The organism is Rhizobium sp. IY2 (assembly GCF_047532935.1).
Classification (GTDB): Bacteria; Pseudomonadota; Alphaproteobacteria; order Rhizobiales; family Rhizobiaceae; genus Rhizobium; species Rhizobium anhuiense.
The window spans coordinates 1462289-1515889 of sequence record NZ_JBLKNU010000001.1; the positions used below are offsets into that span (position 1 = coordinate 1462289).

General features: G+C 61.4%; 60 protein-coding genes and 1 tRNA gene (2 of these 61 only partly in view). 24 read left to right on the forward strand and 37 right to left on the reverse strand.

Annotated elements, in window-relative coordinates:
* A protein-coding gene (locus ACMUVN_RS07130) for a DUF2938 domain-containing protein (RefSeq protein ID WP_414814953.1) crosses the window boundary here: on the reverse strand, positions 1 to 311 show its 5' portion. 166 nt of this gene lie to the left of the window's left edge; the window shows 311 of its 477 coding nt (coding positions 1-311); the start codon lies at positions 309 to 311; its stop codon lies off the left edge, out of view.
* A 111-nt stretch (positions 312 to 422) separates the two neighbouring features.
* Positions 423 to 947, reverse strand: a complete 525-nt coding sequence (locus ACMUVN_RS07135; RefSeq protein ID WP_414814954.1) for a MarR family winged helix-turn-helix transcriptional regulator — start codon at positions 945 to 947, stop codon at positions 423 to 425.
* Positions 948 to 991: 44 nt separating this feature from the next.
* On the opposite strand from ACMUVN_RS07135, the gene ACMUVN_RS07140 reads away from it, so the two are divergent.
* Together ACMUVN_RS07140 and ACMUVN_RS07145 are read left to right on the forward strand one after the other, a co-directional pair.
* On the forward strand, positions 992 to 2488 hold the full coding sequence (locus ACMUVN_RS07140; RefSeq protein WP_414814955.1) for an FAD-dependent oxidoreductase: 1497 nt from the start codon (positions 992 to 994) through the stop codon (positions 2486 to 2488).
* A gap of 173 nt (positions 2489 to 2661) precedes the next feature.
* On the forward strand, positions 2662 to 3927 hold the full coding sequence (locus tag ACMUVN_RS07145) for an MFS transporter (RefSeq protein ID WP_414814956.1): 1266 nt from the start codon (positions 2662 to 2664) through the stop codon (positions 3925 to 3927).
* Positions 3928 to 3957: 30 nt separating this feature from the next.
* Here ACMUVN_RS07145 and ACMUVN_RS07150 read toward each other — a convergent pair whose 3' ends face one another.
* From ACMUVN_RS07150 to ACMUVN_RS07160, 3 genes are all read right to left on the reverse strand, one after another.
* Positions 3958 to 4239: a hypothetical protein gene (locus tag ACMUVN_RS07150; RefSeq protein ID WP_414814957.1), complete on the reverse strand. Its 282-nt coding sequence runs from the start codon at positions 4237 to 4239 to the stop codon at positions 3958 to 3960.
* Positions 4239 to 4409 carry a hypothetical protein gene (locus ACMUVN_RS07155; protein ID WP_164735986.1) on the reverse strand — a complete coding sequence of 57 codons (171 nt, stop codon included), beginning with the start codon at positions 4407 to 4409 and terminating at the stop codon, positions 4239 to 4241. Before ACMUVN_RS07155 ends, ACMUVN_RS07150 begins: the two co-directional genes overlap by 1 nt.
* A gap of 121 nt (positions 4410 to 4530) precedes the next feature.
* The gene (locus tag ACMUVN_RS07160; RefSeq protein ID WP_028758098.1) at positions 4531 to 4788 is read right to left on the reverse strand and encodes a DUF982 domain-containing protein; all 258 of its coding nucleotides are present in this window, start codon (positions 4786 to 4788) and stop codon (positions 4531 to 4533) included.
* 462 nt (positions 4789 to 5250) lie between these two features.
* Here ACMUVN_RS07160 and ACMUVN_RS07165 point away from each other — a divergent pair, with 462 nt between their 5' ends.
* Positions 5251 to 6078, forward strand: a complete 828-nt coding sequence (locus tag ACMUVN_RS07165; protein WP_028758097.1) for a nickel-binding protein — start codon at positions 5251 to 5253, stop codon at positions 6076 to 6078.
* Positions 6079 to 6250: 172 nt separating this feature from the next.
* Here the strand turns inward: ACMUVN_RS07165 and ACMUVN_RS07170 are convergent, their stop codons facing one another.
* Positions 6251 to 6544, reverse strand: coding sequence for a DUF982 domain-containing protein (locus ACMUVN_RS07170; RefSeq protein WP_047615776.1), 294 nt, complete (start codon positions 6542 to 6544; stop codon positions 6251 to 6253).
* A gap of 317 nt (positions 6545 to 6861) precedes the next feature.
* On the opposite strand from ACMUVN_RS07170, the gene ACMUVN_RS07175 reads away from it, so the two are divergent.
* Complete coding sequence (locus ACMUVN_RS07175; RefSeq protein WP_080759892.1) at positions 6862 to 7044, forward strand: hypothetical protein; 183 nt, start codon at positions 6862 to 6864, stop codon at positions 7042 to 7044.
* A 529-nt stretch (positions 7045 to 7573) separates the two neighbouring features.
* Positions 7574 to 8311: a hypothetical protein gene (locus ACMUVN_RS07180; RefSeq protein ID WP_414814958.1), complete on the forward strand. Its 738-nt coding sequence runs from the start codon at positions 7574 to 7576 to the stop codon at positions 8309 to 8311.
* Positions 8312 to 8337: 26 nt separating this feature from the next.
* Here the strand turns inward: ACMUVN_RS07180 and ACMUVN_RS07185 are convergent, their stop codons facing one another.
* Positions 8338 to 9831 carry an FAD-dependent monooxygenase gene (locus ACMUVN_RS07185; protein WP_414814959.1) on the reverse strand — a complete coding sequence of 498 codons (1494 nt, stop codon included), beginning with the start codon at positions 9829 to 9831 and terminating at the stop codon, positions 8338 to 8340.
* Between the two features lie 329 nt (positions 9832 to 10160).
* A complete protein-coding gene (locus tag ACMUVN_RS07190) occupies positions 10161 to 10331 on the reverse strand; it encodes a hypothetical protein (RefSeq protein ID WP_414814960.1) in 171 nt (56 codons plus the stop codon).
* A 166-nt stretch (positions 10332 to 10497) separates the two neighbouring features.
* Between ACMUVN_RS07190 and ACMUVN_RS07195 the strand changes: the two genes are divergently transcribed.
* Positions 10498 to 10728, forward strand: a complete 231-nt coding sequence (locus ACMUVN_RS07195; RefSeq protein WP_414814961.1) for a hypothetical protein — start codon at positions 10498 to 10500, stop codon at positions 10726 to 10728.
* A gap of 72 nt (positions 10729 to 10800) precedes the next feature.
* Here ACMUVN_RS07195 and ACMUVN_RS07200 read toward each other — a convergent pair whose 3' ends face one another.
* The 5 genes from ACMUVN_RS07200 to ACMUVN_RS07220 form a co-directional block, all read right to left on the reverse strand.
* The gene (locus ACMUVN_RS07200; protein ID WP_028758090.1) at positions 10801 to 11004 is read right to left on the reverse strand and encodes a CsbD family protein; all 204 of its coding nucleotides are present in this window, start codon (positions 11002 to 11004) and stop codon (positions 10801 to 10803) included.
* A 525-nt stretch (positions 11005 to 11529) separates the two neighbouring features.
* Positions 11530 to 12141 (reverse strand): hypothetical protein, encoded by a 612-nt coding sequence (locus tag ACMUVN_RS07205; RefSeq protein WP_414814962.1) that lies wholly within the window; start codon positions 12139 to 12141, stop codon positions 11530 to 11532.
* Positions 12142 to 12535: 394 nt separating this feature from the next.
* Entirely contained in the window at positions 12536 to 12748 is a 213-nt protein-coding gene (locus tag ACMUVN_RS07210; RefSeq protein WP_414814963.1) for a hypothetical protein, read from the reverse strand.
* A gap of 42 nt (positions 12749 to 12790) precedes the next feature.
* Positions 12791 to 13033 (reverse strand): hypothetical protein, encoded by a 243-nt coding sequence (locus ACMUVN_RS07215; protein ID WP_414814964.1) that lies wholly within the window; start codon positions 13031 to 13033, stop codon positions 12791 to 12793.
* Between the two features lie 258 nt (positions 13034 to 13291).
* Positions 13292 to 13367, reverse strand: a tRNA-Lys gene (locus ACMUVN_RS07220).
* A gap of 230 nt (positions 13368 to 13597) precedes the next feature.
* Between ACMUVN_RS07220 and ACMUVN_RS07225 the strand changes: the two genes are divergently transcribed.
* The 5 genes from ACMUVN_RS07225 (at position 13598) to ACMUVN_RS07245 (ending at position 18563) form a co-directional block, all read left to right on the forward strand.
* The gene (locus ACMUVN_RS07225; RefSeq protein ID WP_097623134.1) at positions 13598 to 14347 is read left to right on the forward strand and encodes a cytochrome c biogenesis CcdA family protein; all 750 of its coding nucleotides are present in this window, start codon (positions 13598 to 13600) and stop codon (positions 14345 to 14347) included.
* Between the two features lie 166 nt (positions 14348 to 14513).
* Positions 14514 to 15284 carry an SDR family NAD(P)-dependent oxidoreductase gene (locus tag ACMUVN_RS07230; protein WP_414815012.1) on the forward strand — a complete coding sequence of 257 codons (771 nt, stop codon included), beginning with the start codon at positions 14514 to 14516 and terminating at the stop codon, positions 15282 to 15284.
* Between the two features lie 110 nt (positions 15285 to 15394).
* Complete coding sequence (locus ACMUVN_RS07235; RefSeq protein ID WP_414814965.1) at positions 15395 to 16189, forward strand: potassium channel family protein; 795 nt, start codon at positions 15395 to 15397, stop codon at positions 16187 to 16189.
* Positions 16190 to 16452: 263 nt separating this feature from the next.
* Entirely contained in the window at positions 16453 to 17388 is a 936-nt protein-coding gene (locus ACMUVN_RS07240; RefSeq protein WP_414814966.1) for an MBL fold metallo-hydrolase, read from the forward strand.
* A 212-nt stretch (positions 17389 to 17600) separates the two neighbouring features.
* Complete coding sequence (locus ACMUVN_RS07245) at positions 17601 to 18563, forward strand: AEC family transporter (RefSeq protein ID WP_097623131.1); 963 nt, start codon at positions 17601 to 17603, stop codon at positions 18561 to 18563.
* On the opposite strand, the gene ACMUVN_RS07250 is transcribed toward ACMUVN_RS07245, so the two are convergent.
* From ACMUVN_RS07250 to cysG, 5 genes are read right to left on the reverse strand one after another with little or no spacing between them, the layout of a single operon-like run.
* Positions 18531 to 19742, reverse strand: a complete 1212-nt coding sequence (locus tag ACMUVN_RS07250) for a UbiH/UbiF family hydroxylase (RefSeq protein WP_414814967.1) — start codon at positions 19740 to 19742, stop codon at positions 18531 to 18533. The genes ACMUVN_RS07245 and ACMUVN_RS07250 overlap by 33 nt on opposite strands.
* 38 nt (positions 19743 to 19780) lie before the next feature.
* Complete coding sequence (locus tag ACMUVN_RS07255) at positions 19781 to 20293, reverse strand: DUF934 domain-containing protein (protein WP_047615398.1); 513 nt, start codon at positions 20291 to 20293, stop codon at positions 19781 to 19783.
* Positions 20294 to 20303: 10 nt separating this feature from the next.
* Positions 20304 to 21974, reverse strand: a complete 1671-nt coding sequence (locus ACMUVN_RS07260; protein WP_097594547.1) for a nitrite/sulfite reductase — start codon at positions 21972 to 21974, stop codon at positions 20304 to 20306.
* A gap of 8 nt (positions 21975 to 21982) precedes the next feature.
* Entirely contained in the window at positions 21983 to 22297 is a 315-nt protein-coding gene (locus tag ACMUVN_RS07265) for a DUF2849 domain-containing protein (protein WP_011651871.1), read from the reverse strand.
* A gap of 2 nt (positions 22298 to 22299) precedes the next feature.
* Entirely contained in the window at positions 22300 to 23736 is a 1437-nt protein-coding gene (cysG, locus tag ACMUVN_RS07270; protein ID WP_414814968.1) for a siroheme synthase CysG, read from the reverse strand.
* Positions 23737 to 24004: 268 nt separating this feature from the next.
* Here cysG and ACMUVN_RS07275 point away from each other — a divergent pair, with 268 nt between their 5' ends.
* Both ACMUVN_RS07275 and mazG read left to right on the forward strand, forming a co-directional pair.
* On the forward strand, positions 24005 to 24592 hold the full coding sequence (locus tag ACMUVN_RS07275; protein ID WP_097623130.1) for a deaminase: 588 nt from the start codon (positions 24005 to 24007) through the stop codon (positions 24590 to 24592).
* A gap of 6 nt (positions 24593 to 24598) precedes the next feature.
* The gene (gene mazG / locus ACMUVN_RS07280; RefSeq protein WP_047615033.1) at positions 24599 to 25438 is read left to right on the forward strand and encodes a nucleoside triphosphate pyrophosphohydrolase; all 840 of its coding nucleotides are present in this window, start codon (positions 24599 to 24601) and stop codon (positions 25436 to 25438) included.
* A gap of 120 nt (positions 25439 to 25558) precedes the next feature.
* On the opposite strand, the gene hflX is transcribed toward mazG, so the two are convergent.
* The 5 genes from hflX to ACMUVN_RS07305 form a co-directional block, all read right to left on the reverse strand.
* On the reverse strand, positions 25559 to 26884 hold the full coding sequence (hflX, locus tag ACMUVN_RS07285) for a GTPase HflX (RefSeq protein ID WP_097623129.1): 1326 nt from the start codon (positions 26882 to 26884) through the stop codon (positions 25559 to 25561).
* 77 nt (positions 26885 to 26961) lie between these two features.
* Positions 26962 to 27204, reverse strand: coding sequence for an RNA chaperone Hfq (hfq, locus tag ACMUVN_RS07290; RefSeq protein ID WP_003539403.1), 243 nt, complete (start codon positions 27202 to 27204; stop codon positions 26962 to 26964).
* Between the two features lie 111 nt (positions 27205 to 27315).
* A complete protein-coding gene (locus ACMUVN_RS07295; RefSeq protein ID WP_047615029.1) occupies positions 27316 to 28179 on the reverse strand; it encodes a D-amino-acid transaminase in 864 nt (287 codons plus the stop codon).
* A gap of 69 nt (positions 28180 to 28248) precedes the next feature.
* The gene (locus tag ACMUVN_RS07300; protein WP_047615027.1) at positions 28249 to 29613 is read right to left on the reverse strand and encodes a sigma-54-dependent transcriptional regulator; all 1365 of its coding nucleotides are present in this window, start codon (positions 29611 to 29613) and stop codon (positions 28249 to 28251) included.
* Positions 29603 to 31873, reverse strand: coding sequence for an ATP-binding protein (locus ACMUVN_RS07305; protein WP_414814969.1), 2271 nt, complete (start codon positions 31871 to 31873; stop codon positions 29603 to 29605). Before ACMUVN_RS07305 ends, ACMUVN_RS07300 begins: the two co-directional genes overlap by 11 nt.
* A gap of 349 nt (positions 31874 to 32222) precedes the next feature.
* Here ACMUVN_RS07305 and ACMUVN_RS07310 point away from each other — a divergent pair, with 349 nt between their 5' ends.
* Positions 32223 to 33041: a DUF1206 domain-containing protein gene (locus ACMUVN_RS07310; protein WP_047615025.1), complete on the forward strand. Its 819-nt coding sequence runs from the start codon at positions 32223 to 32225 to the stop codon at positions 33039 to 33041.
* 89 nt (positions 33042 to 33130) lie between these two features.
* Here ACMUVN_RS07310 and ACMUVN_RS07315 read toward each other — a convergent pair whose 3' ends face one another.
* The gene (locus ACMUVN_RS07315) at positions 33131 to 34501 is read right to left on the reverse strand and encodes an ATP-binding protein (RefSeq protein ID WP_047615023.1); all 1371 of its coding nucleotides are present in this window, start codon (positions 34499 to 34501) and stop codon (positions 33131 to 33133) included.
* Positions 34498 to 35157, reverse strand: coding sequence for a response regulator transcription factor (locus ACMUVN_RS07320; RefSeq protein WP_414814970.1), 660 nt, complete (start codon positions 35155 to 35157; stop codon positions 34498 to 34500). Before ACMUVN_RS07320 ends, ACMUVN_RS07315 begins: the two co-directional genes overlap by 4 nt.
* Before the next feature lie 199 nt (positions 35158 to 35356).
* Between ACMUVN_RS07320 and ACMUVN_RS07325 the strand changes: the two genes are divergently transcribed.
* The 6 genes from ACMUVN_RS07325 (at position 35357) to ACMUVN_RS07350 (ending at position 40311) form a co-directional block, all read left to right on the forward strand.
* On the forward strand, positions 35357 to 35677 hold the full coding sequence (locus tag ACMUVN_RS07325) for a hypothetical protein (RefSeq protein ID WP_063475526.1): 321 nt from the start codon (positions 35357 to 35359) through the stop codon (positions 35675 to 35677).
* Positions 35678 to 35711: 34 nt separating this feature from the next.
* Complete coding sequence (locus tag ACMUVN_RS07330; protein ID WP_047615764.1) at positions 35712 to 36182, forward strand: DUF2271 domain-containing protein; 471 nt, start codon at positions 35712 to 35714, stop codon at positions 36180 to 36182.
* 17 nt (positions 36183 to 36199) lie between these two features.
* A complete protein-coding gene (locus tag ACMUVN_RS07335) occupies positions 36200 to 38398 on the forward strand; it encodes a PepSY domain-containing protein (RefSeq protein WP_414814971.1) in 2199 nt (732 codons plus the stop codon).
* A 1-nt stretch (position 38399) separates the two neighbouring features.
* Positions 38400 to 39320 carry an FAD:protein FMN transferase gene (locus ACMUVN_RS07340; RefSeq protein WP_047615759.1) on the forward strand — a complete coding sequence of 307 codons (921 nt, stop codon included), beginning with the start codon at positions 38400 to 38402 and terminating at the stop codon, positions 39318 to 39320.
* 158 nt (positions 39321 to 39478) lie between these two features.
* A complete protein-coding gene (locus ACMUVN_RS07345; RefSeq protein WP_047615757.1) occupies positions 39479 to 39862 on the forward strand; it encodes a membrane protein in 384 nt (127 codons plus the stop codon).
* Positions 39863 to 39921: 59 nt separating this feature from the next.
* Entirely contained in the window at positions 39922 to 40311 is a 390-nt protein-coding gene (locus ACMUVN_RS07350) for a DUF302 domain-containing protein (RefSeq protein ID WP_179869515.1), read from the forward strand.
* Positions 40312 to 40421: 110 nt separating this feature from the next.
* On the opposite strand, the gene ACMUVN_RS07355 is transcribed toward ACMUVN_RS07350, so the two are convergent.
* Positions 40422 to 41117 carry a VIT family protein gene (locus tag ACMUVN_RS07355; protein ID WP_414814972.1) on the reverse strand — a complete coding sequence of 232 codons (696 nt, stop codon included), beginning with the start codon at positions 41115 to 41117 and terminating at the stop codon, positions 40422 to 40424.
* Between the two features lie 167 nt (positions 41118 to 41284).
* On the opposite strand from ACMUVN_RS07355, the gene ACMUVN_RS07360 reads away from it, so the two are divergent.
* Positions 41285 to 42169: a universal stress protein gene (locus tag ACMUVN_RS07360; RefSeq protein WP_097630844.1), complete on the forward strand. Its 885-nt coding sequence runs from the start codon at positions 41285 to 41287 to the stop codon at positions 42167 to 42169.
* A 259-nt stretch (positions 42170 to 42428) separates the two neighbouring features.
* Positions 42429 to 42779: a TraR/DksA family transcriptional regulator gene (locus ACMUVN_RS07365; RefSeq protein WP_097544400.1), complete on the forward strand. Its 351-nt coding sequence runs from the start codon at positions 42429 to 42431 to the stop codon at positions 42777 to 42779.
* A gap of 124 nt (positions 42780 to 42903) precedes the next feature.
* Here ACMUVN_RS07365 and ntrC read toward each other — a convergent pair whose 3' ends face one another.
* Genes ntrC through dusB form a run of 3 tightly spaced genes read right to left on the reverse strand, consistent with a single transcriptional unit; the run spans position 42904 to position 46522 of the window.
* Positions 42904 to 44355, reverse strand: coding sequence for a nitrogen regulation protein NR(I) (gene ntrC, locus ACMUVN_RS07370; protein WP_047615004.1), 1452 nt, complete (start codon positions 44353 to 44355; stop codon positions 42904 to 42906).
* Positions 44352 to 45509 (reverse strand): two-component system sensor histidine kinase NtrB, encoded by a 1158-nt coding sequence (locus ACMUVN_RS07375; RefSeq protein WP_047615748.1) that lies wholly within the window; start codon positions 45507 to 45509, stop codon positions 44352 to 44354. Before ACMUVN_RS07375 ends, ntrC begins: the two co-directional genes overlap by 4 nt.
* Positions 45506 to 46522, reverse strand: a complete 1017-nt coding sequence (dusB, locus tag ACMUVN_RS07380; protein ID WP_179867863.1) for a tRNA dihydrouridine synthase DusB — start codon at positions 46520 to 46522, stop codon at positions 45506 to 45508. Before dusB ends, ACMUVN_RS07375 begins: the two co-directional genes overlap by 4 nt.
* A 144-nt stretch (positions 46523 to 46666) precedes the next feature.
* Between dusB and ACMUVN_RS07385 the strand changes: the two genes are divergently transcribed.
* Positions 46667 to 47884 carry a bifunctional 2-C-methyl-D-erythritol 4-phosphate cytidylyltransferase/2-C-methyl-D-erythritol 2,4-cyclodiphosphate synthase gene (locus ACMUVN_RS07385; RefSeq protein WP_047614998.1) on the forward strand — a complete coding sequence of 406 codons (1218 nt, stop codon included), beginning with the start codon at positions 46667 to 46669 and terminating at the stop codon, positions 47882 to 47884.
* A complete protein-coding gene (locus ACMUVN_RS07390) occupies positions 47884 to 48384 on the forward strand; it encodes a CinA family protein (protein WP_097544398.1) in 501 nt (166 codons plus the stop codon). Before ACMUVN_RS07385 ends, ACMUVN_RS07390 begins: the two co-directional genes overlap by 1 nt.
* A 16-nt stretch (positions 48385 to 48400) precedes the next feature.
* On the opposite strand, the gene ACMUVN_RS07395 is transcribed toward ACMUVN_RS07390, so the two are convergent.
* The 8 genes from ACMUVN_RS07395 to ACMUVN_RS07430 all read right to left on the reverse strand — a co-directional run.
* Positions 48401 to 48853, reverse strand: a complete 453-nt coding sequence (locus ACMUVN_RS07395; RefSeq protein WP_047614994.1) for a type II toxin-antitoxin system RatA family toxin — start codon at positions 48851 to 48853, stop codon at positions 48401 to 48403.
* A gap of 9 nt (positions 48854 to 48862) precedes the next feature.
* Positions 48863 to 49459, reverse strand: coding sequence for an AAA family ATPase (locus ACMUVN_RS07400; protein WP_097544397.1), 597 nt, complete (start codon positions 49457 to 49459; stop codon positions 48863 to 48865).
* Positions 49456 to 50022 carry an AAA family ATPase gene (locus ACMUVN_RS07405; RefSeq protein WP_097623120.1) on the reverse strand — a complete coding sequence of 189 codons (567 nt, stop codon included), beginning with the start codon at positions 50020 to 50022 and terminating at the stop codon, positions 49456 to 49458. Before ACMUVN_RS07405 ends, ACMUVN_RS07400 begins: the two co-directional genes overlap by 4 nt.
* Positions 50023 to 50090: 68 nt before the next feature.
* Positions 50091 to 51062, reverse strand: a complete 972-nt coding sequence (lipA, locus tag ACMUVN_RS07410; protein ID WP_097630849.1) for a lipoyl synthase — start codon at positions 51060 to 51062, stop codon at positions 50091 to 50093.
* Positions 51063 to 51108: 46 nt separating this feature from the next.
* Positions 51109 to 51357 carry a GlsB/YeaQ/YmgE family stress response membrane protein gene (locus tag ACMUVN_RS07415; protein WP_047614990.1) on the reverse strand — a complete coding sequence of 83 codons (249 nt, stop codon included), beginning with the start codon at positions 51355 to 51357 and terminating at the stop codon, positions 51109 to 51111.
* Between the two features lie 19 nt (positions 51358 to 51376).
* Positions 51377 to 51631, reverse strand: a complete 255-nt coding sequence (locus ACMUVN_RS07420) for a GlsB/YeaQ/YmgE family stress response membrane protein (RefSeq protein WP_003539329.1) — start codon at positions 51629 to 51631, stop codon at positions 51377 to 51379.
* 54 nt (positions 51632 to 51685) lie between these two features.
* Positions 51686 to 53131, reverse strand: coding sequence for a dihydrolipoyl dehydrogenase (gene lpdA / locus ACMUVN_RS07425; RefSeq protein ID WP_097544392.1), 1446 nt, complete (start codon positions 53129 to 53131; stop codon positions 51686 to 51688).
* Between the two features lie 16 nt (positions 53132 to 53147).
* A protein-coding gene (locus ACMUVN_RS07430; RefSeq protein WP_063475514.1) for a GNAT family N-acetyltransferase crosses the window boundary here: on the reverse strand, positions 53148 to 53601 show its 3' portion. 128 nt of this gene lie beyond the right edge of the window; 454 of the gene's 582 nt are visible here — the last part of the coding sequence; its start codon lies off the right edge, out of view; it ends in the stop codon at positions 53148 to 53150.

A 53601-nucleotide genomic window follows, 5' to 3' on the forward strand; every position in this document is an offset into this window, starting at 1 on the left:
AAGATCCAGGCGGGAAGGAATGTCGGCGCCGCCAGCCAGGCCGGCCCCATGATGATGGCAAAGATCAGCCCGTAGAGAATGCCGACGGCGTAATGGCTGATCCAGCCGAGCGCCAGTTCATTGATATAGGGCTCGGCGTCGGCGATGCTGTCGTGAAAGACCTTGCCGCGGCGGAGATGCCAGAACCATCGGCCGACCGGCGCCCAGTTGGGGGCCGCCTGGCCGAACTGGGTGAGCAGGATCGCCCAGAGGTCCATGAGGATGGTTGCGCCGGCGCCGATCACCAGGCCGCGCCACAGAATATCGAACATTGGGAATCACCGGAAAGCGTTGCGACTGCAGGAGGCTACAGAACCATTGCAGACGCGCCGGCGCAATGGCACCGGTGAATTCACCCGGCATATCAGGGAGGAATTCCGAGGCTAATCCGCTTGCGGTCCGCCCTCGCCCTCAGTTTCTCCCGTGCCATTGCCGATATCGCCGCTGATATCCGCGGCAAACTTGCGCATGAGCCGCACGAGTTCATTGAAGTCCTGCTCGTCCCAGGTCTCGAAGATGGCGCGGCCGATCCGCTCGCGGGCGACGTCGATGCGATCGGTCATTGCCTTGCCCTTGGGGCTGATGACCGCCTCGCGCACGCGCCGGTCGGCGGAACTGCCGCGGCGCTCCACCAGATCGAGGCTTTCGAGCTTGGCGACCTGACGACTCACGGTGGTGTAGTCGCGCCCGGCGCGGTCGGCGAGCTCGACGACCCCGATTGGACCGAGCCGCTCTATCGTGACCAGCAGCGGAAACAGGGCGCGATCAAGCGAAATGCCCGCCTCGCGGACCATCTGCTCGTCGCGCTGCGGGCGGTTCATGACGCTGACGATCTCGATCAAGGCCCCATGCAGTTCCCGCAGCTTTTCGCTAATATGTGTATTTTGCACATTCTTTATTGACGTCATACCGATTCTCCTATTATGTGCATAATACACATATGGAGAAAACAATGACAGAGAATTTGACAGTCGACGTGCTGATATCGGGCGCCGGTGCGGCCGGCCTGACGCTGGCGATCGAGCTCGCGCGGCGCGGCGTATCCTTCCGCCTGATCGAGAAATTGAACGACCCATTCCGCGGTTCGCGCGGCAAGGGCATCCAGCCACGAACCCAGGAAGTGTTCGAGGATCTCGGCATTCTCGACCGGATCGTCGCGCTCGGCGGCGCCTATCCCCGGCAACGGGAATATCGCGATGACGGCAGCTTCAGCGAATCCGATGCCGTGGTGGGTGAGGAGCCGACGCCGGCCGAGCCCTATCATCTTCCGCTGATGGTGCCGCAATTCCTCACCGAAGGCGTGATGCGCGAACGCCTGCTCGAACTTGGCCACCGGCCCGAATTCGCCCGCGAACTCATCGGCTTCGAACAGGATGAGGCCGGCGTGACTGCGCGGCTCAGGAGCACATCCGGCGAAGAGACCGTCCGCGTGCGCTGGCTGGTTGGCGCCGACGGCGGCCGCAGCTTCGTGCGCCATGCGCTCGATATCGGCTTTCCCGGCAAGACGCTCGGCGTGCGCGCCATCGTCGCCGATGTCCTTCTGACCGGACTGGATCGCGACGCATGGCATCGCTTCGGCGAAGGCGACATGCAGCGGCAAATCGCGCTTTGCCCGCTCGCCGGAACGGATCTGTTCCAGATCCAGGGCCCCATCCCGCTCGAAGGCGAGGTCGATCTTTCCGCGGCAGGCTTGTCCGCCCTGGTCAAGGAGCGCAGCGGCCGCGACGATATCGAGGTCCAGTCGGTCTCCTGGGCCTCGGCCTTCAACATGAATGCAAGGCTTGCCGATCGCTACCGGCTCGGCCGCGTCTTCCTGGTTGGCGATGCCGCCCATACGCATCCGCCGACCGGCGGACAGGGTCTTAATACCAGCGTTCAGGACGCCTATAATCTCGGATGGAAACTGGCGGCGGTCGCAGCTGGCGCGCCCGACGCGCTGCTCGACAGCTATGAGGAAGAGCGCCGCCCCGTCGCAGCGACGATGCTCGGTCTCGCCACCAGTCTTCTCGACGCTCTCAAACGCGGCGAGATGCGGCGCGGCCGCGAGGTCCATCAACTCGACATCGGCTACCCCGAATCCTCCTTCGCGCTGGAAAAGCCGGAGCGACATGGCGGCCTGCTTGCGGGCGACCGTGCGCCGGATGCGCCGATGCGCGCCGCCGCCGGCCAGCTGGTGCGTCTGTTCGAGCTGTTCAAGGGCGCGCACTGGACGCTGCTCGGCTATGAGGTCGAGCAAGCCGTCTTGCCGCTGCGCACAGGCCTGCACATCCACCGGATCGGACGGCGCGGCGATCTCCTGGACGAAGGCGGGCACTTCCGTGACGCCTATGCCCCCGCCGCGGGCGACTGGGTGCTCGTGCGTCCGGACGGCTATGTCGGCGCCATCGTCGCCTCCGCGGATGTGTGGGCGCTGGAGGCCTATCTCGCGAATGTCGGCCTGACGGGATAGGCGCCAATTCAAAGGGTCACGTGGTCATCGGCGGGTCTGATAACAGGCGCGGCGCCGGAGCCCGGCTGCGGGAAAACCGCCGCGATCGCGGATGGACCGGATGCGTGCGCCTATGCGGATTTTTCGGCACGAGCGCATGTCACACGGTCTTAGCGGCAATGAGAGAGAATATGATGAGCGACGAATTGTGTTCGATCAATGCCGCCGCAGGCGCCGCACCGCAGCGACTTGACTGGCGACTGATGCTTCCGGTTTTCATCATCGTCAGCCTCGATGCCGCCAGCAGCGGCGCCATCCTGCCGATCCTACCTTTCTATCTCAGGACTCTCGGGGCCTCGCCGCTCGTGCTGGGGCTTATTCTCGGTGCGGAAGCGCTCGGCCAGTTCGTTGCCGCTCCGTGGCTGGGGCAGCTTTCCGACCGTTTCGGGCGCAAGAGGGTTTTGCTGGCAAGCCAGGCCGGTGCGCTCGTCAGTCTTTTGCTGTTGGCGCTTGCCAATAGCGTCGTCTTCGTGCTGCTGGCGCGGGTCCTGCTCGGCCTGACCGCCGCCAATTTCTCGGCCGCGGCAGCCTATGCCGCCGACAACAGCAGCCCGACCACCCGGCGGCAGGCCATCGGCATTCTGAGTGCAGGCCTCGGTCTTGGCGGAATGATCGGGCCTGGCCTTTCCGGATACCTCGCCGAGATTTCTCTCACGGCGCCGATCTGGGTCGCGCTTGGCCTGTCGGCGACCAGCATGCTGGTGACCGGGCTTTGGCTGAAAGGCGCCCCTGCGCCCAGCCCGTACGGCGACGACAGCAGAGAGGATGAGAGGCCGCTCGAGAAGGTTTCATTTCGAGCCCTCCTCGCCTCGCCGGTCATTCGCGTCCTCATCATCGTTCTGCTCTGCCATTATTTCTCATACGGGATGTTCAGCTCCCAGCTCGCCGTTTTTCTTCAAGACACCTTCACCTGGAATGAACATCCCTTCGGGCCGAAGGAGTTGGGTTACCTGCTCACCGCCGACGGCGCGATCAACATCCTGGTGCAGCTTTTCCTTCTGAGATGGCTCGGCAGCTACTTCTCCGAACGCGGCCTGATCGTCCTGGTCTTCGCCATTCTTTCGACCGGTTACGTCAGCGCGGGCCTGGCGACCGATATCGCCACCCTCGCCTTTGCCGTCCTCTGCATCAGCACCGGCGTGGCATTGGCGCGGCCAACCTTCGTCGCGGCCCTCTCCGTGCACGTGCCGCAGCAACGGCAGGGCATCGTCATGGGCACGACGCAGTCGCTTGTCGCCGTCACCGACATCGTCACACCGATGCTTGCCGGCGTCATTCTCGGGCAGAGCTTGTATGGCGCCTGGATCGGCGCCGTCGTGGCGATCGCGCTCGTCGGGGCCGTCATCGCCCGCAGCCAGCTTCCCCGGATCGATCCGGAGACGAAGGCCGCACACGCCTGATGCCGATTGCCGCTCCGGATTGCCTCCGTTTCAAAGGGCGTCGCGCTCGTATCGCGGCGCCCAACCGCGGGCCATTCCGCGGCTCATCATGCTTTCCGCCAGCGCCAGTTGCTGGCGGAGATGTTTGCAGTCGTCGAGCAGCGAGCGTATCGCCGCCTTGGCATTGTCGTCATGCCAGGCAAGCACGGCTTCGACTTCCCAAGCCTGATCGGGCCAAGCTTGATCCGACGAGGCTTGATCAGGCCCAGCTCGGTCGGACAATGCCTGTTTCGTGCTTGCGCGATTGGGTTCCAAGATCGTTGCCGGCTGCATCAGTTCAGCGCCAGCGGCAATTGAACCGGACGCGGCAAAGGCGGCAGCGGCCGGCTGAGTTCGACCTTCTTCTGCCAGGCGGCACGCCGCAGCTGATCCCGCTCGCGCGCTGCGCGGGACGCTTCGACAAGCGCAAGGGCGTTGGCGATCACCTGTTCCGTATGCGTCATGATCATCTCCAATGTTCCTGTTTTGTTCTAAAATAGAACTTTGGCCGAAGAAGTCAAGCGCTGGGGTGATTTCGGGTTCGGGACGGGCGTATCAAGCTGGCGGCTTGGGCGCGGCAGACATTCAGTCCGCAGCCTCTATAACGGCGATGCCCGCCTCCTGCGCCGCCCGGATGAATGCCGCCCGCACTTCGTCGGGCGGGAGATCGCCGATGATCGCATCCAGGCATGACTTGACGGCCTCGAGATAATCTTCGCCGTCATCGACGGGCCAGTCGTGCAAAAGCGTACGCGCGGCGTCCCACACAGAGTTGATAACGGCATAATGACCGAGCCCCATCGAGGCCAAGCCGACCGGTCGAAAATGTGCCGTCTGTCTCACTTTGCTACAGCTTTTCCCAATTTCGGTGGAGCTTATGAGTGCGATGCAATTTGCGTGCCGTTGCCAGGCTAGGTACAGCCGAAGCGTGTTGCACGGATTTGATGTTGGAACAGACGTGTCTCTCCATCCCTTCAGTCTCCCGGCCCTGCGGTGTCCCGGCCCGCCAGATCTCCCGGCGTCCTTGAAGATGAAACGCCTGAAGCCTGCTGAACGGCCGCCAGAGTCCTGCGATCAGCCACTAATCGATCAATTATGGTAAAAATCGGGTTCACATCCAGGGTTGACTGATTAAAACTCAAACATCTCCTTTCTATACTCCAAATGGTTTACAGCAACGCCATGTTTTTCTGGAAGAAAGAGCATTTATGATCATTCCTTGACTGTGCCATAGATGGACGGAGTTGCCTCGAGGTCGTACAATGCCGTCCATCTCTCACGCGGCGGATCTGGGAGGAGCGCGCGATGCCTATCTTCATGGACCGGCACTATCTCGAGGGAACGTCAGCCGCCGACGTCGCCCGGGCGCATCGCATGGATCTCGACATTCAGGATCGGTACGGCGTCAAGTTCCTCACCTACTGGTTCGATCAGCGGCGCGGAACCGCCTTTTGCCTGGTGGATGCGCCGGACGCGGAAACCGCGCAATGTGTGCATCGCGAGGCGCACGGCTTCGTCGCCAACGAGATCGTCGAGGTCGCCTTGTCAGCCGTCGAGGCTTTCCTCGGCCGCATTCACGATCCTGAGCCGGCGCCCGGCCAATCCTCTGTCGACGTGGATCCCGGCCACCGGGCAATCCTGTTTACCGATATCGTCGGCTCGACCGCGATGACATCACGCCTCGGCGACCGCATGGCGACCGAAATGGTCCGGGCTCATGACGCAATCGTGCGCCGGTGCCTCAGCCAGAATTCAGGCCGGGAAGTGAAGCACACCGGCGACGGCATCATGGCGGCCTTTGCCACGACGGCTGCAGCGGTGGAATGCGCCATGGCGATTCAGCGCGAATTCGATCGTTACAACGGCGGAAACGCCGAGCCGATTCATATCCGCATCGGACTGGATTGCGGCGAACCAGTGGAGGACAGCAATGACCTTTTCGGCTCGACCGTGCAACTTGCCGCGCGTCTCTGCGCAGCAGCCTCCAGCGACCAGATCCTCGTCTCGGAGAATATTTTTCGGGAATATGGCGCCGCCGATCTTTTCGGTCACGCAACGCGCCGACGGCTCAAAGGGTTTTCGAAGCCTGTGCTGGCCTTCCGATGCGACTGGGCCAGTGCGGGCGCGGCCTAAGTCTGCTGAGAACCGACAACCGCCTGCCTCTTACAGGTGCTTGTCGCGGTGCTTTGTGGCCAAGAAATAGGCGATGGTCAGATCCGTAAATACCGAGACCAGAACGCGCCGCAACTGATGTTACGGCGCGCCCTCGCCTGCGGGATAGGCCCGTTGACCAGCCTATATCTTGCTAAGCATTGCCGACAGTTCGCTCGTTCATCAGCCGCTCGAATTTGGGGGCAGCCTCGACGTTTGCCAGCACGCCCGACATTTTCAGAAAACGCCGAAAATTCTCGCGCGTGGCGCTCAGCGGGAAACGGCCGCTGGCCGTATCCCTGCACGCCTTCAACAGCGTGTCATATGCCAAACCTCGTTTGTCCTCCGGCCATTCGTCCAGGAAATCCAGGATTTCATCGAGGCACGTGATTTCATCGATGAAATGCTTGCGATGAAGCAAAACCGGGTCAAACCGAGTTGAAGACATAGTATCCTCCCATTTATAATACTTTTTATGCTATAAATTTACTGAAAAAACGTGTTTAATTCAAGTCAAAATTGGTTACGTCACGCTCAAAACGCCATTGAAACTACTTCCATAATGGCAGAATAGCCCGATTAGATTAAAGAAGAATAGATTTTAACATCAATCGAGCCTCGACGCATCACGAAGTGAGATCGATTGATCAATGTAACGAATGCTTCAGATCAAGTGAGCGTGATCAAGCCGGCCGGAAGTTTTCGTATAGGCTCGTGTTGGCATAATAGGTTGCGACCATGACAATCTCGCAAGGAGAAGTTCAAATGAACCGATTTCTTTCATTTGTAGCCGCCGCAGCGCTGCTCGGTACATCCACGATTACTTCTGCCTGCACGTCGACGGCAAGGCCCGACAACCAGGATTTTCAATATCAACGCGATAGCTCGATAAACCCTGCCTGCGCGGGTGGATTCAGACCCGGCAATGCGCGCTCGTGCAGCTATTGAAGCACAGACGGCCGACATTCGTTCAACGCTTCGCTGCTGAGATTGTCTAACCGCCGAGGCGCAAGCAGCTACTGAACCCCGCTTTGCAAGAAAACAGCCGTTGAACGACTGCGTCGCGAGAGAAGGCGCGCTGCAGCAATCGGAATGGTTAGGGAACCGCAAGCCCCGCCCCGCATTACGTCATCGGGTCACGGTTGGCTCGATTTAACAGGAGAACGGTTCCCCATGAACAATTTGATCTGGCTTGTCGGCGCTGTCGTTATCGTACTCGCGATTTTGAGTTTCTTCGGCTTTCGCTGATCGTCGCTGATGTAAACATGGCGGCTCGACCGCGCTTTCTCCGCCCGGCGATTCCGCCGAGTGCAACTGCAATGTCTTTTGCATTTAATTAGGAAGCGTCGAGGTCATCGAACGGCCGCCGTTTCTTCAACAATCCACAGAATGCCGAGTAAAGAGTGCATATCACCCCCTTCGACTTCCTTTACAATCCGTCGTTTCGGCCTCCGAGGCAGATCGCAAGGGGAACTCGATGGATCGTCTTATTGGCGCAGATGAAGCGGCTCAATCGGAGAAACGGGCTGCAAAGGCGGATCAACGGGATGGCCTTGCTCGGGATGTTACGACCATCAAACTCGGCGATTGCCTGCTGGGATACAAGGTCGTACAGCGACGCATGCGGGTCAGCCGCTGGAACCATTTCCGGGGCCGGGTGCGCGAGATCGAAAAACTGATCAGGCATCGTCACGGCGACATCGTGCCGGAGGCGGATGACGCATTGATCTACGTCGAGGTGATCGCCAGCCTCGCGTTCGTCGAATTCAGGCAAGAGTTCGTCGACGTGGTGCTTGGCTGGTCGGCGCGCTGGCTTCCATGGGCTGGAAAAGCCGATATAGAGGACATCATCTACGAGCGGACAAAGGTGCGTTTTTCCTCGTTGTCCGCCGACGCTCTCGGTCATGCCCTGCATCTGAGTTACTCCGAGCGGAGAGCGCTCGACATTCGCACCATTGGTGCATTCGATGTGCCGAAGCGGAAAAGAACAAAACTTCAAAACGAAAAGCGGCGGCAGCGGGACCGAGCCCGAAAAGAAGAGCGACGGCGTGCGGCAGGCGCGCTGCCCAGAGCTGACTATCTTGCCAACGCGCTTAGCCAAGCGCGCCCCTGGGAAGCTTTCGGCATCAGCCGCCGCACCTGGGAACGCCGCGGCAAACCGATGCCGGAGCCCGAGACGATTTTGGATTGCGGTTCGATTTCGCTCGCCGCATAGGCCAAGAGCTCACGAATTCTCGGTTCTTAGCCACCTGGTCCGAACCAGGTGTGCATCGCCTCTTGCAGACCATACTGCGTCCCTTCGCCCACCCATGCCACGTAGCCATCGGGCCGGATCAACACCGCGGCCGGCGCGGAAACAATGCCAAGCGCAGGCAGTTCCCATGAACCGCCATATCGGGCATCGACCAACGTGACGCGGCCCGACCACGGCGTGATGTCGACGCTGCCGGGTGCGCCGAGATTCAGGAGCACCGGCCGCGCATTAGGGAGGAGCGTAAAGAGACGCACGGCACCATCCGGCGTGGTGAGCTCGAGGTCTGGCATGCGGCGGCCGAGCAGCGGATGGCCTTCGCCGAGATCGTAATGGATCGCCAGTCCGGACATCTCGGCCGCGATCCGTTTGCGAGGCTCCTCCATGCCGAGGAGCTCGGTCATCATCTCACGCAAGGCTTCGGTGCGATCGTCCGTCCGTTGCAATGCGACCTGCGCCATCGTCGCCCGCAACACCCGGGCGGCCACCGGATGCCGTTCGGCGTGGTAAGTATCGAGCAAGGCTTCGGGCGATATTCCTTTCACCACCTGGGCCAGCTTCCAACCGAGATTGACGGCATCCTGCACACCGGTATTGAGGCCTTGTCCGCCCACCGGAGAATGCACATGAGCGGCATCGCCGGCCAGGAACACCCTGCCCTTGCGGTATGCCGCCGCCTGGCGTGACATGTCGGTGAATCTGGAAATCCACTTGAGACTATGGATGCCATAGTCCGTCCCGCATACGGCAATCAGCGCTTCCTTGAGATCGCCGAGTGTCGGCTCGCCCGTGCCGCCGACCGTCTTTTCCGTTACCATGACATTGATCGGGCCTTCACTGGCAAAGACGACCTTACCGTCGCGAATTTCATATTCCTCCCGACCGAAGGCATGCATGCCAAGTGCGGTGCGATGGACACCCAATGGCGGCTCCTCCTCCATCTCGGCCTCGGCGAGAATGTTGCTGGTCGTTGCATCCCATCCAGGAAATTCTATGCCGGCAACCTTGCGGATCAGACTGCGGCCACCATCGCAACCGACGAGATAGGCTGCCCTGAGCAAAGCGCCGTCGGAGACTTCGATGGTGACGCCGATATCGTCCTCAGCGAAACCCGTCACGTCACGGCCGCGATAGATCGGCACCGCCAGTTCGCCGACCCAGCCGGCCAGAATGCGCTCGATATGCTTCTGCCGCAGCGCCAGCCCGTAATTGTGCCGGGTCGGAAAATCGCTGATATCCAGACGCGTGACCGCAAATCCGGTGACCTGGGCGATCTGGCCTTCGGCGAGGAACCGGTCGACGATCCCACGCTGATCGAGAAGCTCGAGCGTGCGCGCACTTAGACCGCCGGCCCGCATACCGGCAAGCTCCTGGTTGGGACGCCGTTCGACGATCGCCACGTCGACGCCTGCCAAGGCCAACTCGCCTGCCAGCATCAGGCCTGTCGGACCTGCTCCCGATATCACGACGACATGTTCTTTCATCCGCAAACTCCCCTTGGCCTGGTGTCCCAATGCAATATCTCAAAGCCTCGGACAGGCGGCTTCTTCGCAATCTGAATGATCCCACCTCGGTGCCGATTTTCTCTGTCGCAGGTTGTTCTCCCTATAATATTATCCTCTGACTGGTTGGAACGACTTGCGACAGGATTTCCGGCTTGCTTTCCAAAGCCATGTTGGTCGCCGCTTGCGGATCTTTTGCCGAGGAGCGGGGGCCTTTCAACACGACCTGACCCGGTGCGCGCCGGATCTGGCAAGCACCTTTCCCGGTCATCATTCCCACGGCGATCATCCATTACCTGGTACGACGCATCTCACTGCGGAGCCGTGGCTTTTTCCGGAATCGTCTCGGCTGCCGGTCGCTCAGACGGATCGGCGGGATGGCCATAGAGCGTGTACGCGGCGCCGGCCAGAATGCCCAAGACGAGAAGAGCGATGACGTACAGCATCATTCCGCGGATGGCCGTCTTCGGTGTCTTGTCCATCAGGATCTCCAAGATTGCTCAGCGGTCAAATTCACCGCGGGCACTTTTGGTTCCGGCGTAGCTTGCTCAATCTTTCCGTGGAGCTTGTTCAAGCGAGCAGCTACTCACGGAACGATCAGGTCCGGATCTGGTTTACCCCAAGACCCTGGTTTCTATGGAGGTCACCATGTGGGCAATCCTGATCGGAGCCGCTCTCATAATCGGCGGACTTCTTTTTCTCTTTACCTCGGCGCTTCGTCGAAAACCGAGTAATCCGCATCAGATGATGCCGCAAGGCGGCACCACGCTGGAACCGCGGCGCCAAGGCCTCAGATTCCTCGGGATATCCCAAAACTGGCCAGCCCTCGCGGTTATCGCGGTCGGCGCACTCCTCCTGGCTTTCGGCGGATATTCCTGACATCGGAGAGCCCCTGGGCGGCTTAGCTTCTTCGACAGAAAAACCCGGCTTTCACCGGGTCTTGTTCAGGCACTACCAAGTCTGGCGACCGGTCCAGTCATCGATGTCGCGTTTGATACGATCCTTTTCGATGCCATACCGCTCCTGGATCTTGCCCTCCAGCTGATCGCGCTTGCCGGCGATCTGGTCGAGATCATCGTCGGTGAGTTTGCCCCACTGCTCCTTGATCTTGCCCTTCGCCTGCTTCCAGTTTCCTTCGATCCGATTCCAATCCATGGTCGATTTCTCCTGTCTGTTGATGAGAAGAAAACGGACCTCAGTGGAAGTTGGTTCCTGAGTTTTAGTGGATTTCCGCGAACCTCTATTCCTGCGGCAAAGACGGGAATGCCTAGAGAAAGCCGGCTTCTGCATATGTGTGGAGCGGGCCGAACGAGAACTAGTTGCCAAATGGGACAAAGACCCTTCACGACAATGGGGGTGAGATCTCACGACCTTGTGTCTCCCTTCACCCGCTTAAAAGGGAGATATTCCGTCCTCCCATCGATCCGAAGGAAGCGAGGGCGATCATAATCCGACCCCAGATAGCCGATGCACAAACCGTGCTGAGCGACGAAGAAGTTGCCCTCTGCCAGAGAGTTTGACCACATCAGCTCGATGCGACAAATCACAACAGGCACTGAGCGCGAAGATCTGGCTCGGCGGGTGAACATGACCGTGGTTTGCGAAGACCGGTGAGGCCTGAAGCCCTCCGGGCCGCCTTCGGCTAGCTCGCTCTTCGTGCTCACGGCAAACAATCCCGCGCTACAGATCGGGAGACCACTGATTTGGAACGCTTTCGAGATAGTTCACTTTCACAAACATGGTTTGATCCTTTGCGAAACGCTTGGCGTACTCTTCTGTTTCTCCGCCAGGAAGCAGTAGTGCCAGCCTTCCTTCAATCATGTCTTTATCAACTAGTGCCGGGCATAGAAGGGTACCTTGCTGACATAGCCAAGCCGATCGGTAGACCGCGATAACTTTGTGACGCGCCTCTTCCCACCAAGGACTTTCCGGCGGTCGATAAACCGCTTGTGCATGGAGCATGTCAGATAGCTTTTCAGTTGCTTTCCGAAACGTTTCCGTGACTGGCACGTGAAATGCCTCAAGGGTCCAGCCATCTGAAAAACTGAAATTCAAATGTTGAATCTTATCACTCTTGGATATTCTCTGGAGAGCCTTCCACTGTTTCGAGGTTTCCCACGCGGCCGGCATTGATTTGGCATAGGTGCGTTGCGCGTCTAAGTATTCATCTTGTCGGGCTTCCAGAAAGCTCCTGAGCTCCAGCGCCGCATAGAAAAGCCCCTCGTCAGTGTTCTCGTTAATGCGGCACTTTGCGCGTTTGAGGTAACTGCGTGAACTGACCCCGTATCCCATCTTCGCCTTTCCTCTGTTGCACTTAGGTTGCACGCTATGAGAGCATATCAGCGCGTCGCGAGGAAGATGGATGCCGATCAACCACATTGGTGCAGCTTTGAGCCCACATTGCAACTCAGGCAGCACCTTGCCGCACTGCGCGCCCTTTCTGCCTCTTGAGCGCCGGTCGACCGCGATGATGTCTTCGTTCGAACGGAGACTGGGCCTGCGTGATTTTGTGCAGCTCTAATCCCACCCTCAGGCGGCGTGCAGAAATCTTGCCGCCAAAGCATTCCATTGAGATCTGCAGATCAAAGACAGACTACCGACGAAATCCGTCGTCACAACCAGCTTAACGAAATTCGTCGCTTTGCCAGCCGCTCCGAAAGGGGCCGCTTTTCGCTGCAAGACCTGATTAATGATCCTTGGCGATCTTGGTTATCATCTTGGTCAATTCAGCGAGATTGTCATAGGCTCGCTGGTGAACGGCGTTAGGACCGCCTTCCACGTTTGCTACAAGCACCGGTATGATAAAAGTGATGCCGTTGTCGCCGGCAACCTCAAAATTGAACAGATGATGCCCGTCGCGCACGAAAAACTCAGCGCTTCTTAGTTCTACTTTGATCATCTAATTTTCCCCAATTGCCCATTCTGAATCAAATCGCATAAATCACCCCTCCGGTTCGTCGAAGGTGTTCAAGCTGATATCGACGAAGTTTTGGCTAGGTTGCACGCCAATCTTGTCGAGAAGCCACAGAGGGCTGTCGTCCTCAAAAACCACGCGAAGGCTGTATGGATGGCCGTCGTCGCTCTCATTCGTTTCGATCTCATAAGTGAGCTCAGCCAGTTCATCTTCGGAGATGCCTAGCGCTTCCGCCAATCTGGCTACTGCAAAAGTATCGCGCATTTCCATTCCCTTTCTTGCTGATGCCGAGTGTTCATAACAGCTGGTTTCGGGGAATGCCTAGAGCGCAACCGCTTGAGCTTAATCTTGTCGAGGAAGTCGCGGCGGCGCTGGTCAAATGCAGGAGAAAGCCAGCCTTCGCTCGGCGCGCGCTGAGATTAGCTTCTCAGTCACCTGATCCGATCGTACCCATGTCGTACCCAAAAGGCATTTGATCGGCTCCGCACTGGGTAAGCCTCACCCTAAGTCATTGATAAAAATGAATTTTGGTGAGAGCGTCGGGGTTCGAACCCGAGACCTACTGATTAAAAGTCAGTTGCTCTACCGGCTGAGCTACGCTCTCCCTCTCCGCGGGTGTGACCACCCCGGCTGGAAGTGGGCGGAACATAGGCAGGTGACCCATTGCGGTCAACCGAAAAATTTGCCTTTTTCCGACGGTCGGCACATTTCTTGCCGGCGCAAGACGGATGTCTCGCGTGCAAAGACAGATTTCTTGCGCGCGCAAAAAGGTGATTGGCAATCCCGGGCCTGCAAAGCTAGGAACATCACGCAGATTGCAGCCGGAGAGAATGCGTGTCGATTGCCGATATTTCCCTGTGGAGCGCGCTGATTGCCGGGGCGCTTTCCTTTCTGTCGCCCTGCGTGCTTCCCCTCGTCCCGCCCTATCTCTGCTATATGGCCGGCATTTCAGTCGAGCAGTTCCGCGGCGGCGGTGCGGTTGTGGTCGCGCCCGGTGTCAGGCGCGGCGTTTTCTTCTCCGCACTCTTCTTCACGCTCGGCTTTGCCACCGTCTTCGTGGCGCTCGGCGCCGGCGCTTCCAGCATCGGCATGGCACTTCGCCAGCATCTCGACCTTCTGTCGAAGATCGGCGGGCTGATCATCATCGTCATGGGGCTGAACTTTCTCGGCCTCTTCCGAATCGGACTGCTGACCCGCGAGGCGCGCTTCCAAGGCGGCGGCAAGCCGGCGACGCTGACGGGCGCCTATATCATGGGCCTTGCCTTCGCCTTCGGCTGGACGCCCTGCATCGGGCCGGTGCTCGGCGCCATCCTCGGCGTTGCCGCCTCGCGCGAGACGGTCGGCTCCGGCGCCGGGCTGCTCGCCATCTATTCGCTCGGCCTTGCCATCCCCTTCTGGATCGCCGCCGGCTTTTCCGGCGCCTTCATGCGCTTCCTGTCGCGCTTCCGCCGCCATCTCGGCACGGTGGAAAAGGTGATGGGTCTCTTCCTGGTGCTTACCGGCCTCGCCTTCCTGTTTGGATGGGTCAGCAATGTGGCGATCTGGTTCCAGCAGACCTTTCCGATCCTGATGCAGATCGGCTAGGCCACCGGATACCGATTTTCCAGGTCGTGTGGGTGGCGGTATCGGAAGCCGCCGCGAGATCGGCCTCGTCGCTTCCTCCCGCGCCGTCGGTCGTCGTGTGCAGGATCCGACTGGCATCCGCACGCCGACGCTGCCATAAATTGATTTCATCGGGGGAGGCATGATGATGCAGAAGAATGCGCCGGACTTCAGCCTTGAGGGCAAGGTGACTTTGGTGACGGGAGCGAGCCGTGGCATCGGTCGAGCTTGCGCACTTGCCTGTGCCGCAGCAGGTTCCGATATTGTTTTGGGGGTCCGCGATGTCGCAGCGTCGGCGGGCCTGGTTGCCGAACTCGAAGGCACGGGACGAAGAGTTCTCGCTGTTGAACTGGACATTCCCAACAAGGCCCATATCGCGCAGGCCGTCGACGCGGCGCTTGCTACGTTCGGTCGGATAGACGTCCTCGTCAACAATGTCGGGGTGGCTCCGGGCAATCTCGCAGAACTCGTCGAGGAGAAGGACCTTGACGAGATACTCGATGTCAACATCAAGGGCACCTTTCTGATGACGCAGGCTGTGGGCCGCCAGATGATCAAGCGCAATGGGGGCCGGATCATCAACATCAGTTCACAGGCCGGTACCGTGGCACTGCGCGGCGAGGCAATCTATTGCATGAGCAAGGCGGCAATCAATCACCTCACCCGCTGCCTTGCCGCCGAATGGGCACGCTATGATGTCACCGTAAACACCGTATCGCCAACGTTCATCCACACGGATGGCACAGAACCTTTTCTGTCCGATGCCGACAATCGCAAGGCGACGCTCGATCACATTCCGCTCGGCCGGATCGGCGAAACCGATGATGTGGTGGGTGCCGTCGTCTTCCTGGCATCGCCGGCTGCGAGCCTGATCACCGGCGCGAACCTGCTGGTGGACGGTGGATGGTCCGTCGCCTGAGGCGAGGCGGAACCTGCAGCGCAAACCTTGTCCAGACGAGAACAACGATTTCCCCGACAAGGATCTCTTCGGCGACTTGCGGACGCCGATGAGGGATCTACATTCCCTGGATGAAAATCTTCGAATCCGGCGACGGCTCTCAGCAGAATTCGCTCCGCCAGGTGCTGCGAAGGCTCGATAGGGCCGACGGCAGACAGGCGGTCGCCTTCCGGCTGGTATTTGCTGCCATTGACGTTGCCATTCTCGCCTTCTTCCTGCTCGGCCCGTACCTGCGATCCGGTCCGTCCTATCTGATTATCGACTATGCGATAGCAGTGTGGATCGCCGCCGAGATGGTCGGCCGGGCGATCGCCGCATCCTCTGTGCGCGAGTGGATTCGGCGGCCGATGACCTGGATCGACTTCGTGGTGCTGGCCACGCTGTTGTTGCCGGACCTGCTCTTCAATTTCGCTTTCCTGCGAATCATGCGGTTCTGGGCGATCGGCACGAGTCCGCTGCTCAAGGATTTGCTGCGCAAGGCCGGCTATTTACACCTTCTCGACGTCGTCCGGGCGGTGATCAATTTCCTTGTGTTCCTCTTCATGGCAACCGGGTTCGTCTATACGTCCTTCTTCTACAACAGGGAGGGAGGCGAAGGATTCGTCGATGCGCTATATTTCACGGTCGCGACGGTGACGACGACGGGATTCGGAGACATCACGCTCCCGGGAACGCTGGGCAAGCTCACTTCCGTGGTGACGATGATCGTCGGCATCTCCCTATTCGTCAGGCTTGCTCAGGCAGTCGTCCGGCCTCACAAAGTGACCTTTGCCTGTCACCGATGCGGCCTCCAGCGCCATGACGCCGACGCCGTTCATTGCAAGGCGTGCGGAGACGTCTTGAACATACCGGACGAGGGATCGTGACCGTCGGCCCTGGCGTGAGGATACGGCTAGACATTTGTGGCGAGCCCATTCACAGGCTTGCCGCGTTCGCAGAACTGATCGACTCCGCGCTCGTCCAGCATGCCGCCAGCAGTAAGAAGCGAGGCCCGCACCTATTCGGTGGTATGGCTTGCCCTGTCCCTCGGCCCCACCCGCCCTTATCCCTCGACCCAATCGATCGCAAACACGCCTCCATGTAGCGTCGTCGATGCCGTGTTTGAGGCGGCGGTCAGAAGGAGACGAACATGAACCTTGAGACAAAGATGAGCCTGGAAAACACCGCACGCACCGGCAGACCTCGGCTCGACGAATTGGTTCCGTCGCGCTACGCGGTGCAGGTCGGCGAGATTGAGGTGCTGGTGATCAGCGATGGCGTGCTACCGCTCCCAACCGCGATGCTGGGACACAACATCGATCCCGCCGTCCGAGCGGCCTGGCTGAAAGACATGTTCCTGCCGCCGGACGCTTTGGATTGGGCACTGAACGTGGTCGTGGTGCGCAGCGGCGACCAGACCATACTCCTCGACGCCGGCCTGGGGCTCGACCCGGACTTGCACCTGCCGCGGGCCGGGCAGCTGATCAAGCGTCTGGAGGCCGCCGGCATCGATCTTGCGTCGGTGACCGACGTGGTCCTGACCCACATGCACATGGACCACATTGGCGGACTGCTCGTGGACGGGGTGAAGGACCAACTGCGTCCGGACCTGCGGATCCACGTGGCGGCGGCCGAGGTCAAGTTCTGGGAGGCGCCCGATTTCTCCCGGGTCTCCATGCCGCCGGGGTTCCCGGACGCGCTTCGGGCGACCGCCAAGCGGTTCGCGAAGGAATATCGCAGCCATCTCAGGCTGTTCGATGATGAGTACGAGGTGGCGCCGGGCGTGGTCGTCCATCGCACCGGCGGCCACACGCCCGGGCACAGCGTGATCCGCCTGGCGTCCGGCGGCGACCGGCTGATGTTTGCCGGCGACGCCGTGTTCGCGGTCGGGTTTGAACATCCGGACTGGTTCAACGGCTTCGAACACGACCCCGAGGAGGCGGCGCGCGTTCGGGTCCGCCTTCTGCGGGAACTGGCGGAGACCGGCGAGCAACTGGTGGCCACTCACCTGCCGTTCCCCTCCGTCGGCCGGGTGGCGGTCGACGGCGACGCCTTTCGCTGGGTAGCGGCCTTCTGGGACTACTGATCGGTTGTTCGGTTGGTCGTAGAGCGTGTACTCAATGAGTACACGCTCTATCGATTTAGTTTACGCAATTCCGGACGCAAAACCGCTACACACTTTTGCTGGAATTGCTCTTGTTTCTGCGCAATTCCGGACGCAAAACCGCTACACACTTTTGCTGGAATTGCTTAAGTCAGAACCTGACCCGCCGATCATCCCCTGCACTGGAAGACCTCTTGGCCGATATCGTCAGCCTGCTATTGCCGTTCTTCGGCCTGATCCTGATCGGCTACATCGCAGCCAAGGCGACCAAACAGCCAGCCGAAACGTTGGGATGGCTGAACACCTTCATCATCTACGCCGCCCTGCCCGCTCTGTTTTTCAAGCTGGTCTCACGCACGCCGATCGAGGAGCTGACGCGCGTCGATTTCATCGTCACCGATATCGCGGCGACCTATGCGGTCTTCATCCTGCTGTTCGCCATCGGCCGCATTCTGCGTGGCAATTCGCTCGCCGATTGCACCATCCAGTCCTTTGCCGGCGCTTACGGTAATATCGGCTATATGGGGCCGGGCCTGGCGCTCCTGGCGCTCGGCGAAGGTGCCGCCGTGCCGGTGGCGCTGATCATCTGCTTCGAGAACGCGCTGCATTTCATCGTGGCGCCGGCGCTGATGGCGGCGGCCGGCGACGACAAGCGTTCAACCAGCCAACTCGCCGCCGATATCCTGCGCAAGGTGGCGCTGCATCCCTTCATCCTGTCGACGGCGGCAGGCTTTGCCGTGGCCGCCCTTGATATCGACCAGCCGCTGGCCTTCCAGCGCCTCGTCGATTACCTCGCCCAGGCGGCCGCGCCCTGCGCGCTCTTTGCCATGGGCGTGACTCTGGCGCTCCGGCCGCTGAAGCGGATCCCGGCGGAGATCTCCTATATCGTGCCGGCGAAGCTGATCCTGCATCCGATCGCGGTTTTCGTCGCGCTGACGGCGGTTGGCGGTTTCGAGCCGGTGTGGATCCAGGCGGCCGTGCTGCTTGCCTGCCTGCCGACGGCGACCAACGTCTTCGTCATCGGCCAGCAGTACGGCGTCTGGCAGGAGCGCGCCTCGGCGACGATCCTGATCACGACAGTGCTATCGGTGGTGACTGTTTCGCTCTGGCTGATCGTGATCCGCTCAGGCCTTCTTCCGCTTCAGCTTTTCCCGTAGAGCATCCGGAATATCCCGGAAGCCGCGGCCGGGCTCGATGCCTTCGCGCATGACGATGTTGCGCAGCGGCGGAATGGCCGAGAGAATATGCAGGCCGGCAGCGCGCAGCATCTGGACGGGCAGGAAATCCGAGAGCAGCGAGCGGTTGAGGAGATCGACGCTGGCCGTGCGCGTCATGATGTCGGCACGGCGCCTGCGGTCGAAGCTGTCGCCGGCATCGGCCGGCACCGGCAGTTCCGCCCTGTCGCAGAGGATATCGGCGAGCGCCATGATATCACGCAGGCTGAGATTCAGCCCCTGCGCCCCGATCGGCGGGAAGACATGGGCGGCCTCGCCGATCAGCGCGATACGTCCCTTGCCGAAACGATGCGCCATCATGCCGGAGAGCGGCCAGACCTGGACGCCCTCCTCGACGTCAACCTTGCCGAGCATGGATTGCATGCGCGCCTCGACAATAGCCCCGAGTTCGGCAAGCGGCAATTCCGCGCGGCTTGCCGCTTCTGCGGGATCCTGCACCCAGACGAGGCTGGAGCGGCCTCCCGGCAGCGGCACCTGGGTGAAGGGGCCGTGCTTGGTGTGGAATTCGGTCGAGATGTTCTGGTGCGGCAGCGAATGGGCGAAATTCAGCACCATGGCCGATTGCGGATAGGACCAGTTGCGCACGCCGATGCCAGCGGTTTCGCGCAGCTTCGAGCCGCGGCCATCGGCGCCGACGGCAAAATCGGCCGAGAAGGTCTCGCCGCCGGCAAGTGTGATCGAGACTGTATCGCTTGATATTTCGATCGATTCGGCCATGTCGGAGAAGCGAGTGATATTGCCCTCGCCTGATATAGCCGCCTCGAGGATGTCGGTCAGGGCCTTGTTGGGGAAATTGTAGCCGAAGGCATTCAGGCCGACGTCGGCGGCGCGGAAGGTGGTCGTCGGCGCGCGCAGCAGCCGGTCGGTGCCGTCGACGATGCGCATGCTGGTGAGAGCAGCGGTTGCCGGCCGAAGCTTTTCCCAGAGCGTCAGCCGGTCGAGGAAGCGGATCGACTGGTCCATCAGCGCCGTGGTGCGCCGGTCTTCCTTCGGAGCGAGAGGAGCGACAAGCGCCACATCGCGACCGCCGCGCGCGAGCGCGATTGCTGCGATCATGCCGGCGAGCCCGCCACCGATCACCGCCACTTCGAATGTCTTCATGCTACTGTTCCGCCATCGTAAAAAGGCGGACCGTCCGCTTATGCGGCCGGCTTCGCCTGACGGCGCCAACTATAGCCCTTGCCGGCGTCGGCGTCACGCACCGCCGGTTGATAATGATGGGGAATGGCGGGAAGACGGTTTTCGGAAAGCCGCTTCAGCGCCGTGGCGTTGGTGACGGCAAAGCTGTCGATGCCGACGCGCAGCATCAGCGGCACCTGATCGATCAGCACGTCGCCGACGGCACGCAGCTCGTTGGTATAACCCAAGCGCTGGCGTAGCAGCGAGGCGTGGCTGAAGGCGCGGCCGTCGTTGAACGCCGGAAAGGCGACGGCGACGATTTCGAGGCGATCGAGATAGGGCTCGAGCCTGCGCACATCGTCGGCCGGCTTGATCAGCACGCCGAGGCCGACATCGTTGCTTTCATCGGCCTTGGCGATCAATTCGTCGAGACCGAGCAGCGGCTTCTGCTCCTCGGTCGCCTTCACCTCGTCGGTTTCGATCACCCAGGGATCGTTTTCGACAAAACCGGTTTCTCTCCAGATCTTCGTCATCATCCCCTCCTTATGCCGCTTCGGCGGCCGAGCCGTAGAGCGCGGTCTTGAAAGGCTGCGGTCCGACGCGGCGATAGGCGGCGAGGAAGTTCTCGGAATGATCGAGTCGCAGGCCGAGATAGGTGTCGACGATCGTCTCGATCGCGTCGGTCACCCGGTCCGGCTCGAAGCCGCGGCCGATGATTTCGCCGATCGAGGTATGTTCGTCACCGGAGCCGCCGAGCGTGATCTGGTAGAGTTCGGCGCCCTTCTTCTCGACACCGAGCAGGCCGATATGGCCGACATGGTGATGGCCGCAGGCATTGATGCAGCCGGAGATCTTGATCTTCAGCTCGCCGATCTCCGCCTGGCGCTCGGCATTGCCGAAGCGGCGGGAGATTTCCTGCGCGAGCGGAATGGAGCGCGCATTGGCGAGCGCGCAGTAGTCGAGCCCGGGACAGGCGATGATGTCGGTGATGAGACCGGCATTGGCTTCCGCCAAGTTGATGGCGACGAGGCCGCGATAGACGGCTTCGAGATCGGCCAGCGCCACATGCGGCAGGATCAGGTTCTGCTCATGGCTGACGCGGATTTCGTCGAAGCCATATTCCTCGGCGAGATCGGCGATCGCATCCATCTGTGCATCCGAGGCGTCGCCCGGAATGCCGCCGATCGGCTTCAGCGAGATCGTCACCATGCCGTAATCGGGGTTCTTGTGCGGCTGCACGTTCTGCTGCACCCAGCGGGCGAAGCCGGCATCGGCCTTCTTCCAGCGAGCAAGGTTTTCCCAGCCTTCGGCGCGTTCGGGCAGAGCCGGCGGCGCGAAATAGGCAGCGATTGCCTGGACATCCTTTTCCGGCAGCTTGAGCTCGCTATCTTTCAGCGCGGCGAATTCGGCTTCTACCTGGCGCGTCAGTTCCTCGGTGCCGGTCTCGTGCACCAGGATCTTGATACGGGCCTTGTACTTGTTGTCGCGGCGGCCGTGCAGATTGTACACGCGCACGATAGCCGTGGTGTAGGAGAGCAGGTCTTCCTCGGGCAGGAAGTCGCGGATCAGCTTGGCGATCATCGGCGTACGGCCCTGGCCGCCGCCGACATAGACGGCAAAGCCGATCTCGCCCTTGTCGTTCTTCTTCACGTGCAGGCCGATATCATGGACCTGGATCGCGGCGCGGTCGCGCTCGGCGCCGGTGACGGCGATCTTGAACTTGCGCGGCAGGAAGGAGAATTCCGGGTGGACAGACGACCACTGGCGCAGGATCTCGGCGTAGGGGCGCGGATCGGCGATCTCATCGGCGGCGGCACCGGCGAAATGATCGGCCGTGACGTTTCTGATGCAATTGCCCGAGGTCTGCAGCGCATGCATCTCGACGCTGGCAAGATCGGCGAGCGCATCGGGGATGTCGGACAGCTTCGGCCAGTTGAACTGCAGGTTCTGGCGCGTGGTGAAGTGGCCATAACCGCGGTCATAGGTGCGGGCGATATGGGCGAGCATGCGCAGCTGGCGCGCGCTCAGCGTGCCATAGGGAATAGCGATGCGCAGCATATAGGCGTGCAGCTGCAGGTAGACGCCGTTCATCAGGCGCAGCGGCTTGAACGCGTCCTCGGCGAGCTCGCCGGACAGGCGGCGCTGAACCTGATCGCGAAACTGCTCGACGCGCTCGCTGACAAAGGCATGGTCAAATTCGTCGTAACGGTACATCGTCTTCCTCAGACTGCAATGAATTCGGGATCGGCCGGAGCGTAGCCCGGGGCATATTCCATGGTCGGCCCTTGAGCACGGATGCGCTCGCGAAGGCGAAGCGGCCATAAAATGCCGTTGGTTTCCTGAACGTCGACGACGGCGACGTCAACGACCTCGTTGTCGGCATAGGATTTCTTGCCGATCGCCTCCAGCGCCGCAACGGCTTCGGCGTGACGGGCAACGAGCGCCTCCTGCAGCGAGGTGGACCACTTCCCGTTCGCATCCAGCCAGACGGCAATGCCGTCCGTCAGCCGGTTGGCGGTCAGAACCTTGTCACCCATATTCAGCTCCTTGCAAGTTCCTCGAGCCGGGCGTTTGCGCGCACCAGGGGCTCGGACAGTTCGAAATTGGCGCCGGCGACCGCATCGCCGATAATGACCATGACAGGTCCTGTCAATTCGTCGCGGTGCTGCAGATCGGGCAGATCAGCGAGCGTGCCATGCAGCAGGCGGCGATCGGCGCGGCTGGCATTTTCGATGACGGCAACGGTGGTCTCAGCGGGAATGCCCGCCTGCATCAACCGCTCAGCAACGGAGGCTGCAACCGTGCGGCCCATATAGACGGCAATCGTCGCGCCCGACACGGCAAGGCTTGCCCAATCGGGCAGCACGTCGCCGGTCAAATCATGGCCGGTCGTGAAGACCAGCGAGGAGGCAACGCCACGCAGCGTCAGCGGCAACTCGAAATCGGCAGCGGCGGCGAAAGCCGAGGTGATGCCGGGCACGACCTCATAGGTGATGCCGGCAGCGCGCAGCGCGGCCATCTCTTCCCCTGCCCGGCCATAGACCAGGGGATCGCCGGATTTCAGGCGGACGACGCGCTTGCCCTGGCTGCCGAGATCGACCAGCAAGTCGTTGATTTCTTCTTGCGATTTCGAGTGGCAGCCCTTGCGTTTTCCGACGGAAAGCCGCTCGGCATCGCGGCGCCCCATATCGACGATCGCCTGCGGCACGAGGGCGTCATAAACGATGACATCGGCTTCCATCATCACGCGCTGGGCACGCAGCGTCAGCAGATCCTCGGCACCCGGACCGGCGCCGACCAGCCAGACGTGGCCTGCGACCTTGTCCACCGCGCCCAACAGCCCATCGGCCGCGTGATGCGCCTGCGGCAGGTTGCCATTGGCGACAGCATCGGCAACGGGGCCGGAAAAGAAGCGGCGCCAGAAGACGCGGCGGGAGACGCCGCGGGGCACCCGCTGTTCAACGGCCTTGCGATAGCTGGTCGCCAGTGCTGCGAGGCGGCCGAGCGAGGGCGACAGAAGCTGATCGATCTGCGCACGGATCATCTGCGCCAGAACCGGCCCTGCCCCTTCGGTGCCGATCGCGACGGCAACGGGGGCGCGATTGACCAGCGCCGGCGTGAAGAAATCGCAGTAATCGGGCTGATCGACGGCATTGGCCGGAATTCTGGCGGCACGCGCAGCATCGACGATATCGCGGTCGTCAGCGTCATTGCCGGTTGCGGCGAAGACGAGTGCCGAACCCTCGACCTGTTCGGCGGAAAAGGCAGCGCGCACGGTTTCGATACGGTTGGCGATCAGGAAGGCGTGGTAATCGGCTTCCGGCCGCTCGGCATAGGCGACAATCCGCGCCCGTGTGTTGAGCAGCAGCCGCACCTTGGCGAAAGCTTCGTCGCCATTGCCGAAGACAGCCGTCTTCTGGCCTTCCACGCGAAAGAAGGCGGGAAATACCGAAAGCTGTTCAGTCTTGGGAGGCATCATCAATCCACTTCGAAGTTGCCGGAATATGCCCTTGATCGACAAGGGATTGAAGGAACAGAAATTCGAAAGCCCAAGCAAGCAGGTATTCTTTTGCTCGTGCCGTCAATGATTTGAGAAAAGTCACCCGTGCTGCCAAAAAGCCGCATATCTCAAGCCCGCTTGCTGCAGTGCAGTATAAAGCCTGTGACAAAAGACGTCCACCGGTGCTTGACGCATTTCACTCGCGCCGCCAAGGCGATAGACTGAGGAAAACTGGAGGGCCCTCATGCCTGATACGACCATTGCCTCCCGCCTGCTTTCGGTCATGGAAGACGATATCCTGCCGCTGACGGAGCGTGGCGTTTCGCTTGGCAATAAGGTGTTCGGTGCGGCGATCTTAAGGAAATCCGATCTTTCGCTTGTCGTCGCCGAGACCAACAACGAGCTGGAGAACCCGCTCTGGCATGGCGAGGTGCACACGCTGAAGCGCTTCTACGAGCTTGGCGACAAGCCACCAACCAAGGATTTGATCTTCCTGTCGACACACGAACCCTGCACCATGTGCATGTCGGCGATCACCTGGGCGGGCTTCGACAATTTCTACTATTTCTTCAGCCATGAGGATTCCCGCGATGCCTTCGCGATTCCGCACGACCTGAAGATCCTGAAGGAGGTCTTCGGGCTTGAACCCGGCGGCTACCGCAGGCAAAACGCCTTCTGGAACAGCTTTGCCATCGCCGATCTCGTCGAAACCGAAGAGGCTCAGCTGAGAAACGCGCTGAAGGCGCAGACCGCCCGCATCAAGGCGCGCTATGACGCGCTGTCCAACTCCTACCAGTCGTCGAAGAGCGCCAACGACATTCCGCTCAACTGAGGCAACATGGAACCTTCCAAAGATATTTCGCGGCTGATCGAGATCATGGCGGCGCTGCGCCATCCCGAAACCGGCTGCCCCTGGGACATCGAGCAGAACTTCGAGACGATCAAGCCCTATACGATCGAGGAGGCCTATGAGGTCTCCGATGCGATCGAGCGCGGCGATATGGACGATCTCTGCGACGAGTTGGGCGACCTGCTGCTTCAGGTGGTCTTCCATGCCCGGATGGCCGAAGAGGCCGGCGAATTTTCCTTCGGCGACGTCGTCAACGCCATCACCGCCAAGATGATCCGCCGCCACCCGCACGTCTTTGCCCGCTCGGCGGCAGATACGCCTGATGCAGTGAAGAAGCAGTGGGACGAGATCAAGCAGGCGGAGAAACGCGAGCGCGCCGAGCGCCGGTCACGGCGCGGTATCACCGAGGACTTCAAGAGCGGCTTCCTCGGTTCGGTGCAGCGCAGCTTCCCGGCTTTGACAGAAGCGCTGAAGCTGCAGGAACGCGCCGCCAAGGTCGGTTTCGACTGGTCGGCGCCCGAACCGATCCTCGACAAGATCGAGGAGGAGATCGGCGAATTGCGGGCGGCACTTCGGGAAGGCGACCAGGCCAAGGTCAGCGACGAACTCGGCGATCTGATCTTCGCCGTCGTCAATATCGGCCGGCACGTGAAGGCGGATCCGGAACAGGCTGTGCGCGGAACCAATACGAAATTCCGTCGTCGCTTCAGTCATATAGAGCATGTTCTTGAAGCAGAAGGCGAAACGTTGGAAGACGCGACGCTGGAGCGGATGGAGGAGATCTGGCAGGCGGCGAAGGCAATCGAACGGGCTGTTTTGATTGGGTAGGTTGGATCGAGCATGACGGAGGGTGCGGCTGGCCTTGTCGCCGACCAGCCGGCCTGCGGAGGCGAAACATTGCCAGATCTTCCTTCTCCGCAGTGGGGCCGAAGGAAGTCTTGATTTCGCTCACCGCTCCCAATCTTCCTTATCAGGCTTCGGTCCGTTGCCGATGCGGCGCTCGAGTTCGGTTGCCTCGGTTTCGGAGAGGCGCAGGTCGAGGGTGATCGAGCCGTCCTCATTGTCCTCACGACCGTCGACGATGGCATGATCGTAAAGCCAGGGCAGCAGCGCCAGCTTGTCGACCGGAAGGCGGATCGTTGCCTCGGTCATCACGCCCGACAGTCTGCGGCTGATTTCTTCCATCAGCGTATCGACGCCCTCGCCGCTGACGGCCGACACCGCGACGACGTTGCTGGCGCCGGCGGCTTTCTGCACCATGGTATCGTGGACCTCGGGCTCCAGCCGGTCGATCTTGTTCCAGACCTCGATCAGCCGCTTGGCCGATTCGGCTTCGTCGATGCCGAGGTCGTTCAGGATGCGCATGACATCGGAGCTCTGCGCCTGGTTGTCGGCATCGGACATGTCGCGAACATGCAGGATGAGATCGGCTTCCAGCACCTCTTCCAAGGTCGCCCGGAAGGCGGCGACGAGATGGGTCGGCAGGTCGGAGATGAAGCCGACGGTGTCGGAGAGGATGACGGTGCGGCCGTGCGGCAGCTTCATGCGGCGCAGCGTCGGGTCGAGCGTGGCAAAGAGCATGTCTTCGGCCAGCACGCCGGCGCCGGTGATGCGGTTGAACAGCGTCGACTTGCCGGCATTGGTATAACCGACGAGCGCTACGATCGGGTGCGGCACCTTGCGGCGCTTGGCGCGATGGAGCTGGCGGGTGCGCACGACCTGCTCCAGCTCGCGTTCGAGCTTGATGATACGGTCCTGCAGCAGTCGCCGGTCGGCTTCGATCTGGGTTTCGCCCGGGCCGCCCATGAAGCCGCCGCCGCCGCGCTGGCGTTCAAGGTGGGTCCAGCTTCGGACCAGACGGCCTTTTTGATAGTTCAGATGGGCGAGGTCGACCTGCAGCGTGCCTTCCTTGGTGGAGGCGCGGCGGCCGAAGATTTCGAGGATGAGGCCCGTCCGGTCGATGACCTTGGCGTTCCATTCCTTCTCGAGATTGCGCTGCTGCACCGGCGTCAGCGGATGATCGACGATGACGAGACCGGAATCGCGCTCGTCGAGCAGCGCCTTGATCTCCTCGATCTTGCCGGTGCCGAGCAATGTGGCCGGTCTCGGGTCGTTGACCGGGACGATCGAGCCGTTGACGACATCGAGGTCGATCGCCTGGGCAAGACCCGTCGCCTCTTCGAGCCGGCTTTCCGGCGTGCGGGTCGAGGCCGATTCGGACTGGCCGCCGCGACTGCGCGATTTCAGAACCGGCACGACGACAGTCGCGCGCATGTCGTCCCTGTGCTTGGCGGCTTCAGGGATGATCGAATCGTTCTTGGTATCGCGTGTCGAAATGACGGCTGATCCTGTTAGGACGCTGCTTCTTCGCTCTCGAACATCTGCATGGGCTGGCCCGGCATGATCGTCGAGATCGCATGTTTATACACGAGCTGCGAATGGCCGTCACGGCGAAGAAGAACACAGAAATTGTCAAAAGACGTAACAACGCCCGTGAGTTTCACGCCGTTGATCAAAAAGATTGTCAGGGAAATCTTTTGCTTGCGAACAGTATTGAGAAATAAGTCCTGCAGATTCTGAGAACGTTCCGCCATCGCGCCGCTTCTTTCTTTATTGCCGACCTGATCTGGTCGGTAGAATATCAATCAACCTCACCATGCAAGACCGGCAGCACCCTCATTCCACCCGTCCAGCAAATCTTGGTATCAAATCGCAATCTTTTCCGCAACGTCGAAAAAGGCTTCGCGGACTTTCTGCGAAACACTGCCCGGATGACCATTGGCGATAGGCTGGCCATCGACGGAAACGACCGGAAAACAAATGCTTGTGGCTGCAGTCAGGAAGACCTCGCGGGCTGCGAGCATCTCGGAAACGGAGAAATTCCGCTCCGTGATTTTCAACCCGAGCTTGGCTGCGACATCCATCAATGTGGTGCGGGTAATGCCGCGCAGAATTCCGTGTTCGGCCGGCCGCGTCACCAGCGTCCCGTCCCGGTCGACGATCCAGACATTGGTCGCCGCCCCTTCCTTCACCATGCCGTCGCCATCGACATAGATCGCCTCCTGGGCCCCTGCCTCCTTGGCTTGCTGACGGGCCATGGCATTCGGCAACAGGCCGACGGATTTGATGTCGACGCGGTCCCAGCGATTGTCGGCAAGAGTGATCGCCTTGATGCCGTTGGCGTTCTTGGCAGCAATGATTTTGGGATCTGTGCTCTTGGCAGTGATGACAAGCGACGGCGGCGTGCCCTCGGCCGGGAAGACATGATCGCGGCGGGCGACACCGCGCGTCACCTGCATGTAGAAAAGCCCGTTGCGGACATGGTTGCGGCGCAGCGTCTGACGAATGACCTGGGTCAGCGCCGCCCGGCCCATCGGCCAGGCGATGCGCAATTCGCCGAGCGACCGGTCGAGACGGTTCAGATGGCGCGTGAGGTCGACGATGTAGCCGTGTCGGACCTCGCAGACCTCGTAGACGCCGTCGGCGAACTGATAACCGCGGTCCTCGATATGGACGCTGGCATCGGAATGCTTGACGTAGCGGCCATTCACATAGGCAATTCTCGGCATGGGAAACCTGGTCTTCTAAGAATCAGGATGGGAAGGATGCGGCGCGGCATCCGCCGCGCCTTCGCATGATCAGACGCCGAGCGACTTCAGCTTGCGATGCAGCGCCGAACGCTCCATGCCGACGAATTCCGCGGTGCGCGAGATATTGCCGCCGAAACGGTTGATCTGGGCGATCAGATAATCCTTCTCGAACATCTCGCGGGCTTCGCGCAACGGCAGCGTCATGATGTGATAGTCGTTCTTGGCGGAAACCTTCGGCAGCATGTCGCCGAGATCGGTCGGCAGCATGTCGGCGGTGATCGGCGCATCCGGCCCGTCGGTGCGGGCAAGGATCATCAGCCGCTCGATATTGTTGCGCAGCTGACGGATGTTGCCCGGCCAATCATGCGCCTGCAGCACCGCCATGGCGTCGTCGCCGATGCGGCGCGGACGAATGCCGGCCTGCTCTGAGATCTGGCGCATCAGCTGGTCGACAAGGAAGGGAATGTCCTCGCGCCGCTCGGCAAGCGCCGGCACCCGCACCGGCACGACGGCGAGGCGATGATAGAGATCCTCGCGGAACCAGCCTTCGGCGATGCGGCTTTCGAGGTTGTAGGCGGTCGAAGAGATGATGCGGACATCGACCTTGACGCGCTTGGAGCCGCCGACGCGCTCGAATTGCTGATCGACCAGCACGCGCAGGATCTTGTTCTGCGTCTCGCGCGGCATTTCGCCGACTTCGTCGAGATAGAGGATGCCGCGATGGGCTTCCTCGAGCGCGCCGATCTTGCGCGCTTGGCCAGGCGTGCCCTCGGTGCCGAACAGCGCCACCTCCATGCGTTCGGGCGTGATGTTGGCGGCGTTCAGCGCAACGAAGGGGCCGTTAGCGCGGGTCGACTTCTTGTGGATCATCCGCGCCACCAACTCCTTGCCGGAGCCAGAGGCGCCGAGGATCATGATGCGGCTGTTGGTCGGCGACACCTTCTCGATCGTCTGGCGAAGCTGCGAAACGGCGACCGAGGTGCCGATCAGCTCCAGCGCATCGCCGGTGCGGCGCTTCAGCTCGGAGACCTCGCGCTTCAGCTTGGAATTCTCCAGCGCGCGTTCGGCGATCAGGATCAGCCGGTCGGCCTTGAAGGGCTTCTCGATGAAATCGAAGGCGCCGCGCTTGATCGCCGAGACGGCGGTCTCGATGTTGCCATGGCCCGAGATCATCACGACCGGCAGTTCCGGATGGCGGGTCTTAATCTCGTCGAGCAGCGACAGGCCGTCGAGCTTGCTGCCCTGCATCCAGATATCAAGGAAGATCAGCCGCGGCACGCGATCTGATATCGCCGCCAGCGCACTGTCGCTGTCGTGGGCGGTGCGCGTCTCGTGCCCCTCGTCCGAGAGAATGCCGGAAACGATCTCGCGAATATCGTGCTCGTCATCGACGACGAGAATATCAGAGGCCATAAACGCTTTCCTTGTCATTGGCTGCGGGAGCAGCAGGCGACGGATCCAGGCGTGGCAGATGCACGCGGATCATGGCCCCTCTTCCCCGGTCAAAATCGGCGGGCGCATCATGCAGCTCGAGCTGCCCGCCATGTTCCTCGATGATCTTCTTGACGATGGCGAGGCCGAGGCCAGTGCCCTTCTCGCGCATCGTCATATAGGGCTCCAGAATGCTGTGACGGTTCTCCACCGGCAGGCCGCGACCATTGTCGATCACGTCGACGGTAAAGCGGTCGCGGCTGGTATCGAGTGCGGCGCGGACGAGAATCTTGCGTTCGTCCCGTTCGTCGCTCGGCACGGCCTCGATTGCTTCGACGGCATTCTTGATGAGATTGCCGAAAGCCTGGCCGAGCATGCGGCTGTCGAACAGGCCCTCCAGCGGCTGGTCGCCGAAATCCTGCGCGAAGGTGACGTGATGATTGCCCATCTCGCGCAGGAAGATCGCGTCGCGCAAGATATCGCGCAGGTCGCCCGGCTCCTTGGTCGGCTTCGGCATGCGGGCGAAGGCGGAGAATTCATCGACCATACGGCCGATATCGCCGACCTGGCGGATGATCGTATCGGTGCACTGGTCGAAGACGGTCCGGTCGCCTTGGTCGATCTGCTTGCCGTAGCGGCGCTGGATGCGCTCGGCGGACAGCTGGATCGGCGTCAGCGGGTTCTTGATCTCATGGGCGATGCGCCTTGCGACGTCGCCCCAGGCAGTCGAGCGCTGGGCGATGACGAGATCGGTGATGTCGTCGAGCGTGATCACGTAGGATTCGCTCATGTCGCGCACTTCTTCGCGGGTGACCTGCACGCTCAGCGTCCGCACGGTGCCGCCGCGCACCAGCGCGATCTGCTTGCGGAAATCGCCGCGATGACGCGCCGCAGCCTCACTCAGCACGTGATCGACCTCGGGCGCGATGTCGGCCAGCTGCTTTCCGAGCATCTCGTCGGCCGACAGCGACATCAGCGTCTCGGCCGAACTGTTGACGATGGCGATGCGGCGGTCCTGCTCGACGCCGATGACGGCGGCGGTGACGCCCGACAGCACCGCTTCGATGAAGCGACGGCGGTCGTCGACCTCGTCCTTGGCTTCGAGGATCTCATCGCGCTGGGTGCGGATTTCCGAGATCATCTTGTTGAAGGTGCGCGAGAGATTGGCGACATCGCCATCGACCGCGTGCACCGGCACGACGATATCCATATTGCCCGATGCAACGCTGTCGGCCGCCGTGATCAAGAGGCGGATCGGCCGGACGATGCGGTCGGCGACGGCAATCGCGGTCCAGATCGCCGCCAGGAGCACGATCAGCGCGAATCCGATATAAAGCACGGCAAAGGCGACCTGCAGCGAGAAGCGGTTGGCCTCCATCGAGCGGTATTCGGTGGCGTTCTCCTCCATCATGCGCATGGCGCCCATGACCTTGGGATCGACGGCGCGCACGGTATAGAGAAAGGTGCCCTGGATGGCATCGAGCTTGATGATGGCGCCGACGAGATTGGTGACGCCGGGCGGAATCAGCGTCGGCTGGCCGGCAGCGGCCTTTTCCAGCGCATCCTGCGGAATGGCCGGCAGCGGCTTTTCGGTGGCGATGTCGGCCTGGACGTTCACGGAACCGTCGCGCTCGACGAGGAAGGCGCCGAGCAGGCCGCGGCCCCTGGCCTGGCGCGTCATCAATTCGGCGAAACCCGTCCTGTCGAGGCTGTAGAGCGCGCGGTTGCGCTCCAGGTCGTTGGCCATGGAAACCGTCTGCCCCTGCAGGTAGCTGGCGTTCTCCATCATGTAGGCTTGGCCGATATTGCGCGACGAGCTGACGATCGACTGGGTGCGCAGTGCGAACCAGCGGTCGAGGCCGGCATTCAGCGTGATACTGGCGAAGATGGCGACGAGGATCGCCGGCGTGATCGCGACGATCGAAAAAAGCACGACGATGCGGATATGCAGGCGCGCGGCAGCCCGGCCGCGGGTACGCGCCTTGAGCAGCCGTGCCACCTCGCGGCCGATCAGGGCGAGCAGCGTCAGGACGAAGAAGGAATTGACGATCACCGAGGTGATGACGACATGCGAAGTCGGCGCGATCGGCGTGAAGCCGAGCAGCACGAAAAGTGTCGCCGTCGCGCAGAGCAGCGCGCCGCCGGCAAGCACCAGGCCGGGCACGGCGAAAAGGGCGCGGCGATCGGTCACCGTCATCACCGTCTCGCCCGCCGCCGCCGGCGATACCCCATCCTGCGTCATTCGGCCTCTCTTCAGGCGGCACCTGCCGCCCTCGCCATCGATCGAAACCAAGCAACGCCGGCTCAGAAAGCCAGCGCGCAACGACTCGATCGGGAGCGAAATACCTAAACCCTTGCGTGACCTTTAAGCAACGCATTGTGGCGAAAATGCAACGCACCCCGTCACATTGTCAAGCCGCGGCACCTCGTTCTGCGACGGTATCCACGTCCAGTCTGACGCCCGGCCGCGAGCGCCCGGTCCATTCCAGTGATGTGCCGTTGTCTGCAATCCAGCAAAGCTTTGCCAGCCCAGCAAACTTTCGGGAGATTGGCGCGTTAACATCGCGCATTTCGACAGACAGGGACCGCAGATGATCAAAGGATCTCGATTTGATATGCTTGCCAAAGGCGGCTACGCGGCGCGCGGCATCGTCTTTCTGCTTGTAGCGGGGCTTGCCCTCTTCTCCGGCGTGGCAGGCGGCCGGCCCGAGACGAAATCGGCGCTTTCGACGCTCCTTGGGCAGCCGCTCGGCCGCGTCTGGGTCGGAGCGATCGGCCTCGGCCTTCTCGGATTTGTCGCCTGGAGGCTTGCCCAATCGCTGGCTGATACCGACGGCCACGGGAGGGACGCAAAAGCATTGGCGATTCGGGCCGCCCTCCTCGGCAGTGCCATCACTTACCTCGGAGTTGCCGGCTATGCCCTTGGAAATGCTCTTTTCCCGGGGGGCGCCAGCGAGGGTTCGGGTGAGAAGGGCCTGGCGGGATGGATCATGTCGCAGCCGTTCGGTTCCTACCTTGCGATCGCCGTCGGCGTAGGTTTTGTCATCGGCGGCGTCGTGACAGCTTTGAAGGGCATCACCAGGAAGTTCGAGCGGTACCTTCGGGTCCCTGACAACAAGGGTATCGTGACGTTTGTATGCATCTATGGCCTAGTCGCCCGCGGCGTAGTCTTCGCGATTACCGGAATACTTTTCGCCTATGCAGGTTTCAGGGTGGATCCCAGCCAGGCCGGCAGTATGGGCGATGCTCTGGAATGGCTCCACCAGCTTCCGCTCGGGTCATTTCTGTACATCGCCGTCGCCGTTGGCTTGGCGGCTTTCGGAATCTACAATCTTGTAGAGGCACGGTACCGCATCGTCCGGAGTCCATCGATAGCCGAGGCGAAGCGTTCGATCTCGGTGGCGGGTTAACGTCGCTTTCCCAGCGGCAAGGTGCCGATATACCGAGGTTGAGCCGGCAGAAACTGCGTCCGCAATGGCGAGGGCGGGACATACCGGCGTCACGGGTGAGCCACAGGCAGGTTTATTTCAACCTGAACACCTTCGCTCCGCGCGACTCGCGGAGACACCATCTTCACATCGGCTCCGATGCGATCGGCGATGGCCGTGACAATGGCAAGCCCTACACCGCTTCCCCCGATTTTGACATTCCCCCGCTCAAAGCGCTGCATCAGTCTGTTTATGGCATCGGGGGACAGCGTCGGGCCGTCATTGGCAACGATCAGCAGGCCGCCCCGCTGAAGTGAAACCTCGACCTTTCCATCTTGCGCTCCGTGTTTCAGCGCGTTCTCAACCAGATTGCGGCAGAGAATGCCGACTGCGTCCGGATCCAGCATCGAAAGCACCGGCACCATCGGCGCTGTCAACGAGACTCGTCCCTCTCCGGCCCGGGCAAAATCCTGAAGGACCATCTGCAGGACGGTTCTGAGATCGGAAGGCTCGTCACTTTGCAGACGTCCACCCTCGGCACGAGCAAGCTGCATCAGTTTTTCCGATATGCGCATCAACCGCTTCAGCGTAGTCTCGATCTCCGTCGCCCGCTGGCTCGTCAGCTTTTCCTTGGTTTCAGAGCGAATGCGTTGCGCCTGCGCGATTGCGCCGGCCACCGGCGTACGAAGCTCGTGCGCGGCATTCGCAGCAAATGCGCGCTCGGCGTGGAATGCTGCTGTCAGGCGGTCGAGAAGCTGGTTGACACCTGCCGAAATCGGAAGAAGCTCGGTTGGCAGGCCACTGTCGGTGACGGGCGACAAATCCTGCGCGCCGCGATTGGCCAGTTCCTGCCTGAGTGCGCGCACCGGGCGCAAGGAGCGGCGCACCGCGAGATAGATTGCGAGCAGGCTGAGAGGGATCACGACGATCAGCGGCAGGACGAGACCCAGCAGCATCTTGCGTGACAATTCCGTGCGATGGTCGAGCGGTTCGGCAACGGCAATTGTCAGGTTGCCGTCGAAGCTCGCATCGTAATAGAGCTGGTGCGTTTCGGTTCGAAGAAAGCCTCGCTTCGTGAACGGCGGGAAGCTTGAGGCATCAGCACCCTTCGAACCGAGCAGCACCTGCCCGTTTTGATCACGCACGATGAAGCTTACGTCTTCGCCGTAGCGTGCCTCTCGGCCGAGGCGTGCATCACCGTCGTCGTCCTCAACATTGTCGTCGTGGTCAGTCGCATCGCGGTTTTGATGGCCTTCGCGCAGGTCGTGCCGGGCAATCGGCAAAATGCGCTGCGCTGTGGCCTTCAGCCCATCGTCGAACACCTCTTCCATCTGCCCGCCTAGGCGGTGCGCCGTCACGGCTGCCGCCGCAAGCCACAGCAGCGTCACCGAAAGGCCGAGGGCGAGCGCCAGGCGCGTCTGCAGCGAAGCGCCGATTCTCATGGCCGCCCCAGACGATAGCCGAGCCCGCGCTCGGTCTCGATCACATGCGTGCCGAGCTTCTTGCGCAACCGGCTGACGTGGACCTCGATGGCGTTGCTGTCGATTTCCCTATCGAAGGAATAGAGCCGCTCTTCGAGTTGCGCCTTCGAAAGAAGCTGGGCGGGACGTTGCAGGAAGGCCTCAAACAAGACCCATTCTCGCGCCGTCAGAACCATAGCCTTGCCATTCACCGTGATGCTTCTGGCGGCGAGGTCGATGGCAAGCGGGCCGAGCGTGATGTTGGGATTGGGATTGCCGGCATAACGGCGCGCCACCGACCCGATCCGCGCCGAAAGCTCCGCGAGATCGAAGGGCTTCACCATGTAATCGTCGGCGCCGGCGTTCAATCCGGCAATACGGTCGGAGACCTGATCGAGCGCGGTCAGGATCATGACGGGTGTCACGTCACCCCGCCCGCGCAACGCCTTCAGGAAGGGAATGCCAAGCCCATCGGGCAGCATCAGATCGAGCAGCACCAGATCGTAGGCAGCGGCAACGATCGCATCGTTTGCCTGGTCGAGCCGGTTAACCCAATCGACGGAATGTCCGTCGGCGGCGATCTGGTCGCGAATAGCCGCGCCCAGCGCCGTATCGTCCTCGATTAGCAGAACCCGCATCGCTTTTTCCGTTTCTCACATCTCCTAGTCCACCGGCCAGCTTACGGGAAGCTGAAGCAATGTCGCGCCGTTTGTCAGGTACCGGTCAGTTTAGGAGGCGATTGAGACGCTCGAAACGAGAGGAAGGTCGTCCCGCTCGATGAACGCTGCGCGGATCGCTGCCCCTCTCCCGAGCAAGATGCCCAACCGGAGATCACATATGATGTACCGCAAAATTCTTCTGGCCGCATACGCCAGCATCGGCTTCTTCGCCGCCTTTGGCAGTCAAGCCATGCCCTTCCCCCCACTGACGACGAGCGCCGGCACGGTATTGGCCGGTTACCAAGAAAGCGACGACGATGATCACCAGAAAGAACTGCAGCGCCGGCATGACGACGACGGCCGTTATGCCGCCGATGACTGCGAAGACGAGGATGTCGAGGCCTGCGGTCGGGGCAGCGCGGCGCAGCAACTGAACGCCACTCCGCCAAACAACGGCCTATTCACACCTGGTTCCAGGCCGCAAGCCCAGACGAACTGAAGCGCCAGTCCTGCCAAGGAGAATATCGATGAGAATGAAATCCTTTCTTGCCATGCTTGCAGTCACCACGGCCCTTACCGTTCCCGGCCTTGCCATGGCGCGTGAAGTGACCCTCACCACCAGCATGCGCAACTATGGCGGGGATGGCGCCTATCTCGCCTATTACGTGACCGATGCGCAGAACAAATATGTCGGCAGCCTCTGGATGGCAGGGGGCAAGACCAGGTATTACGAGCATCTCAGCGGCTGGTACCGCGCCACCGGCGGCGATACCACCCAGATCAACGGCATCACCGGCGCCAGCGTTGGTGCAGGCCGCTCACTCAAGGTCACGGTCGATCTTGCCGATACACTGTTCGATGCCGGCTATCAGCTTCATATCGATTCAGCCGTGGAAGACATGCGCGACAGCCCGAACGAGATCGTGGTGCCGCTGACATCGGCAGGCTCGGGCCAAAAGGTGAAGGGTACGCGCTACATCGCCGCCTTCACCTATGCGCGTTGAGCAGGAGGACGCCGGTTATGAACCGCAAGCTCCACCGCTGGTTCGGGCTGATCGCCGCGGCGCTTCTCACCGTCCTCGCGCTGAGCGGCGCCCTACTCTCTATTTTCCCTGCCGCAGAGGCGCTCACCACGCCTGCCGCGCAACGCGTCAGCGTCGCGGAACTCGCCGCGCGAGTCCGGGCGGCAGAGCCTACGGTGGAACAGATCAGACGGGCGCCGTCCGGGCAGATCACCGCCTATTACTACGAAGGCGACCAACCCGCCTCCGCCGTCATCGACTCTGCCACCGGCATGCCGGTCGGTAGTGGCGAAACCTCGGCGCTGGAGCGCTGGTTGATCAATCTCCATCGATCGCTTTTCCTTGACGATACCGGAAGGCTCATAGCGGCTGGCGGTGCGGCCATAATGCTTGCCCTTGCAATTTCCGGACTGTTCCTGACGGCAAGGCGCGCCGGCGGCTGGCGCTTCGTTCTGAAATCCGTTCGCGGCACAGGTGATGGACGATTACATGCCGTGGTCTCGCGCCTTGCCCTGCCTGGCCTCTTCCTCTCCGCGCTCACTGCGCTCTGGATGACGGCTGCTGTTTTCGGGGTATTGCCGGAAGGCGCCGGTGCACCGGCCTTCCCTGCCGACGTCAGCGGCAATACCGGCGTGGCGCTCACCTCTGTCCCTCTGTTTCGAGAGACGCCGGTCGATGATCTGCTCTCGTTGAATTTCCCCGCTACGGGCGACGCGACCGATGTTTTCACACTCAAGACTGCAAGGGGAGAAGCTTATATCGACCAAGGCAGCGGTGCGCTGCTGGCCTGGTCGGACGCCGGTTGGGTCGACACGGTCACGCGCCTCATCACGATGCTGCACACGGGGCACGGGCTGGCTTGGCTCGGGCTCATCCTCGGGTTCTCCGCGCTTGCGGTACCCGTCCTCGGCTGGACAGGCCTATGGGTCTGGCTCAGGGGACGCCGCGACCCGAAGCTCGCCTCGGCTGCCGCTAGCGAGGCCGATACAATCCTGCTTGTCGGCAGCGAGAGCGGCACGACCTGGGGTTTCGCCAATACGCTGCAGACCGCTCTTTCCGCACAGGGCGTTCGCGCCTACGTCGGCCCAATGTCCAAATTCGAGCCGGGCCGCTGGTTGAAGGCGCGGCGTGTGATTCTGTTTGCCGCCACCTATGGCGATGGTACAGCCCCCGCCTCCGCCAAAGGCTTCATCGAAAGCTTCGGGGGAGCGCATGCAAGCGCCGGCCTGCCGCTCGCGGTACTCGGTTTCGGCGATCGCAGCTTCCCGGCCTTCTGCGGGTTCGCCGCTGAGGTTGCGAGAATTGCCAAGGACAAGGGCTGGGCCTCCCTTATACCTTTCGACACGGTAGATCGCCAATCGCCACAGGATTTCGCCCGCTGGGGACGGCGCCTGGCCGAGACGCTTGGTCTCGATTTCGAACTGAACCACCAACCGACTGTTCCGAAGACCTGGAGATTGCCGCTCATATCCCGCCGCGACTATGGCGCAAGCATACAGGCCACTACCGCCATCCTCCGCTTTGCCCTGCCGAAGACTTCGCTCTGGCAGCGTCTGGCGGGCAAGGCATTCCCGCGGTTCGAGGCGGGAGATCTGGTCGGCATCGTGCCGCAGGGCTCGGATCTGCCGCGCTTCTACTCGCTTGCTTCCGGTCTCAAGGATGGCTTTCTCGAAATCTGCGTCCGCGAGCAAGTGGGAGGGCTTTGCTCGAGCCAACTCATCGCATTGAAACCCGGTGATACCATTGCGGCCTTCGTGAGGCCAAACCCCTCGTTCCGCCCGGCCCGGGGAGGCAAACCCGTCATTCTCATCGGCGCCGGCGCCGGAATCGGTCCTCTTGCCGGCTTCGCCCGCCGAAACCGGGCGGGCCGCGCCATGCACCTCTATTTCGGAACTCGCCATCCAACCAGCGACGCGTTTTACGCCGAGGAGCTTTCCCACTGGAAAAAGGATGGCCGGCTGACCTCGGTATCGACCGCCTTTTCGCGAACTGCGAGCCCGGCCTACGTGCAGGATATTCTGCGCAAGGACGCCGAGCGCATCGGCAAACTGATCGCCGCAGGCGGTCAGGTTCTCATCTGCGGCAGTCGGGATATGGCGGCGGCGGTCGCCGCCGTGCTCGCCGACATATTGGCGACGCAGGGCTTCAACCTCACACGCCTGAAAGCCGACGGCCGCTATGCCGAGGACGTCTACTAAGATGAAGCGCTACACGATCAACGGTCCGACCATGGGTGCGCGCTGGTCCGCCGTCTTTCACATGCCATCGGATTTCGATGTCTCTTCCGCCCGCAGGGCGATGATCGACGCCGTGACGGAAGTCGACAAACAAATGTCCAACTGGAGGCCTGAAAGCGACCTGAACCGCTTGAACGCCGCCCGGCCCGGTGGATGGGTTGCCCTCCCCGACGGGCTGCTCACCGTGCTGGGAACTGGTCTTGCCATCGGCCACATTTCAGGCGGCGCCTTCGATATCGGCATGGGTGATGCCACCGCCGCATGGGGTTTCGGTCCGGCGGAGGCAAGCGAGGACCGGATCAGGACCGCCCGCCTTGCGAAACGCAGCCCGGCTCATGATGTTCTGGAGCTGGACAGGGCCGCCGGCCGCGCCCGCAAGCACTCCGAGATGTGCTTCGATCTCAATGGCATCGCCAAGGGCTATGGCGCCGATCAGCTGTCGAAGGCTGCGCGTCAGCACGGTATCGAAGCCGGCCTCTTCGCCATCGACGGCGAAGTGCGAGCGCTCGGCACTCAGCCCAACGGTCGCGGCTGGAGCGTCGCCGTCGAGACGCCAAACCCGGAAGTGCGCGCCGCGCATTCCATGCTCGAGCTACAGGATTGCGCTGTGGCAACGTCCGGCGACTATCGACACTGGATCGACGTCGCCGGCTATCGTCTGTCGCACACTATGGACCCGCAGCTCGGCATGCCGCTTAGAGATCCGCCTGCCTCAACGACCGTGCTCGCCTGCGATTGCATGAGCGCCGACGCCTGGGCGACGGCAATGATGGTTCTCGGCGAAGCGTGCGGTCTTGCCCTCGCCGAAAAGCTTGGTCTCTCCGTTCTCTTCCTCAAGCATGACCAGCCGACAGGAATCGGATGCGGCCTGTTTGCGCGGTGATCACCTTCCGAACGGCCAGATCAAAGGTCATCTGCCACGCAGCTTTAGACCAACCATCCAAGTGGTTTGATCCAGCGCAATGTGTGAAGCCGGGATGCATCCTACTCTCAATCGCCTCTCCAGTTCGTGGAGGATAGTGCTCAAAGAGGAGACGAAGTATGTCCATGGTCAGACTGCCAACGATCACTCTGCTGGCCTTGCTCGGTGCGGTCGGCGCTTTCGGCACCGCGTCCGCCCAGACGAAAAGTCCAGACCCGGCCTCGTCGGAGGATAAGCCTGGGGCCGACGAAACGGAAATGATGCCAGGCATGATGGGCCGCAACATGATGCCACCGGGCATGTACGAAAGAATGCGCATGATGGGACCAATGCGCGGTCATATGATGAAGATCATGTTCGCCATCACAGATAGCGACGGGGACGGCGCGGTTTCTTTCGAAGAGTTGACCGCAATCCACAAGCGCGTCTTCGACGCGGTCGACGCGAACAATGACGGTAAGGTTACGCCTGAGGAAATGCAGGCCTTTATGCAGGACATGTGATCGGAGACTCGGCATTTGCCGGCCGTTGCAGGGAAGCGACCGCCGAAAGGAGACTTCTCATGACCTATACGCTCGATAGAACCCTCTGGGCGATCAGTTTCGACGATGCGGTCGGCAGAACGAGATCCGCTCTCATCAAGCACGGTTTCGGGGTTCTGACGGAGATCGATGTCAAGGCGACCATGAAGAAAAGGATCGATGCCGACATCGACGATTACCTCATCCTCGGAGCCTGCAATCCTCGCATGGCGTTCGAGGCGCTGAAACTGGAACCGAAGGTGGGGGCGATGCTGCCGTGCAATGTCATCCTGCGCGCCTTCGACGGCGGCAATGTCATGGTCAGCGCCATCGATCCGGTCGCGTCGATGCAGGCAATCGACAACGAAATGCTGACCACTCTGGCAGCCAAGGTCCGCTCGATGCTTGCGGATGTTGTGACGGACGTTTGAAACCCACCCAACCGAGAGCCGGCTATAGAATCCGTTTCGCATGTGGATCGGAGAATACGGTGACGGCCGCGGCAGAAAAATAGACCAATCCTCGCATCTGACCCGTCCGGTCAGACTGCGGTGCCAACCAGCGCTCCGATTCCGGCCGTCAGCGCCATTGCGAAGGCGCCCCAGAAGATGACGCGAGTCGTGGCTCTCAGGACATTTGCGCCACCCGCTTGCGCACCGATCGCGCCCAGCAGCGCGAGGAAAGCCAAAGACGCGCCTGCAACGCCATAGACCAGCATCCAGGCGGGTGAAAGGACAACCATCATCAAGGGTAATGCAGCTCCCACCGCGAAGGTGACGGCCGACGTCAAGGCGGCCTCAATGGGCCGGGCTGCCATGTGATCAACGATACCGAGTTCGTCACGCGAATGCGCGTCGAGAACGTTATTGGCCGTCAGTTGGACCGCGACCTGCCTGGCCAGATCGTGGCTGAGGCCGCGTTTGACGTAGATTTGCGTCAACTCATCGAGTTCAGCATCGGACTGCGTCTCCAACTCCGTCCGTTCCCGCGCGAGATCGGCTTCCTCGGTATCGGCCTGCGAGCTCACCGACACGTATTCACCGGCTGCCATGGACATCGCGCCCGCAACCAGACCAGCCGCGCCCGCGACAAGGATCTGCGAGGTTCCGGCGGATGCGGTGGCGACGCCCATGATCAAGCTCGCCGTCGAGACGATCCCATCGTTTGCGCCGAGGACGGCGGCCCGGAGCCAGCCGATGCGGGAGACGAGGTGATTTTCCGAATGCAATCTGCTCATGAGGGTCTCCAGGATGCGACATTAACGAAGGGCAGCAACATCGAACATGAGCAACGCCGCACGCGCGATCACACAGCCAATTTCATATCGGTCCTCGGCCAACAAGGATTTGACAACGATCAACTTGGCCGGGGCAATTGCGTTACATCAATGCCGAATGGCGAAGAATGGAGATAGATGATTGCAATCGTGGCGGTCCGCGAGAGATGGAGCAGGACATGTCGGCACAATATTTTCTCCCGCTATCAACATATCCCGATTCAAGTTCGGGACTGATCATTTCAAACGCTGTAGCGTTTGCCGGGCACTACGGTGCCAGTCTTCATGCCTGCGCGCTGAGGGTCGGGATTCCGCACATTCCAAACGCCTGGTCATCGCTACTGCTCGATACTCCAAAGATGATCGAGCATGCCGAGACTCTAAGCCGTGAGCGCGCCGAAACGCTTATTGCAGCAGCGACCAACCTCGCAGCGAACGCCAAGGTCGAACTATCTTGCCGAACGGTCAAAACCACCGTGCCGCTGCTGCACGAGACCTCAGCCACCGAAGCACGTTTTTTCGATCTGGCCATTCTCGAATGTGTCGCGGATGTTCCGGACACTCGTATTGTCGCCGAAGCGGTCATATTCGGCTCCGGCCGGCCGGCCGTCATCATCCCCAACAAGACCCTGGCGGGTCCGATCGACCATCTGGTCATCGCCTGGGACGGAAGCCGAGCCGCCGCTCGCGCCGTCAGCGATGCAAACCCATTCATTCGCAAGGCCAAGCGGGTTACGGTCCTATCGCTGACGGGCGAAAAGCCGCTGCCGGAGACAAGCGGAGCGCACCTTGCTGAGATCCTGGTTTCGAGCGGCGTCAATGCAAGCGCAACGGCCGCTCGCGTTACTTCGTCGTCGATCGGTCAGAGCATTCAGCAAACGGCACTGGAACTGAGCGCCGATATGCTGGTCATGGGAGGATTTGGACACTCGAGGTTGCGAGATTTCGTCCTGGGCGGGGCAACCGATGGCGTCCTGGAAAAGCCTTTGCTGCCAGTGCTCATGTCGCATTGACGGAAACTGTCCGGATGGATCCATGACCTGCTTCTGCCGTTTCCGATTCAACGCCGTCGGCGAAAAGCCAAACTGTAACAGCACCTGCAAGCTGGCCTTCGCCCGAGGAAATTTCGACACTGGCCAACCGAAAGCCAGCTTGATGCGGATCAATGCGACGGACGCCCAACACGCCTAGGTTTGCGGCTCCCGTCAAGGGCGAGACTTCCCAGTAAAACAAGGTGTCGGTCGCGAATATGAGGCCGGCCGGAGAGCGACCATGCAGAAGCATTCCTCCTCGCAAACGAGGCAGCATCTCGAAAAGCACAAGGCGATCCTTGACCAACGCCGGCGCGAGCTACAAACCCGCCTGCAAGCGATCGAACATGATTTCGTGCAGCCTCGCAATCCTGATGACGATGATCGCGCCACAGAGCGCAATAACGATGAAGTCCTGGAAGAGCTCGGCGAGGCTGGACAGAAGGAACTCCTGGCCGTACAGGCGGCACTGGACCGGATACAAGCCGGAACCTTTGGCACTTGTGTAAAGTGCGGCAGGCCGATCAGCGAGAGGAGGCTTGACGCCGTTCCTCACACACCTTTCTGTCAGTCTTGCGCGCAGTCGATCTGAAGCCTGAGTTGCAGGGTCACCATGCTGGTGAAGCGACGTCCGACATCAGGCCAACTCAGTCGGAGCGTGCGCCGATGAGCCATTCATAAACGTCCTCGCGACCGGGAGCCCGGCCAGAGCCCGCTCAGGCGGTGCGGGAGCTCCTATAGACCGACACGCCAAGTTCCCTGATCTTCTTGCGCAAGGTATTTCGATTGAGACCAAGGAGATCGGCGGCCTTGATCTGGTTGCCGCGCGTCGCCGTCAGCGCGGCGAGAATCAGCGGATATTCCAGTTCGGTCAGCACGCGGTCGTAGAGGCCGGGCGGCGGCAGGTTTTCGCCGAAGCTTGCGAAGTAGGTACGCATATTCTCCTCGACGGCTTGCGCAATCGTCATCGAGCCGCTGCGGATCGGCCCCTTGTCGATCGGGCTGTCGGGCACGTCGGAGCGCAGCTCGGCGTCGATGATCTCGCGGGTGATGACATCCTGCGGATAGAGCGCCATCAGACGGCGGATGAGGTTTTCCAGCTCGCGGACGTTGCCAGGCCAGGCATAGGCCTTCATCAGTTCCAGGGCTTCCTGATCGAAGCGCTTGGAGCCGAGGCCTTCCTTTTCGGCCTGCTGGATGAAATGGCGCACGAGATCGGGAATATCCTCGGCGCGGTCGCGCAGCGGCGGCAGGCGCAGCGGCACGACATTGAGCCGGTAATAGAGATCTTCGCGGAACAGGCCCTGGTTGATCGCCTGCTTCAGATCCTTGTTGGTGGCGGCGACGATGCGCACATCGGTGCGGATCGGCGTGCGGCCGCCGACAGTGGTGTATTCGCCCTGCTGCAGGACGCGCAGAAGCCGCGTCTGGGCGTCCATCGGCATGTCGCCGATTTCGTCGAGGAAGAGCGTGCCGCCCTCGGCCTGCTCGAAGCGGCCGGTCGAGCGGGTCTGTGCGCCGGTAAAGGCGCCCTTCTCATGGCCGAAGAGTTCCGATTCGATCAGGTCGCGCGGGATCGCCGCCATGTTGATCGCGACGAAGGGGCCGTTGCGGCGCTTGCCATAGTCATGCAGCGCGCGGGCGACGAGCTCCTTGCCGGTGCCGGATTCGCCGGTGATCATCAGCGTCAGGTCCGTCTGCATCAGGCGGGCCAGCACGCGATAGATTTCCTGCATCGCCGCCGACCGGCCGACCAGCGGCATGCCGTCCTGCATATCCTCTTCGAGCTTGGCGGGCTTGCGCTTCGGCTCGGCGAGCGCACGGCCGATAATGCCGATCAGCTCGGTCAAGTCGAAGGGCTTCGGCAGATAGTCGTAAGCGCCCTTTTCGGAAGCCTTGATGGCGGTCATGAAGGTGTTCTGCGCACTCATGACGAGAACCGGCAGGTCGGGACGCGCCTTCTTGATTCGCGGCAGCAGGTCGAAGGCGTTTTCGTCGGGCATCACCACATCGGTGACAACAAGATCGCCCTCGCCGGCGGAAATCCAGCGCCAGAGGGTAGCGGCGTTGGAGGTGATGCGGACGTCATAGCCGGCGCGGCTCAAAGCCTGGTTGAGCACGGTCCGGATGGCCGCATCATCATCTGCAACAAGGATCGTGGCTGTCATCGAGAAGGTCCTGTCGAGCTTGCGGTAGTGGCGTCTTCGAGCGAGGCGTCCTTCGACGCCGGCATGAGTACGCGGAATGTCGTGCGGCTGTTCTGGCTGTCGCATTCGATAATGCCGCCATGATCGCCGATGATCTTGGCGACCAGCGCCAGGCCGAGGCCGCTGCCGTTCGGCTTGGTGGTAATGAACGGGTCGAAGAGATGCGGCAACAGATCGGAGGGAACGCCGGGACCATTGTCGTGGACGCAGAATTCCAGCGGCAGCGAGATCTTTTCGCGGGTGCCGGCGACCGACAGGCGGATGCCGGGGCGATAGGCCGTCGTCAGCATGATCTCGCCGTCCGGCCGATCGCCGACCGCTTCGGCGGCGTTCTTCACCAGATTGAGGAAGACCTGCACGAGCTGGTCGCGATTGGCATAAACGGCCGGCAGCGACGGGTCGTAGCTCTCGGTGACGCGGATGTTGCGGGCAAAACCCGCCTTGGCGACCGCCTTCACATGATCGAGCACGGAATGGATATTGACCGGCATTCGGTCGACGGGACGTTCGTCGGAAAAGACTTCCATGCGATCGACCAGCGAGACGATGCGATCGGTCTCGTCGCAGATCAGCCGGGTCAGCGCCCGGTCATCGTCGATCGCAGACTGCTCGAGCAGCTGGGCAGCGCCGCGTATGCCGGAAAGCGGATTCTTGATCTCATGCGCCAGCATCGAGGCGAGGCCGGTCACCGAACGGGCGGCGGCGCGATGCGTCAGTTGCCGATCGATCTTGTCGGCCATCGAGCGTTCCTGAAAGACGATGACGACGGCGCCGGGTTCGCTGAGCACCGGGGCGACGTAGAGATCGACGAGCTTGTCCTGGCCAAGGCGCGGCGAACTCAGGTCGACGCGATATTCGTTGACCGGCGCCTTGCGCTCGCGCACCTGATCGATCAAGGCCAGCAACGGGCTGCCGAAGGGAATGAAGGTCGAAATCCGGTACCGCGCCAGATGCGAGGCGCTGGCGCCGAAGAAGGCTTCCGCTTCCCAATTGGCGAAAACGACGAAGCCGGATTCGTCGACCATGATAACGGGGTTCTGGATGGCGTTCAGTACGGCCATGGCGACGGTGGTTCCGCCGGCCTGATCGGACGGAGATGTCATATCCTTCGTCATGCCGCCTCCCGGCTGTCGACAACACCTGCCGCCAATGCATCGTAAAGCCGTGCAGCCACCTCGCTGGGATTGCGCGAGGTCATGATCGCAGCCTTTTCACCGTCGGCGAGATCCGGGGCGAAACGCTGGAGATACCAGCCCAGGTGTTTGCGGGCATGGCGGATAGCCACCGCTTCGCCGTAGAAATCCAGCATCATCCGGTAGTGCTCGACGGCGATATCGGCGATTTCAAGCGACAGCGGCTCGGCCGCACCTGATATGACGCCGGCATGCCACGGCCTGCCCTGGCAGCCCCTACCGATCATGACGGCATCGGCGCCGGAGCGGCGCAATATTTCCTGCGCGTCGCCCGCGGTTTCGACATCGCCATTGGCGATCAGCGGTATGGAGATTACCTCGCGGACAGCGCGGATCGCGTCCCAATCGGCACGACCTTCGTAGAATTGCATGCGGGTGCGCCCGTGAATGGTCACAAGCTGGATACCGGCCGCCTCGGCGCGGCGCGCGATGTCGGGCGCATTGATCGAATTCTCATCCCAGCCGAGGCGCATCTTCAGCGTCACCGGAATGTCGACGGCCTTGACCGTCGCCTCGATGAGGCCGAGCGCGTGATCGGGATCGCGCATCAGCGCCGAACCGGAATAACCGCCGATCACTTTCTTGGCCGGGCAGCCCATATTGATGTCGATGATATCGGCACCATGATCGGCGGCGATCTTGGCGGCTTCCGCCATCCAGTGCGCCTCGCGTCCGGCAAGCTGCACCATATGCGGCCGGAAGCCCGCAGCCCGCAGCCGCGACCATGATTCGGCCGTGTCATTGACCAATTCGCGGCTCGCCACCATTTCGGTGACGACGAGGCCGGCGCCGAAGCGCCAGGCAAGCTCGCGGAAGGGCATATCCGTGACGCCGGACATCGGCGCCAGCACAACGCGGTTCCGCACGGACACAGGTCCGATTCGGAAAGACGCTGCGAGGTCCTTGGAAATCAAATGATTATCTTTCGGGCACACAATAGAACTGCATTATTTTTAGCCACTATTCCCTAGCTTGCCAAGGGGGCTGGGATGGGAATTGATATTTTTCGGGCAGATGCTGGAAAACGCCAAAGCAAGACGTTAGAGCACTCGGGTCAATTCCGCATAATTAGGGGATTTATGCTGCAAATGCCTTCTAAGCAACCGATATCGGCTGGAATTGTCATCGTCGCCGCCGGCCGCGGCGAGCGCGCAGGATCCTCCAAGGAAGGCCCCAAGCAGTATCGCATGATCGGCGGCAAGCCGGTTATCGTCCATACGCTTGAGAACTTCATGACATGGGAAGCGGCAAAGCAGATCGTCGTCGTCATTCATCCCGATGACGAGGCGCTGTTTGCAAGAGCTTTCCGCCACATCATCTCGGCAACGCCGATCGAAACGGTGCATGGCGGCGCGACCCGGCAGCAATCCGTGCTGGCCGGCCTCAGATACCTCAAGGACAAGCAGATCAGCCACGTGCTGATCCATGATGCCGTGCGGCCGTTCTTCGACCATGAGCTTCTGGATCGTATTGCCGACAGCCTTGGCAACGGCGCGCAGGCGGTGTTGCCGGCGATCCCGGTCACCGATACGCTGAAACGCGCCGACAGCACCGGCACCGTGCTGGCGACGGTTTCGCGCGAGCACCTCTATGCGGCGCAGACGCCGCAATCCTTCGCCTTCGAAACGATCCTCGATGCGCATGAGAAGGCGGCCGCCAGCGGACGAAGCGATTTCACCGACGATGCTTCGATCGCCGAATGGCTGGGCATTCCGGTGACGATCGTCGAGGGCACGGCCGATAACGTCAAGCTGACGGTCAAGGACGATATCGCCATGGCCGACGGCAAGCTGTCGGCTTCGCTGCTTCCGGACGTGCGCACCGGCAACGGCTACGACGTGCACCAACTCGAAGCCGGCGATGGTGTCACACTCTGCGGCGTGTTCATTCCGCATGACCAGAAGCTCAAAGGCCACTCCGATGCCGACGTCGCGCTGCATGCGCTGACGGATGCGCTGCTTGCCACCTGCGGCGCCGGCGATATCGGCGATCATTTCCCGCCGTCCGATCCGCAATGGAAGGGCGCGCCCTCAAAGATCTTCATCGAACACGCTGCCCGGATTGTGCGCGAGCGCGGGGGCACGATCATGAATGCCGATGTCTCGCTGATCGCCGAAGCGCCGCGGGTCGGCCCGCATCGCGACGCCATGCGGGCGAAACTGTCGGATTATCTCGGCATCGATATCGAGCGCTGCTCGGTCAAGGCGACGACCAACGAGACGATCGGCTTCGTCGGCCGGCGCGAAGGCATTGCGGCGATTGCGACGGCAACCGTCGTCTATCGCGGGAGAAAGTGATGAGCCTGTTTCCTCCGGATATCATTTCGGCAGCGCAGACGATCATCCGTGAGTTCACGGCCGCCGGGCTGATGCTCTCGACCGCCGAATCCTGCACCGGCGGGTTGATCGCCGGGGCGCTGACTGAGATATCGGGCTCCTCCGCCGTCGTCGATCGCGGCTTCGTCACCTATACGAATAGCGCCAAAGTGGACATGCTCGGCGTGCAGGCGGAAACGCTGCTGCGCTTCGGGGCGGTCTCCGAGGAAACGGCGCGGCAGATGGTGCATGGCGCCCTCTTCCGCTCGCGCGCCGAGATCGCCGTTGCCGTCACCGGCATTGCCGGCCCCGGCGGCGGATCGGCGGAAAAACCGGTCGGCCTCGTGCACCTCGCCGCCAAATCGCGCACCAGCGCGTTCATCCACCGAAAGATGCTCTATGGCGATATCGGCCGCAGCGAGGTTCGGCTGGCAACGGTCAGGACGGCGCTGGAGATGGTGCATTCGCTCTTCGCCGGCTGAAAGGGTAATCGTCCCGTCAGGCCGCAGCGTAGATCCTGTTTGCCCTGGTCTCGAAGGCTTCGGTGAACATGCGGAAGGCGCGGTCGAACATCGAACCCATCAACGCGCCGAGAATGCGGCTCTTGAACTCGTAATCGATGAAGAAATCGACGGTGCAACCGCCAGTCGGCATCTCCGAGAAGTGCCAGCGATTGTCGAGATATTTGAACGGGCCATCAATATATTTGACCTCGATGACCTGCTCGGCCCGGTTCAGAAGCACCTGTGTGGTGAAGGTCTCGCGGATCGCCTTGTAGCCGACCGTCATATCGGCGACGAGCAGGATCTTGCCGTCGCGCTCCTTGCGGCTTCGAATGGTCAGCGCTTCGCAGAGCGGCAGGAATTCCGGATAGCGCTCGACATCGGCGACGAGATCGAACATCTGTTCGGGCGTGTGCGGGACGGGACGGTGCGTTTCGAATTGCGGCATAGGCGGCAATTAAGCGGGCGCGTGGAGAAGATCAAGAAGCTCGCGCACCTCACGGCGGGATTTTAGCTGGAGAACGGGCACATCAGGACCGTGCTCGGCGATGCCGGAGATAATGCGAGGCACGAACTTGTCTTCGAAGGTCCAGATGAAGCGGACAAACTCCCAATCGATCTTCTCAATGCAACCCGCCGCCATTTCCGGCCGGGTGCGGCCGATCCATCTCACCCACCGACTGACCACGCCCCAGATGCAGAGAAGCCGCGGCATGCGCACCCAGATGACGAAATCGGTGCGCGGTAGCCGAATGTCTAAGGAGGATGGGTTCGTGCCGTCCATTATCCAACGTTCTTCGAGTATCCGGCTGGCGATGATATTTCTCTGCTCGCCCCTGTCGCGCGTCACCCAGCCGGGAAGCCAAAAGACGTCGCGGTCGAGCGAAATATAGGAAAGCCGGAAGCGTGTGGCGATCTTCAACGACAGAGTGGATTTACCGCCGCCCGAGCAGCCCATGACGAGGATGCGGCGTGCTGTACCGATATGCTGCGCAGCCAGTCTGAGATCGGCGATCTGCTGTCGCGGTGGCAGCTCTGCCCTCAGGTCCATCATGCAACTCCCTTGAGCCCATACGCGAGAACGGCGAAGCGGCGAGCTGCCTTTCGCGATCTTATGATGACAGTGGAATTGAGAAGCCGATAATCCCGAAGTGCTGCTTCGATCAAGGGGGCGGCATCCCGCTCGAAATTCCAGATATAGGCAAGCAAGCCCAGCGAGAGGTGTTCGGGACAGCCGGCAGGCAGCTCGGGACGGTTGCGCCCGAAATAGCGCAAGCCTCTCGATATTGCTCCGTACAGGCAGGCAGATCTGGGCAACCGAAGCCAAATGACGGTTTCGGCACGCGGAAGGCGCAAATGGAAGGAGCTGAGCCCGGTGCCATCCATGATCCAGCGTTCTTCCGCCACCGCCTTGGCGATCAGACTGTCGATCTCGTCGCGCTGCCTCTTTCGCCAGCCAGGTAGCCAGTAGAAGTCGCGATCCATCGAGATGTAATCAAGGCCGAGCGCTTGCGACAGCCGCTTTGCCAGCGTGCTCTTACCGCTGCCGGGACAGCCGATCACCAGGATACGGTCGGCTTCGACCAGCGTCGATTTCAATCCGGATGTGCCGTTCATCGTCGATTGCTCAAAGAAAAACCGCGGCAAAAATCGCCGCGGTTCATTCAAAAAGCAAGTACCGGATCTTACTCGGCGGCCATCAGCAGCTTCTTCTCCCGTGCCGCCCGCAATCGCGCGAAGTCGTCGCCGGCATGGTGCGAGGAGCGGGTCAGGGGGCTCGAGGCGACCATCAGGAAACCCTTGCTGTAGGCGACGGTCTCGTAGGACTTGAACTCGTCGGGCGTGACGAAGCTCATGACCTTGTGGTGCTTGCGGGTCGGCTGCAGGTACTGGCCGATCGTCAGGAAATCGACGTCGGCGGTGCGCAGATCGTCCATCAGCTGGAGGACTTCGTTTCGTTCTTCGCCGAGGCCGACCATGATGCCTGATTTGGTGAACATGGTGGGATCGAGTTCCTTCACCCGCTGCAGCAGGCGAATGGAATGGAAGTAGCGGGCGCCGGGGCGAACCGTCAGATAATTGCCGGGCACGGTCTCCATATTGTGGTTGAAGACGTCGGGCTTGGCGGCGACGACCCGTTCCAGCGCTCCAGGCTTCTTCAGGAAGTCCGGCGTCAGGATCTCGATCGTCGTCATCGGCGAGGCCGCCCGGATTGCCCAGATCACCTTTTCGAAGTGCTCGGCGCCGCCGTCTGCCAGGTCGTCACGGTCGACCGAGGTGATGACGACGTGGCTGAGGCCCATCTCCTTGACTGCCTTGGCGACATTCTCAGGCTCGGCCATGTCGAGGGCATTCGGCTTGCCGGTGGCGACATTGCAGAAGGCGCAGGCGCGGGTACAAATCTCGCCCATGATCATGAAGGTCGCGTGCTTCTTGTCCCAGCACTCGCCGATATTCGGGCAACCGGCCTCTTCGCAGACGGTGACGAGCTTGTGCTCCTTCACGATCGTACGCGTCTCGGCATAACCCTTGGAGGTCGGCGCCTTGACGCGAATCCAGTCCGGCTTGCGCATGACTTCCGTGTCCGGGCGATGCGCCTTCTCCGGATGGCGCACACGCTTGGCGTCGGGATTGATCGTGTCGAGGATGGTCACCATTGCAGTTTCAGCTTTCTACCGCCTCTATGCGGCACATCATTCGGATCTAGCGCCGCACCAGTCGCACAAGGAATATCAACAGGCAGGCGCCGAGGAAACCCGTCACGAAGTAACCGAGCCGTCCGCCGACCACCTGGACATGGAACTGCGCGAGGACGGCGCTGGCGACGACCGAGCCGACGATGCCGAGCACGATGTTCAGGAAAATCCCGTATCGCGCTTCCATCAGCTTGCCGGCGAGCCAGCCCGCAAGTCCGCCGATGATGATTGCCGAAATCCAGCCGACGCCTTCCATTCCTGCCCTCTTTTGCCCCTTAAGCGACCGCTCTTGCGATCAGAACCACGATAATGGCGCCGACCGTGGCGTGGATGATCTGCACAACCAGCGCGTTCTCGATGCCCAGCGAAATGCCGAGCGCGCTGAACAGATAACCGCCGACGAAGGCGCCGATGATGCCGCTCAGCAGGCATCTTATCAACCCGCCGCCGCCGACGACCAGACTTGCGAGGAAGCCTGCAACCAGGCCGATCAGCAGAAATACCAGCAACGCCTGCGTCTCCATAGACATGATGATTTCCTTTCGTTTTTTCCACCCCGTGATACAGGGCGGATTGGGAAATTATCAAGCATTCAATACACGGCCGTAGGCATCGAGCACCGCTTCCTTCATCGTTTCCGACACGGTGGGATGCGGGAAGATCGTGTGCATCAGCTCTTCCTCGGTTGTTTCGAGGTTCATCGCGACGACGAAGCCCTGGATGAGCTCGGTGACTTCAGCGCCAACCATATGGGCGCCGAGCAGTTCGCCGGTCTTCTTATCGAAGATCACCTTCACCATGCCCTGGTCTTCGCCAAGCGCGATCGCCTTGCCGTTTGCCGCAAAGGAGAAGCGACCGACGCGGATGTCACGGCCCAGCTCCTTGGCTTTGGCTTCGGTGAGGCCGACGGAGGCGACCTGCGGATTGCAATAGGTGCAGCCCGGGACCTTGCCCTTGTCTGTGGGATGAACGTTCGGCAAGCCGGCGATCTTTTCGACGCAGACGACGCCCTCATGCTCTGCCTTGTGCGCCAGCATCGGCGGGCCGGCGACATCGCCGATCGCATAGATGCCGGCGACATTGGTCTTGCCGTAACCGTCGACGACGACGCAGCCGCGGTCGGTCTTCACACCAAGCGCCTCGAGGCCAAGATTTTCGATGTTGCCCTGAACGCCGACGGCCGAAATCAGCCGGTCGGCAGTGATCTGCTGCACTTTGCCATCGGCCGTCTCGACATGCGCGGTGACGCTGCCGGCGCCCTTCTCGACCTTCGAAACCTTGGCGCTGGTGAAGATCTTGAGGCCACGCTTTTCAAGCTGCTTGCGGGCAATCGCGGTGATTTCGGCATCTTCGACCGGCATGATGGTCGGCATGACTTCGACGACCGTCACGTCGACGCCCATCGAGCGATAGAAGCTTGCGAATTCGATGCCGATCGCGCCCGAGCCCATGACGATCAGCGACTTCGGCAGCGCATCCGGCTTCAGCGCCTCGAAATAGGTCCAGATCAGCTTGCCGTCCGGCTCGATGCCAGGCAGCGCGCGCGGGCGGGCGCCGGTGGCGATGATGATGTGCTTGGCGGTATAGGTGCCCTCGCCCTTGACGTTCTTCGGCAGCGGGTGCTGCGGCTCGACGACGGCCTTCGACGACTTGCCGACGACGATCTCGCCGGGCTTGGAAAGCTTTCCTTCGCCCCAGATGATGTCGATCTTGTTCTTCTTCATCAGGAAGCCGACGCCCGCGTTGAGACGGGCAGAGACGGCGCGCGAGCGGCCAACGACGGCCTTGGCATCCGGCTTGACCGTGCCCTCGAGAACGAGACCGTAATCCTTGAAGTGATTTGCATGATCGAGGACTTCGGCCGAGCGCAGCAGCGCCTTTGTGGGTATGCAGCCCCAGTTCAAGCAGATGCCGCCCATATGCTCGCGCTCGACGATCGCGGTCTTGAGGCCAAGCTGGCTGGCGCGAATAGCGGCGACATAGCCGCCGGGACCCGAACCGATGATGATGACGTCGTAGGATTCAGCCATGTGTTTCCTGCCTTTGTTACGCTGCGCTGCGGGTCATGAGCACCCACGCGTGTCTCTTGCTGTTATCGAAGAGCGGCACGGCATCGGCACGCGCAGCCTCCAAGAATCCGTTTCTTCCATAAAGCGACAAAGCCGCTTCGTTATCACTTGCGGTAATGAGACTGACGGAGCGGCGATCGGCCCTTTCGATCTGATCCTCCAGCAATCTGCGTCCGATGCCGATGCCGCGCAGGTGGCGATAGACGCCGAGACTGCCGATGAACCAGCTACCCACAACCGTTTTCTGCAAGGCGAGCATCGGCTCGGTCGCCGGAACTGTCGCCTCGATCTTATCTATGCCTTCCTCCAGCGCGTGGCCGATCGCCACGCCTGCGACCTCGCCATAGGCCTCGGCGATGACGGCATCCCGCCAGCCGCCGACAGCCTCTTCCTCGCTCATCTTCAGCCGGCCCCGCTCCAGCGGCGTGTCA

What these genes read in the sequence shown, in the direction of transcription:
- ACMUVN_RS07165 (WP_028758097.1), top strand. Translation starts at nt 5,251, where the DNA reads ATGCCTATCTTCATGGACCGGCACTATCTCGAGGGAACGTCAGCCGCC.
- ACMUVN_RS07340 (WP_047615759.1), top strand. Translation starts at nt 38,400, where the DNA reads ATGAAGCGCTACACGATCAACGGTCCGACCATGGGTGCGCGCTGGTCC.
- lipA (WP_097630849.1), bottom strand. Translation starts at nt 51,062, where the DNA reads ATGGTGACCATCCTCGACACGATCAATCCCGACGCCAAGCGTGTGCGC.
- ACMUVN_RS07355 (WP_414814972.1), bottom strand. Translation starts at nt 41,117, where the DNA reads ATGAGCAGATTGCATTCGGAAAATCACCTCGTCTCCCGCATCGGCTGG.
- ACMUVN_RS07180 (WP_414814958.1), top strand. Translation starts at nt 7,574, where the DNA reads ATGGATCGTCTTATTGGCGCAGATGAAGCGGCTCAATCGGAGAAACGG.
- ACMUVN_RS07135 (WP_414814954.1), bottom strand. Translation starts at nt 947, where the DNA reads ATGACGTCAATAAAGAATGTGCAAAATACACATATTAGCGAAAAGCTG.
- lpdA (WP_097544392.1), bottom strand. Translation starts at nt 53,131, where the DNA reads ATGGCTGAATCCTACGACGTCATCATCATCGGTTCGGGTCCCGGCGGC.
- ACMUVN_RS07275 (WP_097623130.1), top strand. Translation starts at nt 24,005, where the DNA reads ATGCCTGATACGACCATTGCCTCCCGCCTGCTTTCGGTCATGGAAGAC.
- ACMUVN_RS07235 (WP_414814965.1), top strand. Translation starts at nt 15,395, where the DNA reads ATGAAAATCTTCGAATCCGGCGACGGCTCTCAGCAGAATTCGCTCCGC.
- ACMUVN_RS07205 (WP_414814962.1), bottom strand. Translation starts at nt 12,141, where the DNA reads ATGGGATACGGGGTCAGTTCACGCAGTTACCTCAAACGCGCAAAGTGC.
- ACMUVN_RS07400 (WP_097544397.1), bottom strand. Translation starts at nt 49,459, where the DNA reads ATGATGGACCTGAGGGCAGAGCTGCCACCGCGACAGCAGATCGCCGAT.
- ACMUVN_RS07195 (WP_414814961.1), top strand. Translation starts at nt 10,498, where the DNA reads ATGTGGGCAATCCTGATCGGAGCCGCTCTCATAATCGGCGGACTTCTT.
- ACMUVN_RS07375 (WP_047615748.1), bottom strand. Translation starts at nt 45,509, where the DNA reads ATGACGAAGGATATGACATCTCCGTCCGATCAGGCCGGCGGAACCACC.
- ACMUVN_RS07345 (WP_047615757.1), top strand. Translation starts at nt 39,479, where the DNA reads ATGTCCATGGTCAGACTGCCAACGATCACTCTGCTGGCCTTGCTCGGT.
- ACMUVN_RS07190 (WP_414814960.1), bottom strand. Translation starts at nt 10,331, where the DNA reads ATGGACAAGACACCGAAGACGGCCATCCGCGGAATGATGCTGTACGTC.
- ACMUVN_RS07260 (WP_097594547.1), bottom strand. Translation starts at nt 21,974, where the DNA reads ATGTACCGTTACGACGAATTTGACCATGCCTTTGTCAGCGAGCGCGTC.
- ACMUVN_RS07335 (WP_414814971.1), top strand. Translation starts at nt 36,200, where the DNA reads ATGAACCGCAAGCTCCACCGCTGGTTCGGGCTGATCGCCGCGGCGCTT.
- ACMUVN_RS07405 (WP_097623120.1), bottom strand. Translation starts at nt 50,022, where the DNA reads ATGAACGGCACATCCGGATTGAAATCGACGCTGGTCGAAGCCGACCGT.
- ACMUVN_RS07420 (WP_003539329.1), bottom strand. Translation starts at nt 51,631, where the DNA reads ATGTCTATGGAGACGCAGGCGTTGCTGGTATTTCTGCTGATCGGCCTG.
- ACMUVN_RS07170 (WP_047615776.1), bottom strand. Translation starts at nt 6,544, where the DNA reads ATGTCTTCAACTCGGTTTGACCCGGTTTTGCTTCATCGCAAGCATTTC.
- ACMUVN_RS07265 (WP_011651871.1), bottom strand. Translation starts at nt 22,297, where the DNA reads ATGGGTGACAAGGTTCTGACCGCCAACCGGCTGACGGACGGCATTGCC.
- ACMUVN_RS07390 (WP_097544398.1), top strand. Translation starts at nt 47,884, where the DNA reads ATGAGCCTGTTTCCTCCGGATATCATTTCGGCAGCGCAGACGATCATC.
- mazG (WP_047615033.1), top strand. Translation starts at nt 24,599, where the DNA reads ATGGAACCTTCCAAAGATATTTCGCGGCTGATCGAGATCATGGCGGCG.
- hflX (WP_097623129.1), bottom strand. Translation starts at nt 26,884, where the DNA reads ATGCGCGCGACTGTCGTCGTGCCGGTTCTGAAATCGCGCAGTCGCGGC.
- ACMUVN_RS07295 (WP_047615029.1), bottom strand. Translation starts at nt 28,179, where the DNA reads ATGCCGAGAATTGCCTATGTGAATGGCCGCTACGTCAAGCATTCCGAT.
- ACMUVN_RS07320 (WP_414814970.1), bottom strand. Translation starts at nt 35,157, where the DNA reads ATGCGGGTTCTGCTAATCGAGGACGATACGGCGCTGGGCGCGGCTATT.
- ACMUVN_RS07200 (WP_028758090.1), bottom strand. Translation starts at nt 11,004, where the DNA reads ATGGATTGGAATCGGATCGAAGGAAACTGGAAGCAGGCGAAGGGCAAG.
- ACMUVN_RS07255 (WP_047615398.1), bottom strand. Translation starts at nt 20,293, where the DNA reads ATGACGAAGATCTGGAGAGAAACCGGTTTTGTCGAAAACGATCCCTGG.
- ACMUVN_RS07240 (WP_414814966.1), top strand. Translation starts at nt 16,453, where the DNA reads ATGAACCTTGAGACAAAGATGAGCCTGGAAAACACCGCACGCACCGGC.
- ACMUVN_RS07360 (WP_097630844.1), top strand. Translation starts at nt 41,285, where the DNA reads ATGGAGATAGATGATTGCAATCGTGGCGGTCCGCGAGAGATGGAGCAG.
- ACMUVN_RS07385 (WP_047614998.1), top strand. Translation starts at nt 46,667, where the DNA reads ATGCTGCAAATGCCTTCTAAGCAACCGATATCGGCTGGAATTGTCATC.
- ACMUVN_RS07350 (WP_179869515.1), top strand. Translation starts at nt 39,922, where the DNA reads ATGACCTATACGCTCGATAGAACCCTCTGGGCGATCAGTTTCGACGAT.
- ntrC (WP_047615004.1), bottom strand. Translation starts at nt 44,355, where the DNA reads ATGACAGCCACGATCCTTGTTGCAGATGATGATGCGGCCATCCGGACC.
- ACMUVN_RS07395 (WP_047614994.1), bottom strand. Translation starts at nt 48,853, where the DNA reads ATGCCGCAATTCGAAACGCACCGTCCCGTCCCGCACACGCCCGAACAG.
- ACMUVN_RS07155 (WP_164735986.1), bottom strand. Translation starts at nt 4,409, where the DNA reads ATGACGCATACGGAACAGGTGATCGCCAACGCCCTTGCGCTTGTCGAA.
- ACMUVN_RS07185 (WP_414814959.1), bottom strand. Translation starts at nt 9,831, where the DNA reads ATGAAAGAACATGTCGTCGTGATATCGGGAGCAGGTCCGACAGGCCTG.
- ACMUVN_RS07150 (WP_414814957.1), bottom strand. Translation starts at nt 4,239, where the DNA reads ATGCAGCCGGCAACGATCTTGGAACCCAATCGCGCAAGCACGAAACAG.
- ACMUVN_RS07315 (WP_047615023.1), bottom strand. Translation starts at nt 34,501, where the DNA reads ATGAGAATCGGCGCTTCGCTGCAGACGCGCCTGGCGCTCGCCCTCGGC.
- ACMUVN_RS07215 (WP_414814964.1), bottom strand. Translation starts at nt 13,033, where the DNA reads ATGGAAATGCGCGATACTTTTGCAGTAGCCAGATTGGCGGAAGCGCTA.
- ACMUVN_RS07310 (WP_047615025.1), top strand. Translation starts at nt 32,223, where the DNA reads ATGATCAAAGGATCTCGATTTGATATGCTTGCCAAAGGCGGCTACGCG.
- ACMUVN_RS07175 (WP_080759892.1), top strand. Translation starts at nt 6,862, where the DNA reads ATGAACCGATTTCTTTCATTTGTAGCCGCCGCAGCGCTGCTCGGTACA.
- hfq (WP_003539403.1), bottom strand. Translation starts at nt 27,204, where the DNA reads ATGGCGGAACGTTCTCAGAATCTGCAGGACTTATTTCTCAATACTGTT.
- ACMUVN_RS07230 (WP_414815012.1), top strand. Translation starts at nt 14,514, where the DNA reads ATGCAGAAGAATGCGCCGGACTTCAGCCTTGAGGGCAAGGTGACTTTG.
- ACMUVN_RS07365 (WP_097544400.1), top strand. Translation starts at nt 42,429, where the DNA reads ATGCAGAAGCATTCCTCCTCGCAAACGAGGCAGCATCTCGAAAAGCAC.
- cysG (WP_414814968.1), bottom strand. Translation starts at nt 23,736, where the DNA reads ATGCCTCCCAAGACTGAACAGCTTTCGGTATTTCCCGCCTTCTTTCGC.
- ACMUVN_RS07140 (WP_414814955.1), top strand. Translation starts at nt 992, where the DNA reads ATGACAGAGAATTTGACAGTCGACGTGCTGATATCGGGCGCCGGTGCG.
- ACMUVN_RS07325 (WP_063475526.1), top strand. Translation starts at nt 35,357, where the DNA reads ATGATGTACCGCAAAATTCTTCTGGCCGCATACGCCAGCATCGGCTTC.
- ACMUVN_RS07250 (WP_414814967.1), bottom strand. Translation starts at nt 19,742, where the DNA reads ATGAAGACATTCGAAGTGGCGGTGATCGGTGGCGGGCTCGCCGGCATG.
- ACMUVN_RS07330 (WP_047615764.1), top strand. Translation starts at nt 35,712, where the DNA reads ATGAAATCCTTTCTTGCCATGCTTGCAGTCACCACGGCCCTTACCGTT.
- ACMUVN_RS07300 (WP_047615027.1), bottom strand. Translation starts at nt 29,613, where the DNA reads ATGGCCTCTGATATTCTCGTCGTCGATGACGAGCACGATATTCGCGAG.
- ACMUVN_RS07210 (WP_414814963.1), bottom strand. Translation starts at nt 12,748, where the DNA reads ATGATCAAAGTAGAACTAAGAAGCGCTGAGTTTTTCGTGCGCGACGGG.
- ACMUVN_RS07305 (WP_414814969.1), bottom strand. Translation starts at nt 31,873, where the DNA reads ATGACGCAGGATGGGGTATCGCCGGCGGCGGCGGGCGAGACGGTGATG.
- ACMUVN_RS07415 (WP_047614990.1), bottom strand. Translation starts at nt 51,357, where the DNA reads ATGGAAGGCGTCGGCTGGATTTCGGCAATCATCATCGGCGGACTTGCG.
- ACMUVN_RS07145 (WP_414814956.1), top strand. Translation starts at nt 2,662, where the DNA reads ATGAGCGACGAATTGTGTTCGATCAATGCCGCCGCAGGCGCCGCACCG.